The organism is Hydrotalea sp. GW822-HT8A01, assembly GCF_058798575.1.
In genome coordinates, this window is sequence record NZ_CM179506.1 from 1,588,873 (window position 1) to 1,646,543 (window position 57,671).

Genomic DNA, 57,671 nt, shown 5'->3' on the forward strand with positions numbered 1-57,671 from the left:
CTTTAGCTACAAAGGTTTCTCTCCTGAAGTGGGTGGTAGCCCGGGTAATATTGGTATCGACAACAATACCTATCCGTTATCTGCTATTTACAACTTTGGTGTAAATCTTTCTTTCTAAACTTATTAAAGCATATTATTATGAAAAATATATTGAAAATAAAATTGGTCACCCGGGTGGTAAAGCCGGCAATATTATGTTTGTCGATGGCAGTGATTGTTTCCGGTTGCTCAAAAAATTTTTTGGAAGTACCCGTTCAGGGTCAGCAACCCGCTACACAAATTTGGAAAACCGCTACCGATGCAGCTAATGCAGTAAACGCCATTTATGGAAATTTACGTAGTTGGAATAATGTGGCTTTTGCCCCTATTTGTGTAGAAAGCGTAGGATCTGATGATGCAGCAAAAGGCAGTGTGCCCAGCGATGCTACTTTCATTAACGCTTACGATAATTTTACTGTAACAGCTACTGATGGCCAGTTAGATGGTTTTTGGACAGGCCAGTATCAGAATATTAACTTATGTAATCAGGTGCTTGATAATGTGCCCAATATTAATATGGATGCAACTTTAAAAGCACGGTATTTGGCAGAAGCAAAATTTGTAAGGGCTTATTCTTATTTTAGATTGGTACGCGCTTTCGGAAATATTCCACTCATTTTACATGTGCCGTCAAAACCTGCTGAATTAAACCCTGTACAAAGTAAACCTGCTGATGTGTATACTGCCATTGAACAGGATTTAACAGATGCTGCCGGCGTTTTACCCGCTACTTATGGCCCTGCCGATATTGGCCATGCTACCAAAGGTGCGGCATTAGCTTTGCACGCCAAAGTTGCCATGTATCAGAAAAAATGGAGTGATGTAAAAACATATACCGATCAAATTATTGCATCGGGTACCTATAGTCTTTTCCCTAGTCCGTATAAGTTGTTTAGAATTCCGAATGAGAATAATGTAGAATCCATTTTTGAAATTCAGTGCAATTATGTTGCGGGCAATGGCGGGCTCTCTAATAGCCAGTATTCACAGGTGCAGGGTAACCGAGATGCTAATGCAGGATGGGGTTTTAATGTACCAACCCAAAATTTGGTGAATGAATTTGAGCCCGGTGATCCGCGTTTAAATGCAACCATTATGTTTGCCGGTACTACTACACCGGATGGTGATGTAGTGCCGTTGCCGCAGGCCGGTGCTCCTTCCATGTATAACATGAAATCTTATGTTCCCTTTGCATTAGCGTTAGTGGATAATCAGGGTGCCGATCAAAATGTTCGGGTAATTCGTTATGCTGAAGTGTTGTTAATGAATGCTGAGGCGAATAATGAATTGGGTAACACAGCAGCAGCATTGGCTTCTTTAGAAAAAGTAAGAGCCCGTGCCAGAGCACAAAGTGCTAACCCTGCAGTTGATTTACCCCCGGTTGTTACCACCGATCAGGCTACACTTCGTAATGCCATTTGGCACGAAAGAAGGGTTGAACTGGCCATGGAGTTTGATCGTTATTTTGATGTAATTCGTCAGGGCCGTGCAGCCACTGTTTTTGGCCCATTAGGTTGGAAAGCCGGTAAAAATGAAGTATGGCCTATTCCTCAAAACCAAATTGATATTAGTGGCGGGGTATTGGTTCAAAATCCCGGATACTAATTGTTTTATTCATTAATTAAACTTCTGATTATGAAACGGAATAAAAAATATAATTTTTCAACATATATTTCCGGAATTTTATTGTTGGCCGTTGGAATAACTTCCTGCCAAAAATCCTTCGATCCTGCCAGTTATGCACCTGCCCAAACATTTGGGGGTTATACAACATCAAGAGAAATTGCAGCTTCTAATCTGGTGGGCTATTGGGGCTTTGAAAACTCGCTGATTGACAGTGTTTCAAATAAAAATGGCAACGGAGTAGGTACTTCATTTACAACTGGTATTAAGGGAAATGCCTTGCAAGGTGCCAATAACGGCTATTTTATTACTACACCCAGCAGTGCAGTGGTGGGTTTAAAAAGTTTTACCATTTCATTTTGGGTAAATTCACCACAAAACACAAATGGTACTTTTGGATTGGTTTGCTTATCCAATACGCAGGATTTTTGGGGCAATATTGATATTTTCTTTGAAAATGGCAGTACACCTACCAATGCAAATTTAAAAGCGCATATTGAAAACTGGGTGAATCCTACAACTGATAACGACCAATGGTTGGGTACTTTTGCCGCAGGCAATATCTGGAATAAATGGTCACATATTGTGTTGACTTACGATGCTACCACTTCTACATTTGTTACTTATTTAAATGGCAGCGCTATCAATACTACCGTAAAAGCAGGAAATGGTCCATTAACTTTTCAAAATGCGTCAGCTTTAATTTTTGGTACTATGCAGTTTAATACAACACCTTCATTGGGTACTGCAGGTAGTGCGCAGGGGTGGGCCAGTTATATGCCAGGTGCTATGGATGAGGTGCGTATATACAATAAAGCCATTGCTGCAGCAGATGTAAAAGCTTTGTATCAGTTACAAAATTTGGGTAAATAATTTTTTCATTGTTGTAAATAAAAAAGTGTGTCCTGTGGTAATCATGCGTACAGCAGGATGCACTTTTTACTTTTATTATGAAACTTTTTTTTAAAAACGGTTGGATGGCTTTTATGCTGCTTGTTTTTTTTAGCGGTTGCAAGAAAAAAGATACAACTGTTTTACCAGGCCCTGCACCTGCACCGGCATCATTTAGCCTGAACAGTTTAAAGGTAAATGGGCAATACAGCGGATTTACCTATTACAATGTAAATACAACTCCCTTCATTTTATTTTCATTTACAGCCCCCATTAATAACACTTCATTGGCAAACAGTATTCAATTAGTGGGTGGCAGTGGTGTAGTAATACCCATCAATACTACATTGCAAAATAATGATAGTGCAGTTTTAATACAACCTGTTAATAACATTAACCCTATTACGTTATATACTTTAACTGTATCAACTGCATTACAATCAAAAGCCGGAGGAAATTTACAATCGCCGGTTTCGGTTAAACTCATTACAGCCATCGATTCAACCGATAAATTTCCCCAAATTGCCGATACTGCATTGCTTACGTTGGTGCAACAACAAACCTTTAAATATTTTTGGGATTTTGGTCATCCGGTAAGTGGTATGGCAAGAGAAAGAAATACGTCTGGCGATGTGGTAACAACAGGCGGTACCGGATTTGGTATCATGAGTATACTGGTTGGCGTGAATCGTGGATTTATTTCCAGAACTGACGGACTGAACAGAATCAATACCATTGTTTCGTTTTTGATGAATAATTGTACGCGTTACCATGGTGCCTTTGCGCATTGGATAAATGGCGCCACTGGGGCAACGGTACCTTTTAGTACGCAAGACAATGGAGCTGATTTGGTAGAAACTGCTTATTTAATGCAGGGCTTATTGTGTGCCCGACAATATTTTAATGGGGCTGGTACAACGGAAACCACTTTGCGCAACAACATTAACAAATTATGGAATGGAGTAGAATGGAATTGGTTTACACAAAATAATCAGCAGGTGCTTTACTGGCACTGGAGCCCTAATTATAACTGGAATATGAATATACAGATTAAGGGATGGAATGAAGCTTTAATTACTTATGTGCTTGCAGCATCTTCAACCACCTCTTCCATTAATCAGGCTGTATATACCAATGGATGGGCTTCGAATGGAGGTATGAAGAACGGAAATACCTATTACGAAAATGTATTACCGTTAGGACCTGCATTAGGCGGCCCATTGTTTTTTGCGCATTATTCTTTTCTCGGTATTAATCCCAATGGGTTGAATGATGTTTATGCCAATTATATGATACAAAACACAGCACATGCAAAAATAAATTATGCTTATTGTGTGGCCAATCCTGCACATTATAATGGGTACAGCAGCGCTGTATGGGGGCTTACCGCCAGCGATGATAATGTTTCCGGTTATTCAGCACATTCCCCAACTAATGATGTGGGTGTAATTAGTCCCACTGCTGCTATTGCCTCTTTGCCCTATACACCAACAGAATCTATGGCCGCTATCCGATTTTTCTATTACAAATTAGGCGATAAAATTTGGGGGCAATATGGATTTACCGATGCATTCAACTTAACCAACATCTGGTTTGCCAGCAGTTATCTGGCTATTGATCAGGGTCCTGAAATTATTATGATTGAAAATTACAGATCGGGGTTGTTATGGAACCTGTTTACTTCTTGTCCGGAAGTGCAAAATGGTATGCGTAATTTAGGTTTTACGGCACCTTATCTGTAAATGAAATATTGCATTATTGAAAAAACATTTCTTATGAAAAAATTATGTTTTATTTTGTTGTGTATGATTGCTATAATGCCTGCATCCTTTGCTCAATATAAAGCAGGCAATTCAAGATTATCAGACAGTGCGCTGTTAGATTTGGTACAACAACAAACATTTAAATATTTCTGGAATTTTGCTCATCCCGTTAGTGGTATGGCACGTGAACGCAGCAATGTGGCTTATGATTATGGTGATGAAGTGGTAACTACCGGCGGTACCGGTTTTGGCGTAATGGCTATGATTGTGGCAGCAGACAGGAAATGGGTACCACGTGATACCATTGCTGCAAGGTTGCTGAAAATGATTCGCTTTCTTTCAAAAGCTAATTCCTATCATGGTGTATTTCCACATTGGATGAATGGCACAACCGGTGTTACCATTCCTTTCAGTAGAAAAGATGATGGCGCTGATTTGGTAGAAACAGCTTATTTGTTTCAGGGTTTATTATGTGCCAGGCAATATTTTACAAATGATAATGCAGTAGAAACAGAAATCAGAAACCGTATTAATTGGTTATGGAATGATATAGAATGGAACTGGTTCACCAAAGGCGGACAAACAATTTTGTATTGGCACTGGAGCCCCAACAATGGATGGGCCATGAATTTTCCGATACGTGGTTTTAATGAATGTTTAATTACTTATGTGCTGGCTGCATCTGGAACCCGATATCCCGTTTCTGCCGATGTGTATCATCAGGGCTGGGTACAAAGCGATTTTTTTAAAAATGGTAAACAGTTTTATGGTATTACCCTGCCATTGGGTTTTGATGGTGGTGGGCCATTATTTTTTTCTCAATACTCATTTCTGGGGCTTGACCCTCGTGGTTTAAAAGACCACTATGCTAATTATTGGGAACAAAATCGCAATCATACATTAATTAATCATGCCTATTGTTTGGCTAATCCAAAGCAGTTTAAAGGCTATGGGCCCAATTGCTGGGGCTTAACCGCCTGCGATACCTACAATGGTTACAATGCTTTTTCACCTACAAATGATGCGGGTACCATTGCGCCAACTGCAGCTTTGTCTGCTTTTCCCTATACGCCCGAATATTCAATGAAAGCATTGCGTTTTTTTTATGATAGTCTTGGCTCAAAACTTTGGGGTGAATATGGTTTTAAAGATGCATTTAATTTATCAAAAAACTGGTTTGCTTCTTCCTATCTGGCAATTGATGAAGGCCCAATAGTGGTAATGATTGAAAATTATAGAACCGGATTGTTATGGAAATTATTCATGAGCAGTAAAGAAGTACAGGGAGGGTTAATAAAATTAGGTTTCCAAAGCCCATGGTTGCAACAGAAAAATAATTAAACAATGAAAGTTAAATTTTTTTCGCTTTTGATAATATTGTGCTTTGTACATGGCGTACAAGCGCAATGGCAACAGAAAACTTATTGTAATCCTATTAATATTGATTATGGTTATACACCCATTCCAAATTTTAGTGAGGCCGGCCGTCACCGTGCAACTGCCGATCCGGTAATTGTTCGCTATAAGAATGATTATTATTTGTTTTCTACCAATCAGTGGGGTTATTGGTGGAGTACTGATATGTTACACTGGAATTTTGTTTCCCGTAAATTTTTGCGTCCCTGGAATGCTGGCTATGATGAGCTTTGCGCTCCTGCTGTTGCTGTATTAAGCGATACAATGATTGTATTTGGCTCTACTTATACTTCAAATTTTTCTGTTTGGATGAGCACTAATCCTAAAGCAAATGAATGGAAACCTTTGGTTGATTCCTTTGCAATTGGTGGATGGGACCCCGATTTTTTTGTAGATACAGATGGTAAATTGTACATGTATAATGGTAGCAGCAATCGATATCCGTTATACGGTATTGAATTAAACAGGAATAATCTGGCACCTATGGGTTCCAGAAAAGAAATGTATTTATTGGAACCCTGGCGTTATGGATGGCAACGTTTTGGTGAGTATATGGACAATACCTTTTTAGATCCATTTATTGAAGGTGCCTGGATGACAAAACACAATAACAAATATTATTTACAATACGGCGCACCGGGTACTGAATTTAGTGGCTATGCTGATGGTGTGGTTGTGGGTGAACATCCTTTAGGTCCTTTTACGCCACAATCTGATCCGCTTTCATTTAAACCCGGAGGTTTTGCCCATGGTGCCGGTCATGGCAGCACTTTTCAGGATGCATGGAATAACTGGTGGCATGTTTCAACCATGGTTATTAGTGTTAAAAACAATTTTGAAAGAAGGTTGGGAATATGGCCTGCCGGTTTTGATGAAGATGATGTGATATATTGTAACACTTCATTTGGCGATTATCCACATTATTTACCCAATGTAATTAAAAACAGTAACCATGCTACTTTAAACGGTAGTGGCTTTACGGGATGGATGTTGCTGAATTACAACAAACCTGTTCAGGTATCTTCAACATTGGGTGCGTTTGAGCCGAATAATGCTGTAGATGAAAATATTAAAACCTACTGGAGTGCCGCTACCGGCAAAAAAGGAGAATGGATTCAAACAGATTTGGGCGCTCAGGATTCTGTATATGCCATTCAAATCAACTATGCCGATCAAAATGTAGACAGTAGTTTTTTAGGAAAACAATCCGGCTCTTTCCATCAATATAAATTGTATCAGTCCGCAGATGGCAGGAATTGGACTGTTTTAGTAGATAAATCTTTGAATACATCTGATATACCACATGATTATGTAGAACTACCAACACCGGTGCAAACCCGTTTTATAAAATTAGAAAACATACATATGCCTACGGGAAAATTTGCTATTAGTGGATTGCGTGTTTTTGGAAAAGGAATGGGTAGTGTTCCCGATTCTGTTAAAAACTTTATTGTTTTGAGAACAGAAAAAGACAAGCGGAGTGGCTGGCTGAAATGGCAAACCGTTAATAATGCCTATGCATATAATATTTATTTTGGAACACAGCCTGATAAGCTTTACAATTCAATTATGGTATATAACCAAAATGAGTATTGGTACAAAGGAATGGATAAAGAAAAGCCTTATTATTTTGCCATTGAAGCCTTGAATGAAAATGGAATATCGCAAAGAACAAAACCTGTTCTTGTAAAATAAATTTGCATTACCCAAAAATACAAAGTATGAAAAAAACGTCTTTATTATTCGCTGTTGTGATGATGTTCAATTATTCTGCAATAGCACAGCAATTACCTGCTTCGGTTAAAATGCACCAATTCATTGAAAAATTAATGCAGCAAATGACGCTGGAAGAAAAAATTGGGCAGTTGAATTTGCTGACACCCGGAGGAGGTATTCCAACCGGCGCCGTAGTAAGCACTGATGTAGAAACCAAAATTAAAAACGGACAGGTGGGTGGTTTATTTGGTGTAATTGGCGCCGATAAGGTATTACAGGCACAGCGGCTGGCAGTGGAAAAATCCAGGTTACACATTCCCTTAATTTTTGGTTCTGATGTGATTCATGGTCATAAAACAACTTTCCCTATTCCATTAGGCCTGGCTTGTAGTTGGGATACCACTTTAATTAAACAAACTGCCCGTGCTGCAGCAATTGAAGCTACTGCAGATGGATTGAGTTGGGCCTTTTCGCCCATGGTAGATATATGCCGCGATCCCCGTTGGGGCCGTATCGCGGAAGGTGCAGGGGAAGATGCTTTTTTAGGCAGCGCTATTGCCGGTGCCATGGTGCGTGGTTATCAAAACAATAATCTTCAGCAAGATAATACCGTTATGGCTTGTGTAAAGCATTTTGCATTATACGGTGCTGCTGAAGGTGGCCGTGATTATAATACGGTAGATATGAGCCGCATCAGAATGTATAATGAATATTTACCCCCTTATAAAGCTGCTATCGATGCCGGTGCAGGTAGTGTAATGAGTTCGTTTAATGTAATTGATGATGTTCCGGCAACGAGTAACCGTTGGTTGTTAACCGATTTATTGCGTAAGCAATGGCAATTTAATGGATTTGTGGTGAGCGATTATACATCTGTAAATGAAATGGAAGCACATGGTTTGGGTGATTTGCAACAGGTTTCTGCACTGGCTTTAAAAGCAGGGTTAGATATGGATATGGTGGGCGAAGGTTTTTTAACCACTTTAAAAAAATCATTACAGGAAGGCAAAGTAACCTTGAATGATATTAATACTGCCTGTAGAAGAGTGCTGGAAGCCAAATATAAATTGGGATTGTTTAACAACCCATATCGTAATGTTTCAGCCAACAGAGCATCTGTTATTTTATCGCCCGAACATATAGCACTTTCCCGAAAAGCTGCTGCCAAAGCTTGTGTATTATTAAAAAACAACAATAGCGTATTGCCTTTACAACATACCGGTACCATTGCCTTGGTTGGTCCTTTGGCTGATAGCCGAAGAAATATGCTGGGTACCTGGAGTGTTTCCGGTGACTGGCATCATGCAGTTACTTTGAAGGAAGGAATGGAAAATGTGGCCGGCCAACAGGTGAAAATTGTTTATGCCAAAGGCGCTAATATTTCAGATGATACCCTCTTCAATAAAAAAGTAAATGTATTTGGACCTGAAATTGAAATGGGGCCTACATCATCAGATGCCATGATTCAGGAAGCAGTGGCCGCTGCTATGCAAGCAGATGTGGTGGTGGCTGCATTAGGTGAAGCTGCCGATATGTCGGGTGAATCATCCAGCAGGGCTGATATAGGGTTACCCGAAAGTCAGCAAAAACTATTGCATGCACTGGTGCAAACCGGAAAGCCGGTAGTAATTGTGTTATTTAACGGAAGGCCTATGACGTTGGTAAAAGAAAGCCAAATGGCTACAGCCATTGTAGATGTATGGTTTGGTGGCACCGAAGCCGGCAATGGTATTGCAGATGTGTTGTTTGGCCATGAAAATCCTTCCGGGAAATTAACCGCTTCTTTCCCTTATAGTGTAGGGCAAATTCCGGTGTATTACAATCACTTAAATACAGGCAGGCCTTATGTTTTAGGTGGCCCAACCAAATTTAAATCAGACTATTTAGATATTCCTAACGCACCCCTGTTTCCGTTTGGTTTTGGATTAAGTTATACACGTTTTCATTATTCCCCGGTTACTTTATCTGACATTAATTTGAAAAATGGAAGAACCATTCATGCATCAGTAAATGTTACGAATACCGGTAATTATGATGGGGAGGAAGTGGTACAACTATACCTGCGTGATGAAGTGGCTTCTATTAGCCGACCGGTTAAAATGTTGAAAGGATTTCAAAAAATATTTTTAAAAAAGGGCGAAACCAAAACAGTTGACTTTCCGATAACGATTGATGTATTAAAGTTTTATAACAGCCAGTTAAAATATGTTACTGAGCCCGGAAAATATGAAGTGATGATTGGTACCAACAGTAATGAAGTGCAAACAGCTTCATTTACACTATTCAATAATTAAAAATTTGTGGTAGTCGTTTTTGTTAGATAGGGCCTGTTGCAATTACTTGCAATGGCCCTTTTTGTGCTATCAATGATTGGGTTTTATTTGTAGCGTTATTTTCTTTATCTTTTCTTTGAAATTAATTGATATGCAGCCGAATGATTTGTCTTTTCTCAATGATTTAAGAACGAATTTTCAATCAGGGGTTACCAAAACTTATGCTTTTAGAAAGCAGCAGTTACTGAATTTAAAAGCAGCCGTTCTTCAATTTGAAAATGACTTGTATACTGCGCTGGAAGCTGATTTAAAAAAAAGCAGGGAAGAAGCCTGGGTTACGGAAATTGGGATGGTGGTGGCTGAAATAAATCATGCTCTGCACCATTTAAAAAATTGGATAAAGCCAAAAATTGTTGGTACTAATTTAGCGAATCTGCCTTCTTCCAGTAAACTATATGCAGAACCTTGGGGCGTTGTATTAATCATTGCGCCATGGAACTATCCGGTTCAATTATTATTAAGTCCATTAGTAGGCAGTATTGCTGCAGGTAATGTGGTGGTGGTAAAACCGAGTGAGTTTGCGGAGGCAACTGCAAATGTGTTACAAAAAATAATTGATACCACTTTTTCTAAAAATTATATTGCTTGCATTCAGGGAGATGGTGCTGTTGTGGTACCTGCTCTGATACTTTCATTTACATTCGATTATATTTTTTATACCGGCAGCACAGCCGTTGGTAAAATTATTTATAAAATGGCTGCTGAAAACTTAGTACCTATTACTTTAGAATTGGGAGGTAAAAGCCCTTGTTTGGTGGATAAAGATGCAAATATAGCTGTTGCTGCAAAGCGGATTGCAGTAACTAAATTTTCCAACTGTGGTCAAATGTGCGTGGCACCAGATTATGTTATGGTACACCAATCTGTCTATGATGCGTTTGTGCAGGAATTGAAAAAAGTGATTCAACAATTTTTTGGGGATGATGTTGCCGGTAGTCCTGATTATGGTAAAATGATTAATGAAAAACAGTGGAATAGAGTAGTGGGCTATTTGGAACAGGGAACGGTATTAGAGGGTGGCACCTTTCAAAAAGAAAATCTTTATATAGCGCCAAGTTTATTAGCTGTTACTGATTTAAACGGGGCTGTGATGAAAGAAGAAATTTTTGGCCCGGTTTTACCTGTTATTCCCTTTCATACACCTGAAGAAGTAGATAATATCATCTCAGCAAACCCAAATCCACTGGCGTTTTATGTGTTTACGCAATCTCAAAAAAATGCCGAAGATTGGATACAAAAAATACCATCAGGTGGTGCCTGCATTAATAATGCCAGTTGGCATTTAACCAATCCTAACCTGCCTTTTGGCGGCAGGGGTGCCAGTGGTATTGGCTTATACCATGGAAAATATTCCTTTGATACCTTCAGTCATAAAAAAGCGGTAATGCAAACGCCGGTTTGGTTTGATCCGGCTATCAAATACCCGCCTTTTAAAGGAAAGCTGAAACTCTTTAAATGGCTGATTCGGTAAATGATGCGTTTTTTTGAACAACATCCATCAATGATGTGTTGCATTGTTAGTACATTTTAAAATATAGTATGACAGTAAAACAAAGTTTGTTGAAATGGATATATCCCATTACCATGCAAACAGGTAAGTGGATGCCGGATAAAAAAAATTATCTGCTCAATTTACAACAAGTGATACCGCCGGTAGATTTTTACACTTTGCACGCCATTCAATCTGATGGCTCCGTTTTCAACTTTTCATCTTTACACGGGAAAAAAGTATTACTGGTAAATACTGCCAGTAATTGCGGTTTTACGGCGCAGTATAATGCGTTACAGAAATTATATGAAACTTATAAAGACCGGTTGATCATCCTGGCATTTCCATCCAATGATTTTAAAAATCAGGAACCGGATACGGATGCCAATATTAAAAATTTTTGCAGTTTGAATTACGGAGTTCAATTTCAGTTAATGCAAAAATCGGTTGTGGTAAAATCTCAGGTGCAGCATCCTGTGTTTCAATGGTTGAGTGATGCGAACAGGAATGGATGGAATAATCAGGCACCAGTTTGGAATTTTAATAAATACCTTGTGAATGAAGCAGGTATGTTAACGCACTATTTTTCTTCTTTTGTTTCGCCTTTATCTCCTAAATTTTTGGCCGCTATTAAACAGTGATGCTGTAATTGCTGCTTGCCGCTTAGCGATAGGAACGTACAAGTGAGCAACGCAACATGCGCTGCACCACGATTTGTTGCCGGTAACATAATATTATACCGGGCATTTCTCGTGATAGTTAATCAGTTCAATGGGTGTGCGCTCAAAACTGTACCCTTCATAATTCTGTTCAATTTCAGATAAGATGGCAATAATTTCTTCTGTTTCTTTTACGGTTACCAATCTGTTGCGGTACTCTTTAATGCCCGGTAAGCCTTTTAAATAATTGGCATAGTGGCGGCGCATTTCATTAATGCCAACAATGGGACCCTTCCATTCAACCGATTTTAAAAGATGGTTTTTACAAACGTCAATCCGTTCCCGTATAGTTGGTGAAGGTAATACTGTTTGTGTTACGAAATAATGTTTAATTTCACGAAAAATCCAAGGATAGCCAATAGCGGCGCGGCCAATCATGATGCCATCTACACCATACCTGTTTTTGTATTCAAATGCTTTTTCGGGTGAGTCAATATCGCCATTTCCAAAAATGGGAATTTTGATGCGCGGATTATTTTTTACTTTGGCAATCAGCGTCCAGTCGGCTTCTCCCTTATACATTTGTGAACGGGTGCGGCCATGAATGGCTAATGCTTTAATGCCCGCATCCTGCAAGCGTTCTGCTACTTCTTCAATATTTTTAGATTGCTCATCCCAACCCAAACGGGTTTTAACAGTTACCGGCAAATGCGTAGATTTTACAACGGATTCGGTCAGGCGTACCATTAAATCAACATCTTTTAAAACGCCGGCTCCGGCACCTTTGCTGACTACTTTTTTAACCGGGCAACCAAAGTTAATGTCAACCAAATCGGGTTGTACGGTTTCCACAATTTTAGCACTGAGCGACATGGCTTCTTCATCGCCGCCAAAAATTTGTATGCCAATGGGGCGTTCGTAATCAAATATGTCTAATTTTCTTCTGCTTTTAATGGCATCACGAATCAATCCTTCACTCGATATAAATTCGGTGTACATTAAGTCTGCCCCATTCTCTTTACATACTGCCCTAAAAGGAGGATCGCTCACATCTTCCATAGGAGCCAGCAATAAAGGGGAGGCCGGTAAGCTGATGTTTCCTATTTTTACCATTCTATTAAAAATTAATTGGTTAGTTAACAACCAAAGCGCAAATTTACAATCTTACAGATAAATTATGGATATGATTGAAAATACAACACCGGTACATGATGGTTTTGATGCCTTTACAGCAGAAAAAACTGTTTTACGTAGTAGTAAAATTTCTTATTTTGGGCAGTTGGCTATTTTGATTGGCTTTGCGGGAATGGGTATTGTAGTGAGTAGTGTATTGGCAGTAATTATTTGGATGATGATGACGCACCAATCGTTTACCAGCATGGCTACCGATATTTTATTACCGGCTTATGCTAATGCAGCCAAACTAATTCAGTTGGTAATGTCTTTTTGTATGTTTTTTTTGCCGGCATATTTTTTAGCATTGTTATTAAGCCGCAAGCCTTTGCAATACATGCAATATAATCGTAAAGTAAATATTCGTCAGGTATATTTGGTGATTGCAATGGTATTTGCGGGTTTGTTTTTAAGTGGTGCATTAACGCAGCTCAACCAAATTATTCCCATTCCACACAAATGGGAAGTGAGTTTTAAGGCAATGGAAAAAGCATATACTGATGGCGTGAAAGGGATGGCTTCCATGAAAAATTTTGGCGATTACCTGTACACATTGTTCGTTATTGCCATTGCGCCTGCCATTTTTGAAGAAACTTTTTTCAGAGGAGGGTTACAAAATATTCTGGTAAAATGGACTAAAAATGCGGCAGTAGGCATCATTATTACCAGTATCATTTTCAGTGCATCGCACACCAGCTATTATGGTTTTTTACCCCGTATTGCACTGGGCATTATTTTAGGCTATATTTATTATTACGGTAAAAATATATGGCTCAATATTTTGTTGCATTTTTTAAACAATGGCTTTGCTATAACCATGTTGTATTTTGCTACTAAAAACGGACAGTTAAAAGAAGATGCTTTGGATGATACAACTTTTCCCTGGTATATTGGTATTGCAGCCGTTATAGCGTTGATAGCATTATTTAATTACTTTAAGCAGGTTACACCAACGCAGCAATCATTGGTATAAACTTTTTTTATGAAGGATAAACCCTCCTGGTATTTGTTATTCAGTACACAAAATTTTCCGAAAGCCAGCATTATAAAAGGGGTTTTGGAAGAAAACTGTATTCCGGTTCAGGTGCTGAATAAATTAGACAGCAGTTACTTGATATTCGGACAAATTGAAATTTATGTGCCCATGCATTTGAAAGATGTGGCACAGCATTTATTACAACAGTCGCTTTTAAATTAATTGAACGAATTGCTATGGCATTGAACCTGCAAACATTTAAAACCCGCACACTTACTGCATTGCTTTTTGTTATGATTATGCTGTCGGGGTTACTGATTAATCAGTGGAGTTTTTTTATATTATTTACCCTTATTCATTTTGGCTGCTGGTATGAGTATCAGCAATTAATTAAAAAAATATATCCGCCCTACAACGGTATTGGATGGGTGCATGAATATGGAGTTATGTTTTTGGGATGGTGCTTTATGGTTTGGCGTTTTCATAACCCTTTTCCATTGGGCCAGGTAACCATGTATGGTTTGGGATGGTATTTGTTTTTATTAATGGCTGTTTTTTTAATGGCCAAAGAAATTGTGTTTAAGAAGGAAATAGATCTTAAAATAATCGGGTATTCCTTTTTGGGGCTTATTTATATATCATTGAGCTGGAGTTTAATGATGGATATTCGAATTGGTTTTTGGCCTGTAGCAGGTAGTAATAACGTACAAATTTTTCCGGGGCTTGCCATTGTATTGCTATTGATTGGTACCATCTGGATCAATGATACCATGGCCTATTTGGTGGGTTCCTTTATCGGTAAAAGGCCGCTTTCTGCTATTTCTCCCCAAAAAACCTGGGAAGGTACCATTGGTGGGGCTATTGTAGCCATAATTGTAGCTACTTTTCTGGGTATTCAGTTTACAGGTATTTCGCTAAACATTGCATGGGGTATTACCATTATTGCTACGGTGGCCGGAACTTTCGGCGATTTGTTGGAGAGCAAATTAAAACGAATGGCGGGTGTAAAAGACAGTGGACAAATTATGCCGGGGCATGGTGGTTTTTTAGACCGGTTCGATTCCTTGTTACTGGCTACGCCCATTGTTTGGCTTTTTTTATGGGCAATGAGTGGATTCCCTCTTTAAACTAACGGTATGAACTTTCATTTGGTGCTAACGTTAGTTAGTGTATTTTTGCAGCATGGGAAGAATTAAAACCGACACCAATAACTCTCGTAAAGAAGTAATTGTAGCCAAAGCCGCTACTTTATTCAAAGAAAAAGGTTACAAAGCAGCCAGTATGCGTGAACTGGCTGATATTGTTGGCGTAGAAGCCGCCAGCCTTTACAACCATATTAAAAGCAAAAGTGAATTATTACACGAAATATGTTTTAGTGTAGCCAATCGCTATGGGCATTTTATGGAAACTGTAGAAGCTGAAACTTGCAGTAGTATTGAAAAAATAGAAAAGATTCTCCGTTTTCATATACATGGCATGATTGATCATTTTGATGAAGTATATGTGAGCGATCGGGAATGGAAATACCTTGAAGATCCCTATCTGTCTAATTTCCAAAATCAGCGGCGTACTTATCGCAAACGTTTTGCTGCCATTATAGAATCGGGTATTCAAAAAAAAGAAATAAAACCCATCGATGCAACTACAGCGGTGCTGATTATGTTGCATGCCATCAGCGGCATTGAAAGCTGGCACAGAAGTAAACAACGCATTAGTGGTGATGTATTAGAAGAAAATATGATTACCATTCTGGTAGGCGGATTGAAAAATTAATGGATAGTACTCAATCAACCAGTTTCCCCAAATCATTAATTAAATCATTCGTTGTGGCACATTTTTATCCGGTAAAAGTGAATGAAGTATACCATGAAACCGATACGGCTGTTGTAATTGGTTTCGATATTCCAGATGAACTGAAGGCTGCATTTGCATTTACCGCAGGTCAGTACATTAACCTCCGGACATATATCAATGGGGAAGAAGTCAGGCGATCTTATTCACTGTGTTCTGCTCCTTCCGAACAACGGTGGCGTATTGCTGTAAAATTGTTGCCGGATGGTATTTTTTCAAATTATGCATTTCATTGTTTAAAACCCGGCGATAGTATTGAACTAATGCCCCCCATGGGTAAATTTTTTACCCCTTTACATCCCGAACAGCAAAAAAAATATGTTGCATTTGCTGCAGGAAGTGGTATTACGCCCATTTTATCCATCATTACCGCTACTCTGCAAACCGAAACTAAAAGTAGCTTTACATTAGTGTATGGCAATAAAAGCCGTGCTGATATGCTATTTAAAGAAGCCTTGGAAGCACTGAAAAATAAATACATGGATCGTTTTATACTTATACCTGTTTTTAGTAGGGAAAGAGTAGAAAGTCCATTGAACGAAGGACGCATTGATGCGCCAAAATGTGCTGTTTTAGCCAAACAGGCAATTGATCTTTCTGCCAGCGAATTTTTTATTTGCGGCCCTTTTGAAATGATTACCATTGTTAAAGATTTTTTGCTGCAAAAAGGTATTGCTGAGCAACATATTCATTTTGAGCTGTTTACTGCCTTGCATGCCAAACCAAGAACTGCAGCTATTGTTTATCAGGTGAATAAAAGTGTGTCTGCCAGTAAAGTTACCTTACAGTTAGACGGGCGTAGTTTTCAATTTCCATTGGCTGCTAATGGCATGAGTATTTTAGATGCAGCCCAGCAACAGGGCGCCGATGTGCCTTATGCCTGCAAAGGTGGTGTATGTTCAACCTGTCGTGCTAAACTATTAAAAGGTAAGGTAAATATGGAGGTAAATTATGCCTTGGAGCCTGATGAAGTGGCTGCGGGTTTTATACTTACCTGCCAAAGTCATCCTGCTTCTGATGAAGTTTGGGTAGATTATGATGCTAAATAAACTAACAATTGTTAGTAAATAGCCTGTATTTTTCTTATATTTGAAATCTAAATGGTTGGTTATGGATACAACAAAATTATCAGAGCAGTTTCAGCAAAAAATAGATAAGGATATAAAAATTGAGCCGCAGGATTGGATGCCGGATGAATATCGCAAAACATTAATTCGCCAAATATCGCAACATGCTCACAGCGAAGTGGTGGGTATGTTACCCGAAGGAAATTGGATTACCCGTGCCCCATCACTCAGGCGAAAAGCCATTTTATTGGCCAAAGTGCAGGATGAAGCCGGCCATGGCCTCTATCTGTATGCTGCTGCCGAAACACTGGGTATTACTCGCGACGAAATGTATCAGCAGTTACACAGCGGCAAAGCAAAATATTCTTCCATATTTAATTATCCCACCCTCACCTGGGCCGATATGGGTGCCATTGGCTGGCTGGTAGATGGGGCTGCCATCATGAATCAGGTGCCTTTATCGCGCTGCTCTTATGGGCCTTATGCCCGTGCAATGGTAAGGGTTTGTAAGGAAGAGAGTTTTCATCAGCGGCAGGGTTTCGAAATTCTTTTAACTTTATCGAAAGGCAATGCTGCACAACGTAAAATGTGTCAGGATGCCATCAACCGTTGGTGGTGGCCTTCGTTAATGATGTTTGGGCCTTCCGATAATGATTCACCACATACTGCGCAAAGCATGCAGTGGAAAATTAAACGATTTACCAACGATGAGTTGCGCCAAAAATTTGTAGATGTATGTGCTGAACAGGTAAAGTTTTTGGGAATGACCTTGCCCGATAAAGATTTAAAATGGAATGAAGCAAAACAGCACTATGATTTTGGTGCCATTAACTGGGATGAATTTTGGAATGTGGTAAAAGGCAATGGCCCCTGTAACAAAGAAAGATTGGCAACCCGTGTACAGGCATGGGAAAATGGTGCCTGGGTTCGGGAAGCTGCTTTAGCGTATGACGAGAAAAAAGCAGCAAGGCAGTACCGTTATAATACAACACAGGTTGAAAGCAAAATGCCTGTAGGATAGTTGAATTCATCATTTTTAAAGTAACTTTTATGTTGCAGTTAATAAAAAAATATTATTATGGCGATTATGGTGAAATTGAAGGGGGTGCTGCCCCGGCCTCTAATTCCCGTGAATGGCCTTTATGGGAAGTATTCATCAGAAGCAAGCAGGGGCTCGATCATAAACATGTGGGTAGTTTACATGCTGCAGATGCTGCTATGGCAATTGAGAATGCCAGAGATGTGTATACCCGCAGAATGGAGGGCATAAGTATTTGGGTGGTTGAAAGTAAATACATTCATGCATCTAATCCCGATGAAGCGGATGCTTTGTACGATCCCGCTAACGATAAAATTTATAGGCATCCCACTTTTTATCAGCTGCCCGATGAATTGAAATATATGTAGTGCCTTGCACCGCCGGTTTTTTAAAAGAATTTTTCATGGAGTCAGATACAATTGTTATGAATGAAACAGCAATTACAGATGCATTGATTGATTGCACACTGCAATTGGCAGATGATAGCTTAATTATGGGACATCGCTGCAGCGAATGGTGTGGGCATGGCCCTGTTCTGGAACAGGATATTGCTTTAACCAATATTGCGTTGGATTATGTAGGGCAATCTCGCAACTTATACCAATATGCAGCTTTGTTATTGGAACAGTTACCCAAAGAAAAGGCACTATCGTTGGTAGATTTTGATATCATACCTGAGTATATAACAGAAGACAGCCTGGCTTATTTACGCGATGTGGGTGCTTTTAAAAATCATTTGTTGTTTGAACAGCCCAACAGTGATTGGGCCCAAACCATACTTAAAATTTTCTTTTTCAGTGTGTATCGGTTTTATCTTTTTCAACAATTACAAAATAATGCTGATGAGCGATTGGCTGCCATTGCAGAAAAATCAATAAAGGAAGTAACCTATCATTTGAAGTGGAGTAGCGAATGGGTGATTCGTTTAGGAGATGGTACTGATGAAAGTAAATTTCGTATGTTGCAGGCCATTGATGCCTTATGGCCTTTTGTGGGCGAATTGTTTGAACCTGCAGGATATGAAACTCTATGCTATCACTCAAATATGCTGACTTTTGAAAGGCTTCGTTCAGATTGGCTGAATAAAATCAATCAAATTTTCGAAACAGCAACCTTGCCACCACAATCAATTGGCTGTTGGCATCAAACCGGTGGAAAAAACGGTTATCATTCTGAACATTTGGGTTATATACTTGCTGAAATGCAATTTTTACAAAGAACTTTTCCCAATGCAATATGGTAAATGTATCCAATCATACTGAAGAAGCAATATGGCAGTTGCTGGAAACGGTAAAAGATCCCGAGGTTCCGGTGCTTTCTGTGGTTGATTTAGGTATTGTAAGAAAGGTTATCATTGAAGATGAAAACACAATTTCAATTGCTGTAACACCAACGTATAGTGGCTGTCCGGCCATGGATGTAATTCGAATGCAATTGCGAATATTGTTATTGGAAAATGGGTTTAAACAGGTAAATATTCAGCAGGTACTGTCACCTGCCTGGACTACAGACTGGATGTCTGAAAAAGGAAAGGAACAACTAAAAGCTTACGGCATTGCCCCACCGCTACCTAAACAAACAGTCTGCCATCCCGATGCTTTTCAGGAAGAAGAAGCCATTCAGTGCCCGTACTGTTTATCTTACCATACCCGTTTGGTTTCCCGATTTGGAAGCACAGCCTGTAAAGCATTGTATCAATGTTTGGATTGCAAAGAACCTTTCGATTATTTTAAATGTCATTAATCAAAAACAATGGCTGAAATTAATTTTGAAATACACAACGGTATAGCCTTTATTACACTAAACAGGCCTGAAAAGTTAAATGCTTTTAATCGATCTATGGCCTTACTGCTGCACGAAAAATTAAATGTTTGTATGGATGCATCTGTTCGCTGTGTATATATTACAGGCGCCGGTAAAGGTTTTTGTGCCGGACAGGATTTGGAAGAAGTAATGGATCCAAATGGTACTGGAATGGATAGGATTTTAAAAGAACAGTTTAATCCTATTATTACCCGATTACAAGAGTTACAAAAACCCGTTGTGGCTGCAGTGAATGGAGTTGCGGCCGGTGCCGGCGCCAATATTGCGCTGGCATGCGATATTGTTGTGGCGCATGAACAAGCATCCTTTATCCAGGCTTTTTCTAAAATAGGATTAATACCCGATAGCGGTGGCACTTTCTTTTTACCGCGTTTAATTGGCTGTCAAAAAGCAATGGCATTGATGCTTTTGGGCGATAAAGTTACTGCTGCCGATGCCTGTAATATGGGTATGATTTATAAAACATTTGCTGCCGATGTATTTGAAACAGCATCCAAACAATTAGCTCTTACCTTAGCCACCATGCCTACCCGGGCATTGGCGTATATTAAACAAGCAGTGCATTTATCTGCCGTTCAAACGCTGGAGCAGCAATTGGCATTGGAAGATCAGTTACAACAAAAAGCGGCCGCTACGAACGATTTTAAAGAAGGCGTAGCCGCTTTTATGCAAAAAAGAGTACCCAATTTTAAAGGCAATTAAATAATTCAACCATGCAAGTGCAAAGTAGTTTTGAACAGGTGGTGCAGCAAATGATGAAAGATGACCTTTTTTCACAATGGCTGGGTATTCAGGTATTGGAGGTAAAAGAAGGGTATAGTAAAATTTCAATGTTGGTAAGGCCAGAAATGATGAACGGTCTGGGTATTGTGCATGGCGGTATTGCCTTTTCGCTTGCCGATAGTGCATTTGCATTTGCCTGTAATAACCGCAACCAATTATCGGTGGCATTAGATACCTCCATTCAATTTTTGAAACCGGTGCATGTGCATGATATATTAACTGCTGAAGCTGTTGAATTACATAATGGAAAAAGTACAGGTTTGTATTTAATTAAAATTTTTAATCAAAACCAACACCTGATTGCTTTATTCAAAGGCACCTGTTTTAGAACCTCAAAAAAAATAATACCATGATTTATCGGTTTCGTCAGCATATACCCGTTATTCATCCTTCTGCATGGGTGCATCCACAGGCAGCCGTAACCGGAAATGTAATGATAGGCAGTGATGTGTATATAGGACCGGGCGCCGCCATTCGGGGCGATTGGGGTAAAATAATCATTGAAGATGGTTGCAATGTGCAGGAAAACTGTACCATACACATGTTTCCCGGTGTAACGGTTGTTTTAAAACAGGGTGCCCACATTGGGCATGGAGCCATTATTCATGGTGCTACTATTGGCGCCAATTGTTTAGTAGGTATGAATGCAGTGATAATGGATAATGTTGTATTGGGTGATGAATGTATTGTTGGGGCATTATCATTCATCAAAGCAGATACTGCATTTGAACGCCGAAGTTTAATTTTTGGCAATCCTGCCAAAAAAATAAAAGAGGTGAGTGATGATATGATGCAATGGAAAACGGAAGGCACAAAATTGTACCAATCACTACCCGCACAAATGCGGGAGCATTGGGCAACTTGTGAAGCCATTACTGAAATTCCGGTTCAGGTTGGAGAACAGGATCGTTCCATTGCTTACAAAACATGGAATGAATCAAAACCCAATCAGTAAATACATTGCCGTACCTTTGTATTTCAATCATGCTGTTATATTGTGTCTGAAAAAAACAATTTCATAGATTATATCCGGGTTTTTTGTCGCAGTGGTCATGGTGGTGCCGGTGCCAAACATTTCATGCGCAATAAATTAACTGCAAAAGGTGGCCCTGATGGTGGCGATGGTGGTCGCGGTGGTCATATCATATTACGTGGTAATGCCAATTTATGGACGTTACTGCATTTGCGTTATTACAAAAATGTGCTGGCAGAGAATGGTGAACCGGGATCAAAAAATAATTGTACCGGACATGACGGTGCGGATATTATTCTTGAAGTGCCTCTGGGAACCATTGCAAAAGATGAATTGACCGGTAAAATTGAAGCTGAAATTTTAGAAGATAAGCAGGAAGTAATTTGGTTGAAAGGGGGTAGAGGCGGTTTAGGGAATGCCAATTTTGCTACACCTACCAATCAGGTCCCGGAGTATGCCCAACCCGGCGAACCGGGAACGGAGGGCTGGAAATATTTAGAATTGAAAGTGTTGGCCGATGTGGGTTTGGTGGGATTTCCCAATGCAGGAAAATCTACTTTATTAAGTATAATTACTGCTGCAAAACCTAAAATTGCCGATTATGCTTTTACCACCTTAATTCCGCAATTAGGAATGGTGGAATATCGGGATGGCAAAAGTTTTTGTATTGCCGATTTGCCTGGTATTATAGAAGGCGCTGCCGAAGGCAAAGGTTTAGGGCATCGTTTTTTACGGCATATTGAACGCAATTCGGTATTGCTTTTTTTAATACCTGCCGACAGTAATGACCATGTAGCGGAGTTTAAAGTTTTATTGGAAGAATTAACCGCTTACAATCCTGAAATGCTGCAAAAAGATTTTATGATTGCTATTAGTAAAGCCGATATGCTGGATGAAGAATTAAAAGAAGCCATCCAACAACAATTACCATCCCATATACCTCACCTGTTTATATCCTCTGTAACCGGTCAGGGTTTAATGGCCTTAAAAGATGCGCTCTGGCAAATGTTGAACAAGCCTCTTTCAGCATAAACAATTCGTTTTTGCCGGATACTTTTAAATGTATATTTATTTATTATATGTATTATTTTTGGTGAAATATTATTAAAAATACAAACGATCGTTAGTGTTTTGTTTGGTAACAATTCGTTAATGTGACAATTTTTTGTGTATTGGGTTACCTTTTTTCTATTTTTGTATTAATAGTTGAAATGAAGTAGGCCTTACTGATTTTTTCTTCAACGCACCGCTTGCCTACTATGAAATACACCATCTGGTTGGTTGTCAAATGAAATCAAGTTTTTTTAATTAAAAAAGATGCTTCGGCATCGGCGGGAAATTATTATTTCATTTAAAACCAAAAAACATGAAAAAAGTAGCATTAAACAAAGTAGCCAACAAATTTTTTGCAGGTAGTTTAGTAGCAGCAGCATTATTTTTATCAGTACATGCACATGCAGCCAACAACATTACCAAAGCAGAAAACGACAACAACAAAGTTCAAATTAAATATACCGGTAGTAATGATGAGTATTTAAATTTTACTGTATCATATTCCAATCCAACTGGTAACAAATTTGATTTAACTTTTTATGATGAAAGTGGCGATGTAATTTATTCTAACACTTTTAAAGATCAGAATTTTGTAAAACGTTTCAGCGTTCCAAAATCTGCTTATCAAAAGTTAACGGTGGTGGTTAGCAATGCCAATGGTGTTGACCAAAAGAAATTTGATATTGCTATTCGTACCAAACAAGTGGATGATGTAAAAATCAGCCAACTGTAATAGTGTAAATTAAAAATTTTGTAAAAAGAAAAAGCTATTGCAAACAAATGTTGCAATAGCTTTTTTGATGGGTTGCAATGCTTTTTAGCTAAATAAATATTCCAGATCTTCTCTGCTCAGTGATTTTACAAAGCCTTCATCATCTGTTATTAAATCTCTTGCAAGGGCTCTTTTTCTTTCCTGAAGGTTTAAAATTTTATCTTCTACCGTATCAGTACAGATCATGCGATAAGCAAAAATATTTTTGGTTTGTCCAATGCGGTGTGTTCTGTCAATGGCTTGTTGTTCTACTGCCGGGTTCCACCATGGGTCAACAATATACACATAATCGGCAGCGGTTAAATTTAAACCAACGCCACCGGCTTTCAGTGAAATAAGAAATACCCTGCAACTTTCTTCATTTTGAAAACGTTCAATGGCTTTTTGCCTGCCTTCTGCCGATGTGCTGCCATCAAAATATTCATAATCAATACCCAGTTCATTTAATTTTTCTTTGATGAGTGCCAGCATACCCAAAAACTGTGAAAATATTAATGCCTTATGGTTACTGATGTTTTCAGTAATTTCTCTGCCCAATTCTTCCAGTTTAACCGAAACATTCGGGTACTTTTCATCTTCTTTAATAATGGCCGGGCTATCGCAAATTTGCCGTAGTTTCATTAAGCCCTGCAGAATGGTTAACTGCGATTTTTGAACGCCTTGTGTATCTACCACACCCAGAATTTTTTCACGAAAATCATTTCTGTATGCATCGTAAATTTTTCGTTGTTCTGCACCCATTTCGCAAAATAAAACCATCTCCTGTTTTTCGGGTAGATCCTGCGCCACCTGTTCTTTGGTTCTTCTTAAAATAAATGGGTATAATAATTTTCGAAGATGTTCTTTCTGTTCTTTTTCATTAAACTTATCGATGGGTATGGCAAATTCCTGTTTAAAAAATTCAACCGTACCCAACATGCCCGGATTTAAAAAATTCATCTGTGCAAAAATGTCGAATGTGTTGTTTTGAAGCGGTGTACCACTTAAGCATAGTCTGTTTTTCGCCTTCAGTAAACAGGCTGCTTTTGTTACTTTGCTGGAAGGGTTTTTAATTGCCTGACTTTCATCCAATACCACATAATCGAAAGGTATTTCTATAAATTGTTTAATGTCGCTACGTAAAGTGCCATACGTTGTAATGATTACATCGTAATTGGTATTGGTTAATGATTCTTTTTCTCTGGCTCCGCCATGATGCACGTAATGTGATAATTCAGGCGTAAATTTTTTAATTTCATTTTGCCAGTTAAACATCAGCGTAGTAGGACAAACCACTAAGGTTCTTAAATGGCCTTGTTCTTTTTTGATATGATACATAAATGCCAATGCCTGAATGGTTTTACCCAAACCCATATCATCTGCTAAAATTCCACCCCATTGTACTTCGCGTAAGTAATTTAGCCATTGAAACCCACTTTCCTGATAAGGCCTTAAAACACTTTGTAAGTGTGCCGGAGCAGGTGTAGGCTGAATGGCATGATTATCTTTTAATTTTTCATATTTTTTTTCTAATTGAATAACTAATTCTTCGTCGTTACGCTGCGCATATAGTTCTTCTATTATACCAAAATGATACTTGCTTAGCTTCATGTTGATGTTCTTTCCTTCACCAATTCTAAAAAGCAGCGCATATTTTTTTAGCCATTCTTCGGGTAAAATTCCCAAAGTGCCGTCGGCAAGTTGTACAAACTGTTGTTTGTTTGCCAATGCTTTTTTTACATCTGCTACAGTAATTTTTTGTTCGCCAAACTGAATTTCTACTTTGGCATCAAACCAATCTGTATGTGAACTGATGAAAATTTTGGTAGAAGGTTTTGCGGTATTGAACCTGAATTTTTTCAGGCTTTCAAAACCATAAATAGGTGTTGCCCTATCTTTTAAAGTATCTATAAAAAGAAAGAACCAATTGTTTTTAAGTACATCAACTCCCTTTAACGCCAATGCAGTTCCGCTATCAGATTGTAAGAAATGGGAATGGAGTTTTTGTATTTCCTGAATAAATGATTGCTCTGCTTCTGTATTGCGATAAATCATTAAAATTGTATCGCCCTGAGGTATAATTATTTTTTCATTATCGCCTGGTTGTATCTGGTAACCCTGGTAAGTGAATATGGGTTGAAACAATAAGTAATCGCCCTTTTCTTTTAGCAGAACGCCTGTTTCGGGTTTACTGTCTCTTACTTCTTTTTTGCGAATATTTCCAAATTGTATGTTGTATTGTTTAGAAAGCGGAATGATGAATTGCTCTAATTTATTTTTCCATTCTTCTGCTGCAATCACAATTTGCCCATCCGGCAAAAATTGTTCAATCAATAAAATATCTTCCGGTCGTTCCCAGTTATAAAATCTGCCATTATTTAAAAATATAAATGGGGTATTTATTTCGTTTTCATTTACACTAATTCTGCCAACAGGTAATTTGGCATAACATTCTATAATGTATTGATTATCTTTTTGCTGAATAAAAAATTCAGGTACAAGTGTTTGCTGTTCAAATTCAGCCGGTTCAATATTTGCGGTAGTAAAATTTTTTCCGGCGGGTAAATAGAAAGTAAAATTACTCTCGGCCAGTTCAACAAATAATTTTTTGAATTTAGGGTGCAGGTATTCGTTAATCAGATGTTTGGTTTCTTCCGGCAATTCATCGCCATGTTGCTGAATAATATTATCCCAAATGCCGCTGAATGGTGAGTTTCTGGTTAAATATCTGCTTACTTCTGTTGGTAATAATTTACGTAATTGTTGTACTAAAATTTTATCCTCTTCATTAAAAACTTCCGTATTAACAAATTTATTTAAATCAACTTTTTCAATTTTACCGGTGTATTTGCTAAAGTCTTCATCAATTTCTCCTTGTATGGCATCTACTTGTATGTATGGGTATTGTGGTTGATTTAATATAATAATGGTACCCAACTTCTGTTGTATTTTGCCGATAATGGTATTGGTTTCCTGAACTGCCTGTTCGGCAACATGATTTTGTTGCTGGTTTCTTTCTGCAAGATATGCAGGCTGAGGTACCAATTCGGTATGTGTATTTTGGGTAATGCGTTTAATAGATGGATCTAATACTTTTAAAAATGGCTTTCCATTGGTATAAGTAAACTCAAATTTGCCGGATAAGTCATCAGTTAATGCATAGCCATAGAGTGATAATAGTTTATTTTTTTCATTGTCCCAATTTCTGATGGAATCAAAATAATTGGGGCCATAATTATTGAGTAATTGAAGCAGTACAATGGTTTTATGAACACATAAAGGGTGATGTGTATCACTGTTACAATTACATCCTGTATCAAAATTGCGTTCTTCATTTTTTTGCAGAAAAATGGTGAACTTTTGTTGATCAATGAATAGTTCGGCAACTACTTTTTCATCTTTTGCTTCAATAATATTGGCAGTATTGGAACGAACAAAATTTTCCGCAAAAAAATAGTTCTCCTGGCCGGCGAGCATGCGGATAAGCTTTACGTCTAAAACTTTCATTTTAACAACCGTATGCTTTTGGTCGTAACTAATGTCTTTTTCGCCCAATAAATTTTTATCAATCATTTCCTGCAACTGGAATAATGCACCGGCTTTGTGCCTGCAAATTTCAGTTAAGTTATAAGGACAGGTACAACGAAGCGAAAGTGTTTTAGGATCTTTATAATGTTGAATATAAACTTTGTAAAAAGTACCGTAGGTATCGTCTTTTACCCTGAAAACAACGCTGTTCATTAAAGCATCATGTTCAATCAGTTCTACGTTGCCGGATGCATGTATTTTTTTTCCACGGCGAATGACTTCTTCGGCTCCGTTATTATAAATATGCTTAATTAAATAGGGTAATGCCATAATTCCTGAACACTGCTAATATGAATAATTTGCTTTTCAAGGATGCCTTTTTTTACTGAAAAGTGCAATTTGCAAATTTACGGCTTTGTTGCGTAGCAGGTGTCAAAAATTTTGATTATTATATGAAATGTTTGTTAACTCACTGGCTTAGCTTTCTATTAAAAACCTTAATGCATGGCCAATAATGCACCATTTTTATACAGTGGTAAAACATTGGCTACATTTGGAGTTACACAATATTCTAAATCTTTTTCCAGACCATATGCCGATAGGCGATGCCAGTGTGTTGTTTTTCGGATAAATGTGTGCATATTATCTTGATGCAAGGTATACATTTCCTGTGCCATGAGCGATGCATCACAATGAATTTTAAAATGATTGGTCACTTTGTTTACAACAGCCCCTGCAAATAGGGTATCTTCTAAATTAAATTTATCTTTCCAGGCTGAGCATCCTAAAATAACATTCTTTTTTTGTTGCATTAAAAATTCTGTTACTGCAGCAAGATTTGGAAAAGAACCTGTTATAATTTCTGCAGCACCATTGTTTAATGCCATGTGTAACAAGCGGGTACCGTTAGTAGTTGTTAATACCAATGTTTTACCCTCAATAAAAGATTTAGGATAATCACCGGGTGAATTACCATATTGTAATCCTTGAATTACTTTTCCATCCCGTTCGCCGGCGGTAATACTGTTTGGCGTGGCTTTCCCAATTGATATGCAATTTTCAACACTATCAACCGGAATAATTTTTTCCGCTCCATTGTATAAAGCAGTAGCAATAGTTGAAGTGGCTCTGAACACATCTATTATCACTACAATCGTATTGCTTAAATCATATAAATGTAAAAGTGCAGGCGATAAAACAGTATGCAAAACCGGTTGCTTCATTGATGATAATTTAAAATATGCGTTGCCGTTTAATGGCGAATGAGCAGGCATAAAAAAAATAATGAATGCCTAAACATGTACAAATATACTGGCTGTATTTGAATGTTAAGGGCAGTGATGAATGCTTATTTTCTGTATTCAATTTTTACTTTCACCACACCACTTCGCAACATATCTAAACTTTTGGCTGCATTCTTACTTAAATCAATAATTCTTCCTTTTACAAACGGCCCTCTGTCATTAATACGCACAATCACCGATTTTTGATTGGCTAAATTAATAACTCTTACCTGGGTACCAAAAGGTAAATGCTTATGTGCTGCCGTAAAAGCAGATTGATGAAAAGCTTCGCCGCTGGCAGTTTTTCTTCCTTCAAATTTATCGGCATAATAAGAGGCGTAGCCCATTTCTGTGTGTATCCTTCCACTTCCTGCTAAAGTATTTTCCGGAATTGTTTTTCTATGACAGGCAACTGCCAGTATGCAAAGCAAAAGAATAATGCTTTTTTGAGGCAACAATTTGTTTAAGTTCATTTTTCGGAAGAATATCATCATGTATTTTATTTTGTAAACGATGGGATGGGTGCAATATATTAAAAAAAACAGGCAACAAAATTTGTTGCCTGTAAACAATGCTTTATTAAAAATTTATCAGGATAAAAAGGGCATTTTTACAATTTGTGCTTTCACTAAACTATTCCTGATTTCTATAAAAATAAAATTGCCCAATGCGGCATTTGCTGTATTTACATAGCCCATTCCAATTCCTTTGTTCAATGAAGGGGCTTGTGTACCACTGGTAACATGGCCAATGGTTTCGCCCTGTTCATTTCTTATCAGGTAATGATGGCGTGGAATACCCCGGTCAATCATTTCAAATCCAACTAATTTTTTTTGTATGCCATTTTGTTTTTGTTCCTGTAAAATAGATTTGGCAGTGAACTCTTTGGTAAATTTTGTAATCCATCCTAAACCAGCTTCTAATGGGGTAGTGGTATCATTAATATCATTACCATACAGGCAATAACCCATTTCCAAACGTAAAGTATCTCTGGCGCCGAGCCCTATTGGTTTTAATCCCTGTGGTGTTCCGGTTTGCATGATGGCATTCCAAATGGTTGCTGCTGAACCATTGCTGTCTTCAAAATAAATTTCAACTCCGCCTGCACCCGTATAACCGGTGGCACTAATTAAAACATTTTCAATACCTGCAAATGTTGTTTTGATAAAAGTATAATAAGACAGGTTCAAAATATCTGCATCCGCTAATGGTTGTAAAATTTTGGTGGCATTGGGGCCTTGTATGGCCAGTAAGCAGGTTTTATCGCTAATGTTGTGCATTTCGGCACCAAAAGTTTCATTATTTTGACGAATCCAGTTCCAGTCTTTTTCTATGTTGGCTGCATTTACAACCAGCATATACGAATGGTTTTCATCTAAGCAATACACAATTAAATCATCTACAATACCTCCGTTTGTATTGGTTAGACAACTGTATTGCGCTTTGCCTTTTGTTAATTTTGAAGCATCATTGGTGGTAATTTGTTGAATGAGTGGCAATGCCTGTGGGCCTTTCAGAATAAATTCGCCCATATGGCTTACATCAAAAATACCTGCATTGTTTCTTACAGTTTGGTGTTCATCGTTAATGCCGCTGTAACTAATGGGCATATTGTATCCGGCAAATTCGGCCATTTTAGCGCCTAACGCTATGTGGTACTGGGTAAAAGCTGTGTTCTTCATGTATGCATTTTGTTGGTAACAAAAGTAAGTGAAGTAACAATGGTGTAAAAAAATAATTGCATACATGTATTAAATGATATATACAAAGTGCCTCTACCGTGAACGGCAGTGGCACAGGGGTATTCCCAACTTCAACCTATTTTAAATCGCGAATCGCGTTCTGATTAAATCTGTTACATTTTGTTGTTGCATGTCAATAGAATCATTAGTGGTAGCGGTAACCTTTGTTTTTTTGGGTGCTTCGGGCTGGTAGTGATAGCGGTTGCTGTCTTTGCTGTCCGGTTGGTTCAATTCTTTTTTTAAATCTTCCGATTCTTTTTGTAATTGCTCTAATCGTTGTTGCAGTTCTTTTTTGCTTTCTTGCAGGTTGGTATCATTACTGTCATTATCATTTGAAACATCGTCTAAACCTTTTAACCCATTTTTAGTCATTAAATAAGTTACATTTGATTTCCAGTTGAATGCTCCATTGTCATTCCAACCCCAGTTCCAATTATCATCAAACCCAAGCGAAATATTGTCTGTACCATCATCCCAATTGTTTTTGCTGGTAATTTTTATTTTTTTTCCTACCGGTACAGCTATGGTAACAATTAAATGTTGGTTTCTGAATTTATTGTTTTGGTTAATAGCAATGCCATTGTTAAACCGGATAGTAGAATCGTTTTGTGTAAGCTGAAAAGTAATGGCATCGGCATTTACATTGGCTACAGTTCTGGATGAACCATTGGCTAATTTTACGGCAGTGATGTAAAAACTGTCGGTGGCTGATTGTACAATTCGAATGTTGATATTTCTCACAAATACACTATCTTCATCTATACTGGTAAAAGGTTCTAATCTAAACCACCGGTTATTGTTATAGTAAAATTTATTTTCATTCCCGCGAATAATTTCTAAATAGCCTTTAGTGGGTTGTTGAATGCTGATGTTTTGTTCAATGGGGTTATTGCGGTATCTGAAATCATTGCGCAATGAAACCATTAATCCAATAAAGCAAAACAATCCAATTAACCAAAGTGCCGTAAAACTATAGCGGATAATGTTTTTGTTGCCTTTTACATTGGCTATTTTTCTAATAATAAAAGTAACAATACCAATTACCGGCACCCAAATAAAGAACAGCAATGTACCCCAGGCAAAAATGCTTTGCCAACCACTTTCTAATATGTAATTTTTTAATGGCATTAATCCGGTAAACACTACACCCAACGCAAATAATGCAGCTACAATAGCAAATACTACCACACCAATAATGAAGTAGGCAAATATTTTAAACAACAATACAATTACATCACCCAATCCTCTACCTGTTTTGCGTGCTACGTTAGTTGCTTCTGTACCCATTTCTGTACTCTTTTCGTTAAAGCTTTTGCCAAATTCCTGTGCTTTATTTTTAATATCGTTTCCCATTTTTTCAGCACGTTCTTTAAAGCCTTCCATATCGCTCTGAATGGTATTTTTAATACTTTCTACATCTACCTTTTCGCCGCGTAGTTCTAATTTTTCAGCAGCCGTTTTTGCTTCGGGTAATACTATCCAGAATATAATATAAATTACCAATGCACCCGGGCTGAATGAAAAATTTACAAAACTTGGAAAATCAAATAATCCCCAATGCCAGTGCCTGAAAGCAAATGATATAAAAGGCAGTATGAATAGTGCCCTTGGTATCCAAACATTGATGCCAAAATATTTTGATAAGCCACTGCACACACCTGCAATCATTTTATCATCCGGATCGCGGTATAATTTTTTGCGTTGTGCGCCAATCATTTTGGAAGCAGTACTGGGTACTGCAATCCATAAAACCAAATAGGGAATGAAGGTTACACCAATAAAAATGGCAGTAAGAATACGAATAATTAGGGGGTCAATATTTAGGTAGTTGGCAATGCCACTACACACACCGCCCAAAATTTTATTGTTTTCATCGCGAAATAAACGATTGCCGGAAGTTGAGCTGCTGCCGGTATTGTTTCTTTTGTTTTCTGCAGTGGTTTGTTCTGCACTGTTTACGCCTTCTGCATCAAAATCCTGTGGCCTTCCCATACTATTTAATACAGATTCTACATCTGCATCTGTAATACAGGTATTGCCTTTTTGAAGCACTTCTGCAAATAGTTCTGCAATTCTTCCTTCTATGTCATTAATAATTTCATCACGCCCCTCTTCATTGGCAAAATATACACGCAGGCTGTCTATATATTGCTGTAAATTGTCATAGGCAGATTCTTCAATGGGAACAACTCTTCCCTGAAAATTAATGTTGATTACCTTTTTCATGGTTAAATGTTTTGTTTGCCGAATAAAATGGGTGCCGACATGGTATGGCCGTTTCCATCATTCCATTCAGAAAGTTGGTTAAGGTTGGTCTGTTTCGTTGTTTTGGTTTTTAGGCTTAGTTAAGGCATGAACGGCATCGGCCAGTTCGTTCCAGGTATCTTTTAATTCTTCATAAAACGCCAAACCTTTATCCGTCATCATAAAGTATTTCCTCGGTGGTCCACTACTACTTTCTACCCATCTGTAACTAAGCAGGCCTGCATTTTTTAAACGGGTAAGTAATGGGTACAATGTTCCTTCTAAAATGTTTAAGTTGGCGGCTTTCATTTGTGCAACAATATCGCTCGGATACACTTCGCCCTGGCGAATGACTGATAAGATGCAAAACTCCAATACCCCTTTACGCATCTGGCTTTGTGTGTTTTGAATGTCCATACTTTTCGGAGTTTTAATGTTTGCTTTTTGTAAAGCATTTGTTTTTCAATTCATTTTTCTCACCCATAGTTATTATTGGGATCAATTTTATTATAAAGCCAAATATCTTCTCTGTCCCCTAACTTTTCTCATTCTGTGTATGTTCCATAAATTGGCGGCACTTAAAACCGGTTTAACGGTTTTTAAAATGGCTGCACTGGCAATGGTTTCTTTTGTTTCGGCGGTTAATTGTGCAACTTCTAATTGGGTTAAGTTAGCGAAGAATTGTTTTTGTTGTGTTTTCATTTTTTTATGTTTTTAAGATAATTTGTCTCATTGACAACACAAAGATACAATTTTATTTGGTACTATGTAACACATGGTACTAAGTTTATTTTAGTAATAGGTTGACTAAGGAATTCTATGATTATCTCAAATAAATGATTATCAATCATTTATGTAAAAATTCATGATTTTTTTCTTCGACTGATTAGGATGAACGGTAAAATAAAGTGATGAAAAACGTTTTTTTCAACCATTAATCGGGGCAAAAATTATTAGCATTATGGGTTTGAGCTGTTATTCAGGTATTTAAAAAACAGCTTAGTGCAAAATGATATTATTATTTATAACCTCTAAGAAAATTTGAATCATATTTTATTGAATGTTGATGATGCATTAATTGTGTTAGGTGTATGCTTTGTTTAAACTTTTCTGTTAGGTTTCGATGATATGTATTAAAAATTGATTAAAATAATTTAAAAATTTGTAAATTATAATATATATATTCGTATTATTAAACTATTAATTAATACATCTTAAAATGATTGTTTATGAAAAAAATAATACTTACCTCATTATTTGCCATGCTTTGTATAATTGGTAGTAATGCTGCTGAAAAAAAAGAAATCCCAAAGCAAAGTAGCCCAATAACATTCTCTTTGTGTAATGCTACATTCTTTACTTATGAATTTAATACTGCCTGTGGTTCATATACTTATTTTTTGTATGATATCACATACGATTGTAATACTTATGCAGTAAACTGGTACCTTTCTAATATCATTCCGGGAGATTGTAATAATGGGCAACTCTCTTTGATTGCTTAGTTTTTTTAAAATTATTATTATATTGATTAAACCCTTTTTGATAATGAAAAAATACATTTTTGTTGTGATTATGGTTGTGTTTAATTTACCTGTTTTGTATGCTCAAATCACAAGTAAAAAAGGTTACGCAGTTTATCATCTTTTTAATAATTATAATAATGAAACCATTGATTTTTGGTTTTCTGCAGATACCTATATATACAATGTTAGAAGAAAAGATTTCAGGGCAAGTAATGATTATAAAAGTAGAATTATAACATTGTCGAAACAAGATTCGCTCAATTTTGAAAAGGTGATTGATACCATTAACAAAAAGAATCAAGCACTACCTCCCAGATACATATATGGCAACTTACGTACAAATTTTACTTTGCAAAATGAATTAAATGCCAATTTGCAACCGGTTTGCGTAATAGATACCTTGCATTTTATAACCTGGCAAGTATTACCTGATACCCTTACCATTAATGGACTGTTATGCCGTAAAGCAAAAGGAAATTTTGCCGGTATGGAATACGATGCCTGGTTTGCCCCTTCTATACCCGTTGCTGTAGCACCGCTGCAACTCAGAGGTTTACCAGGGCTATTGGTGAAGCTTAATAATTTAACCACACATACACAGGTTGTTATGACTTATTTTGAATGGCCTGCCAAACAATGGGTGAAAGCAACACCTTGTAATGCTGCCACAGCTATTGGACGAACGGCTTTTAATGAACAAAACAAGATGAGACAAGCACAACACATGAAAAATATAAAAAGTGCAAAAACTATGAGTGATTTGTTGAATAGCATTCATAATAAATAACGAATTATTTGTTTATTTAGAATAGTAATGCAAAAATTATTTATATGTCTGCTTTTAACCATTCTTTCTTTACAGCTATTTGCACAAACAGTTATCATAAATGGATATGTAAAAGATTCATCCGATAAAGCTGTTTCATTTGTAATTGTAAGTTTTAAAAAAGATACAATCAGCCAGCCTTTTCTTTATGCTATAACAAATGAAGATGGCTATTTTACTATTTCGATTAAAAAAGAAAAACTCCCCGGTATTTTAGAAGTTAATAGCATTAATTATAATAGCAAAGTTTTTAAAATTGAATCGGATTTTAAACTCCCCAGTACACCTCTGGTTATTCACTTGCAACACAGAACAACTCCTTTGCCTGAAGTGATTGTAAAATCTGAAATTCCTATTTATGTGCGTGGTGATACGACTACTTTTAATGTAAAATCATTTAGAACAGGTAATGAAAAAAATATCGGCAACTTATTAAGCAATATGCCCGGGTTTGAAGTGTTAAATAATGGTAAAATTAAATTTAATGGAAAAATAATCGATAAAATATTAATTGAAGGGGATGATTTGATGGGAAGAGATTATGGAGACTTAACCAGCAAATTACCGCCAACTGGCTTAAAAGAGATTGAAGTAATTGATAACTATACCGATAATGAAAACATTATTTCAAGTTTTGATAACTATAGTAATCGTCAGGTCATTAATCTTAAGTATGATTCAAGTTTCATCAATCAAAATTTTGGGAACGCTGAGTTGGGCGGTGGATTCATTAATAGATATGTAACTAATGTACAAAACATGTCTGTTTTTAAAAATTTCAAGAATTTTTTACAAGTAAATGCGAATAATACAGGTACATTATCAAAAAAAATATTCCAAAATCAGGATGATAAAAATGATGAAACAGATTTGCTGAGCTTCAATAATCATTTTAGCAATACTTTGAAATCGTTAATTAATATGCCCAATGATGTGGATGCCAAAAACAATCCACTTTTTGAAAATAAAACAAGATCGCTTTTAGCTACTTCTTTTTTCAGGCCATTAAAGTATTTCATTGTTAGGAATACCTTGGCAATTTCTACTGATACTTTTGCACAGAAATTAAATACTAATATAGCATTTCTCCTTCCACCGCTGATTCTACGCACCTATAGCAATCAATATATTAATCAGCACATCAATGGCTTAAAAGAACAACTGAGCATCAATTATATCCGCCCAAATAATCAAATTTCATTACTTGGACGCTTCATGATGAATAATAATACATTATTGAACAGCGGGAGCCAATTTGGCTATTTATACAATGAAAATTATAATTTTAAACACAGTAATACTTTTATAAAGAGTTTGTATATACACAAGTTCAGTAATCATGCAGCAGTGTTGGGTAGCTTTCAATTTTCCTCTTCACAACTTCCTGGTAATTTGCAATTATTACCTGCTAATTATTTTAAACATTTTCCCCAATCGGTAAACTGGTGGCTTATACAGCAACAGGAATCGCAAAAGGCCAATCATACTATTGCATCTGTATCCTATATTCAAAAATTACATAATCATAAAATTTCCTTTCAATTATTGAATGAATCCAGTTCAAGTTCACTATCTAATTCAATTAGTGTAACCGATAGCATGTTTTATATGTATTCATTTTCAAATGATTCCATTAACCATTTTCAAATTCGTTATAATTATTTTATGGGTAAATTAGAAGACCAGTGGTGGTATCGAAAAGATATTAATTTGGTATATGGATTAAAATATTTTTACATCATCAATCTGCCTGGTTTTTCTGCTAACAGTTTACAACAAAATTTACTCACGCCTTTTTTTTCAGTATTTTTCAAACTGTCTTCCCATCAAAATCTGTCATTTGCTTATAATAATGAGCCGGTATATCCTAACATAAACAAAGCCGGAGCAGGTTATCAATTCACCGATTTTAATTCCATTTCTAAAGGGCAGGATTCCTTGTATATTAGCAATGCTCGAAGTTTAAATCTGAATTATTCCTGGTTGGATTTTTTTAATAAGAAACAATTATTCCTGATAGGGTTGTTGTATACAAAACAACCCCAAAATTATATCTCATTTTCTAATCCCGGATTAACAGATAATTTTATCTATAATGCCGTAACAGATAAATATATGGAGTTGTATACTGCTTTTATGAGGCTGGAAAAATTCTATCATAATTATACAATTAAAATAGCCCCACAATTAAGTTTCTCTCAAATTCAATCATATAATGGAATCGGGGCTGGTTTGTATCAGGCAAAAAATACTTCAACACGGGTAGGTTTAGCAACAAGTATAAAATTTAATAAAGCACTGATTGCCGATTGCAATTTTTTTCAAACATTTAACCGTTCAAGTTCTGCCAATAATTCCACTAACGTATTTACTTCCTACATTTCTTCCTTGGATATGGGTTTGTCATGGAAATATAAATCTATATTTTCTGTTACTGGAAAATTTAGCGGAAATTATATTGCTGCTCCTAATCAGCCTTCCAGATTTTCTTATATGGATGAATTGGCTTTTATGTTGAATGAAAAGCACCATGTATCGATTGGCTTAAATGCCAGCAATATTTTTTTCACTAAGTATTTTGCCAGCAACTTTATAACAGCAACCTATACTAACTATACACAATACACAAATTTTCCCAGATGGGTATTAATAACGGTAACGTACAACTGGTAGGTATTTGATGTATATTTTTTGGTAAATCATGATACAGCAAATTGTCGTGCATGCAGGTGTGCAATTTTGAATGTGGTGCAATCTGGTTCTATTGCTTTTCAAAATCAGTAAATATCATTCTATTTTGTTTCCCTTTCAGTAGGTCTTTTATATTGCCGGTAAAAATTATTACATCCCCTCATACACTATAGCTGCACCCTGCCCAACCCCTACACACATGGTTGCCAATCCATATTTGGCTTTTCGCTTTTTCATTTCATGCACCAATGTGGTTGAAATACGGGCACCACTACATCCCAAAGGATGCCCTAAAGCAATGGCGCCTCCGTTTACATTAATTTTAGTTGGGTCTAGTGATAAATCGCGCATGCAGGCAATACTCTGACTGGCAAAGGCCTCATTCAATTCTATCAAATCAAGATCATTGGCCTGCAAGCCGGCTCTTTGCAATGCTTTACGGCTGGCGGGTACCGGTCCAATACCCATAATGGAAGGATCCACCCCGGCAGTTCCCATACTCACCACCCTGGCCATGGGTTGCAAATTAAATAATTGAACTGCCTGTTCACTGGCTAATAATAAAGCTGAAGCCCCATCGTTAATGCCGCTCGAATTGCCGGCTGTTACTGAACCCTCTTTGGCAAAAGCAGCTTTTAAACCGGCTAATTTTTCCAAACTCGTTGGGCGTGGATGTTCATCCGCAGCAAAAACAGTTGGCGTTTTGTTTTCGGTAATTTCAACCGGAATAATTTCGTCTTTCCATTTACCCGCAGCCAATGCAGCTGCATATTTTTGTTGTGAAGCCATAGCAAAAGCATCTTGTTCTTCCCGGCTAATTTTCCATTGATTGGCCACATTTTCAGCCGTTTCGCCCATATTGTAGGGGTAATACATGGCTGCTAATTTTTTATTGGTAAAACGCCAGCCAATGGTGGTATCGTAGGTTTCGGTTTTACGGCTCCAGGCACCATCGCTCTTGGCAGTTACAAAGGGGGCACGGGTCATGCTTTCCACGCCACCGGCTATATACAGCATCCCATCGCCACAGGCAATAGCTCTGGCTGCATCCATAATGGCTTGCAAACCACTGGCACATAAGCGGTTTACGGTATTGCCGCCTACCGTAACGGGTAAGCCTGCCAATAGTGCGGCCATCCTTGCTACATTGCGATTGTCTTCACCCGCCTGATTGGCTGCTCCGGCAATTACATCTTCTATTTTATTTACATCTATGTTCTGATTGCGTTGAAGCAACGCTGATATCATCAATGCCAGTAAATCATCGGGCCGCATGGTGCTTAATTTGCCGCCATAACGGCCAATAGGGGTGCGTACAGCATCAATTATATAAACCGCTTTCATATATAAATTATTTTTTATGAAGTATCATCAAATAAATGTGTTGCAAAGGAAAACAAATCACATTATCTGGCAAAATATACCTCTTGACGCTTCTGTACTTATCTTTGCCGCATGAATCAATTACCGAATATACGTGCGTTGAGTAACGAACAGTTAGCCGGGTTTATGGAAAGCATTGGCGAAAAAAAATTCAGAATACAACAAATACAGGAATGGCTTTGGCTAAAACATGCCTCCGGGTTTGATGATATGACCAATTTAAGTAAGGTACTTCGGCAACAACTATCCGAACATTTTTCACTGCCCGCATTAACCATCGATACTACACAAAACAGCGCCGATGGTACCGTTAAAACCCGTTTTACCACTTTCGACGGGCATAAAATTGAAGGCGTTTTAATTCCTACCGATGAAAGAAAAACGGCCTGTGTTTCCTCGCAAATTGGTTGCAGTTTAAGTTGCAAATTCTGCGCTACCGGTTACATGGATAGAAAACGCAATTTAAATTTTGATGAAATTTATGACCAGGTCATGCTCATTAACCAACAAAGTGAAGCCCTGTACCAAAAAAAGTTAACCAATATTGTGTTTATGGGCATGGGCGAACCTTTATTGAACTATACCAACGTATTAAAAGCCATTGATCGCATTACAGCAGAAGATGGTATTCACATGAGTGCAAGGCGCATTACCGTATCAACTGCCGGGGTAGCCAAACAAATCAAAAAATTGGGCGATGATGCTGTAAAATTTAAACTGGCGCTTTCATTGCATGCACCTACCGATGCTAAACGTAATGAAATTATGCCCATTAATGAAACCAATAACCTGAAGGCATTGGTGGAAGCACTCAATTATTTTTATGCCAAAACAAAAAATGAAATTACTTTTGAATATATTTTATTTAAAAACTTTAATGACTCACAAAAAGATGCGGAAGATTTGATTAAATTATATCGTCAGGTTCCTGCCGATTTGGTGAATATTATTGAATACAACCCCATTGATGCATTTGCTTTTCAAAAACCGGATGAAGAAGGAATGGAACGGTTTATGCAACATCTGGAAAAAAACAGGGTAAATGCCCGTTTGCGTAGAAGCAGAGGGAAAGATATTGATGCCGCCTGTGGCCAATTGGCCAATAAAGGCAAATAAAATTATTGATTAGTCCTTATTAAATCGTTAAGAATGGCAGTTCATACACTTTGAGCTGTTTTTTTAATTATATTTATGCTTGTTTTAACCTATATGCTATTTGTATTTCATACGCTGCAATAATAGCTGTATACATTAGGCTAATGGTTCAGCACTGTGGTAATACAATAAAAATCAAAAAATGAGCAAATGAAAAAAATTTGGAGTGTACTTTCTGTAGCCCTGCTACTAAGTTTTGGGGCAATGGCGCAACCCTATCATTTTAAAGGCAAAAGCAGGCATCGCCATGCATGGCATAAACACATTAAAAAGTACAACAAAAAGCATTTGTAACGCCGGTTGCAAATGACTGTACACTGCTTTAATGCCTTACCGTGCATTATTTTACATACTTTTGCGCTGCCTGTTGTAAAACAGTAAAAGAAAATATATGGCGAAAGCATTTGAAAAGTTTATGGATAGCAGCCCCAAAGGTGCTAAGAAAAAAGAGGCCATACGCCAGGAAAAAAGAAAAGCAAAAGCCGCTTCCCGTGCAGAAGGTGAAGCATTCCGAAAAAAACAATGGGAAAAAAAACATGGTATTGCTCCTGCAGCACCTGCCCCACCATCCCGATCAAAAAATTTTGATAAAACCGCACTTATCCCTGAAAAAGAGGTGCGTCAGTCCTCTAAATCATTTCCCGATTCCTCAAAGCAAAAAGCAACTGCACCCGTTATTACGGTAGCTGCCGATCCCCTTGCGCCTATGCCACTAAATAAGTTTTTAGCGCATGCCGGTATTTGTGGAAGGAGAGAAGCGGCTGAATTAATTAAAGCCGGACAGGTTACCGTGAATGGCGATACCATTTTTGAACCCGGCTATAAAGTGTTGGGGAATGAAGATGTAAAATGGAAAGGCAAAAAAATATTTCTGCAAAAAAACTTAGTGTACATACTGCTGAATAAACCCAAAGATTATATCACTACCGCTAAAGATCCGGAAGGTAGAAAAACAGTGCTGGATTTGGTGAAAGATGCTGCCAAACAAAGGGTATATCCCGTAGGCAGGTTAGATAGGAATACAACCGGTGTTTTATTGCTTACCAACGATGGGGCATTGGCGCAGAAGTTAACACATCCCTCTTTTCAGGTAAAGAAAATTTATGAGGTGAAATTAGATAAGCCTGTGGCTAAAAAAGATTTCGAAGCTTTACTCGAAGGATTTCAATTAGAAGATGGATTTATTAAGGCCGATAGCGCTGCTTATGCCGATGCAAAAGATAAATCGGTAATTGGTATTGAAATTCACAGTGGCCGTAACCGCATTGTACGCCGTATGTTTGAACATTTGGGCTATGATGTGCGTGGGTTAGACAGAGTTTTGTTTGCCGGACTTACCAAAAAAAATATAGACCGGGGCACCTGGCGTTTTTTAAACGAAAAAGAAATCAGAAACTTAAAGTTTATGAACGGTTCCGGATTTGTGAAAGATAAAAATCATGCTTAAGTTCAGTTGCAATTATGATGAAATTGGATATTATTCTTGAAAACGAACAATTCATTGCCATACACAAACCATCGGGTTTATTAAGTATTCCCGACCGAATAGGAAAGGAGCTGAGTTTAAAAGATATATTGAAAGAAAAATATGGCAATATCTACACCGTTCACCGGTTAGATAAAGATACCAGTGGGGTGATTGTTTTTGCCAAAGATGAAGCCACCCACCGTACGCTCTCTCAAATGTTTGAAGCTAGGGAAGTGAACAAAATATACCATGGCCTGGTATATGGCGTTCCGGTGCATACAACAGGCACCATTGATGTACCCATATTTGCACATCCCGGCAAAAATGGTTTAATGGTAACAGACAACAAGGGTAAACCTGCTATTACTGATTATGCATTGGTAGAAAATTTTGGAAAATATGCCTGGATGCAATTTCAAATTCATACCGGTCGCACCCACCAAATCAGGTTGCACATGAAGTATATTGGGCATAGTATTGTGTGCGATGCTTTATATGGCAATCCTGCACCATTGCTGCTTTCTTCCATTAAGCGCAATTTTAAGTTAGCAAAACAGGCAGAGGAAGAAAAACCTTTGTTACAACGATTGGCATTACATGCTTCTGGATTATCTTTTAAATGGAACAATGAAACATTCCAATTAGAAGCTCCCATCCCTAAGGATCTTCGCGCTGTATTACAACAATTACGTAAGTGGTAATATTGCTGTTTTCTTTAAATTAGCCTTACTGCAAATGCGTATAACGAAAACAGTAAAGTGTTATCATTTATTTTGAATGAGTCTATGAATGAAAACGAATTATCATATAAAATAATTGGTGTGGCTGTAGATTTGCATACCCAATTAGGACCGGGATTATTAGAGTCTGTTTATGAAACCACTTTGGCCTATGATTTAAGGGAAATAGGGCTTGAAGTGAAAACACAGGTTCCCATGCCATTGGTTTATAAAGAAGTGAAGCAGGATATTGGCTATCGGATTGATTTACTGGTTGAAAATAAGGTAATTATTGAGGTAAAGTCTGTTGAGAATTTAGCTGCTGTTCATTTTGCTCAAACATTAACCTATTTAAAACTGGCAGATAAAAAGTTAGCACTGCTTATTAATTTTAATACAAAACTTTTGAAAGACGGTATTCACAGAATTGTGAATCGATTATAAATTTTGCTCTATATTGTTCTTTGTGCTCTTTGCGAGAAAAAATATGTTTCACGCAAAGCACGCTAAGGTTGTTCGCGAAGCCCGCAAAGGTTTTTTTGGTATCATTTCTTTGTGCTCTTTGCGAGAAAAAATATGTTTCACGCAAAGCACGCTAAGGTTGTTCGCGAAGCCCGCAAAGTTTTTTTGGGAGTATGATTTCTTTGTGCTCTTTGCGAGAAAAAATAAGTTGCACGCAAAGCACGCTAAGGTTGTTCGCGAAGCCCGCAAGGTTTTTTTGGGAGTATGATTTCTTTGTGCTCTTTGCGAGAAAAAATAAGTTGCACGCAAAGCACGCTAAGATTGTTCGCGAAGCCCGCAAGGTTTTTTTTGGGAGTATGATTTCTTTGTGCTCTTTGCGAGAAAAAATAAGTTGCCCGCAAAGCACGCTAAGGTTGTTCGCGAAGCCCGCAAAGTATTTTTGGTATCATTTCTTTGGCTCATTGCGGGAAAAAATAAGTTGCACGCAAAGCACGCTAAAGTTGTTCGCGAAGCCCGCAAAGTTTTTTTGGGAGTATGATTTCTTTGTGCTCTTTGCGAGAAAAAATAAGTTGCCCGCAAAGCACACTAAGGTTGTTCGCGAAGCCCGCAAGGTTTTTTTTGGTATCATTTCTTTGTGCTCTTTGCGAGAAAAAATAAGTTGCCCGCGAAGCCCGCAAAGGTTGTTCGCGAAGCCCGCAAGGTTTTTTTTGGTATCATTTCTTTGTGCTCTTTGCGAGAAAAAATAAGTTGCCCGCGAAGCCCGCAAAGGTTGTTCGCGAAGCCCGCAAGGTTTTTTTTGGTATCATTTCTTTGTGCTCTTTGCGAGAAAAAATAAGTTGCCCGCGAAGCCCGCAAAGGTTGTTCGCGAAGCCCGCAAGGTTTTTTTTGGTATCATTTCTTTGTGCTCTTTGCGAGAAAAAATAAGTTGCCCGCAAAGCACGCTAAGATTGTTCGCGAAGCCCGCAAAGTATTTTTGGTATCATTTCTTTGGCTCATTGCGGGAAAAAATAAGTTGCACGCAAAGCACACTAAGATTGTTCGCGAAGCCCGCAAAGGTTTTTTTGGTATCATTTCTTTGTGCTCTTTGCGAGAAAAAATATGTTTCACGCAAAGCACGCTAAGATTGTTCTCGAAGCCCGCAAGGTTTTTTTTGGTATCATTTCTTTGCGCTCTTTGCGAGAAAAAATAAGTTGCACGCAAAGCACGCTAAGATTGTTCGCGAAGCCAGCAAAGGTTTTTTTGGTATCATTTCTTTGCGAGAAAAAATTTACTTAAAAGGCATATCGCCCAAAACTTTCCAATCTGTGTTTTGTATGCTTCATTTTTCTATTTTCATATTTCATTCAAAAAAATATGCTCAAAAAAATGAGAGGTTGTTACATTTGCACAATTTCATACTCATGAGCAATAACCTTCTTCACAACGAATCCATCCCATCTGCACGAAAAAAAATCATTGTTTTAGGAAGCGGCCCCAACAGAATTGGCCAGGGTATTGAATTCGATTACTGCTGTGTGCACGGCTTATTAGCCATTAAAGAATGTGGATATGAAGCCATTATGGTAAACTGTAATCCTGAAACCGTATCTACCGATTTTGATATGGCCGATAAATTGTATTTTGAACCAGTGTTTTGGGAACATTTGTGGGAAATTATTGAATTAGAGCAACCAGAAGGGGTTATTGTGCAATTGGGCGGACAAACCGCATTGAAATTATCGAAACGCTTATATGAAAAAGGGATTAAAATCATTGGCACCTCATTCGATGATATGGATATTGCCGAAGACCGCGGCCGTTTTAGCGATTTGTTGAAACAATTGGATATTCCTTATCCTGAATATGGCACCGCTTTTACTGCCGATGAAGCTATTGAAGTGGCCAACAGAGTGGGCTATCCTGTTTTGGTAAGGCCGAGTTATGTTTTAGGCGGACAAAGAATGCGGATTGTAATTAATGATGAGGAAGTTGAAAAAGCAGTAGTGAGCCTTTTAAAACATATTCCGGATAATAAAATATTAATTGACCATTTTTTAGACCGTTGCCAGGAAGCAGAAGTAGATGCCATTTTTGATGGCGAAAACTTTCATGTAATGGGTGTGATGGAACATATAGAGCCGGCAGGTATTCACAGTGGCGATAGCAATGCCGTGTTGCCCGCATTTAACCTAAGCCCTTTGTTGGTGGAAACTATGGAGTATTACAGCGAGAAAATTGCACGTGCTTTAAATATAAAAGGGTTGATTAATATACAATTTGCCATTAAAGGCAATACGGTGTATGTGATTGAAGCCAATCCCCGAGCCAGCCGTACCACACCATTTATTGCAAAAGCCCATCAGGTGCCTTATTTAAACATAGCTACCAAAGTAATGCTGGGTGCTGCAAAATTGACCGATTTTGTGATTGAAAAGAAATTAGACGGCTATGCCATTAAAGAACCGGTATTCAGTTTCGATAAGTTCCCCGGTGTAAGTAAAGAGCTGGGTCCTGAAATGAAAAGCACCGGCGAAGCCATCCGGTTTATTAAAGATTTACGTGACCCTTACTTCAGAACCCTGTACAAGGAAAGAAGTATGAATTTGAGTAAATAATAGGGAAGAAACTTCTTGGAACTTAAACCGGTGGCTCCGTTATTGAATTATAACATTGGGTAGTGCATAACTGAGCAATGGTTTCAAATGAATTACAACTGATTAATATCTACCAATTTATTTCTTAATGCATAAATGGCCAGGCCCATGCGGCTGTGTACATTCAGCTTTTCAAAAAGGGCATTGCGGTAATCATCTAAAGTTCGGGGACTGATGAATAAACGTTCGGCAATATCTTTATAGGTTAATTCGGTACAAATTAAACGTAAAAAATCTTTTTCTTTTTCGGTGAGTGTTTCGGGTTCAGAGGCTTTCTGGGCGCCACTTTGCAAACCACTGATTACTTTACCGGAAATGGTATCAGATAAATAAAAATCTTTGTCCAACACTGAATCTAAAGCGCCATTCAATTCTTCCGGTTCTACATTCTTCATTAAAAACCCTTTGGCTCCTAATTTTATCATTTGAATAATATTGGTATCATCGCTTTCCATTGAAAGCGCCAATATTTTAATGTGCGGATGGTGTTTGGTTAACCAACGGGCCGTTTCATAACCATCCATTTCAGGCATATTAATATCTAACAGCACAATATCGGGCAATACCTGTTTACTTAATTTTTCAATAAATTCTTTACCATTACTGGCTTCAAAAGCAACGGTATAATTTTCGTAACTGCAAATTAAACGGGCTAAAGCACTGCGTAATAAAACATGATCGTCAACTACTGCTACTTTATAGGATGGTATATTATTGGCATTGCCAATCATAAGTCAGCGTTTTGTTGTAAAATATGGGTGGTTGATAGCGGTAAAATTATTTTAATTTCAGTTCCGTACTCTAAGATACTGCTAATTTCTATTTCTGCATTAATCATTTTTGCCCGGTTATATAAATTGCTTAACCCAAGCCCGGAGTTTTTAGATGCTTCTTCCATTTTTTCTTTTATACTAAAGCCCACGCCATTATCTTTAATACTCAAAACAAATTTATTTTCTTCCGGATAATACATACAAATATCAATAGCAGTAGCATGCGCATGTTTAATAATATTACTGAGTGCTTCCTGAAACATGCGGAATAAAAATATATTGGTTTCTTCATTAAATTTTACCTGAAAATTACTGGTAGGGTATTCAAATTTTACCTGGTATTTGCCACTTTCTCTTAAACGGTCTACTTCATTTGAAATGGAGAATTCCAAATTAATTTTTTCTGCTTTTTCTGTATGCAGGGTTTTAGTGAGGCGCGATATATCGGCAATTACAAACTTTAAACTATTGGCAGAGCTTATCAGCATTTCTTTGGCCTCAGGTTTTTGAAGCATAATGCGGGCAGTACTTATCGTTAATTTAATAACCTGTAATTGCTGGCCAATGCTATCGTGCAGTTCCTGTGCAATATTGGTCATGGTACGTTCCTGTACAATAATTCTTTCCCTTAAAATTTGCTGTTCGTGGCGTTGTTTCAGCAGGGTCATTTCCCGTAAAAAATTATGCTGGCGCCGTTGGTACAACAATACCATGCCTACAATGAATCCTACCAGACTAAAACCTAGTACGGTTCCAAGTACAATGATAGAGGTGATTTCGTTACCTTGAATCGGCATAAGAATGCAATACTAAACATTGTATACAATATAATATTCAAAATCTGAATGAAAAGATTAAAATTTTTTAATAAAGTATGTGGTAAACTCATCACATAATTCACAAAACCATACATAGGGAAGCTCACCGCATAATAAAATAATAAACCACTGCAAATCCAGAAGTCCGGCATACGCACCAGGGTAACCGGTGTGGGGCGGAACAAAATTTCAAAAAAATAATACACTGCACAAAATACTACTACCAAACAACCGGCTGCATAGGTAATGGTATGAAATACCATGATGCCCTGGATAAAGAAAATATTGATAAATGCCGCAAGGCCATACACTATGATGATATATATAAATATTTTTTTTGCTATTGGACGGTGAATGAATTGGCGAATGGTGTATATATAAAATAGGAATTCAAAAGTGGTAAAAATATTATATAATGGGATGGTAGAAATAACTTTTGAACTGAGGTAGGCTCCTGTAATTTCAATAATAAATGTAACCAATAAAAAAATAGCAAATGAGAATAATTTATTAGGCTTAGATTCTTTAATATGGTATATTAAAGATGTAAGCCAACTAGTCATTAAAATTGATAACGCAATAAAATTCATAAATGAAAATAAAAAAAAGAATCAATTATTTGATTCTTTTGAATAAAATTTTATTTAAACAATAGGAATGTTAAATTAAAATCATACCGTCTTCCCCTTTGTCTACCAATGTAACCCCCAGTTCATTGTCATCAATACTTTTGCCCAATGTGCCTGAGCAGAAGGGGGGGCATAAACTCATTGCATTATACGCCAGAATATTGCTTTGCCCGCTGGCATCGGTATAGTAAATATCTTTATTCAAAACACCCATACCGGTTTCGTTGTGTTTGGTACCTACCATTACCAGGGTTTGGCGGCCGGCATATTCCGGTTTTTCCGCATAATCGGCATCGTAAGCGCCAAAATAAAATTTAATACCATCGGCACCATGGCTTTTGGCTTTGGCAATAAATTCCTCCATCTCTTCTATGCTCCACCATCCACTTAATGAATCTTCTTTACCAATTCTTTCACTGTTGTGTACCCAACGTTCTTGTTTGTAATTACGGATTACTTTGTCAACATGAGCGGTATTTACGTATTTACCAACCTTTAATGATTTTTTTTCAATAGTTTGCATGGCTGTAGGTTTTTAGATGTTTCGAAATTTGTTGTTTTTAAATGACAGAGTAAAACTATTTAATAGTTTTCTTGAATTATATTCAGAACCCTTTGTTTATCAATCAATTACAGATTAATTTCATTCATAAACAATTCAGCACTAACCTTTTTTGTGTACAAACCCGCAAAAAAAACCGTAAAAACACGGGGTAAAAAACCGTAAAAACACGGTATCAAAAACACGTAGTAACCCGCAGAAAAAACCCCGTAAAAGCACGGTAAAAAATACCGTTTTATTTTTTTTAACAATAATTACCTCAATTCAAAATAAGTATAGAAATTAGCTATGGGTTGACCGCCAACCGTTTTTACAAATCCAATATCCTAAGGCTTAGCCCACTTATTTCCTCAAAATTTCTTCTGAATGTTTTGGGGAAATTTTTTTATACCCTGCCGTAAACAGCAAAAACGTCGATAACATTTTCCTGATTGTGTAATCTGTTGTATTTTTCTTTTTTCTATGCATACATCTGCCCACCCCATACCGCAACATTTTGGCCCCAACTGGCTGCAAAAAGCACCCATGCTGCGTTTGCTGGTTCCTTTTATGGCCGGTATTTTGTTGCAATATCATTTTTCCATTACTTTTTTAACGCTGCTGGTGGGTGGATTGGGCGGTTGCCTGTTGCTCACTGCTTTTCAATTATTACCGCTTGCCTGGCGCTACCATTGGTTTTGGGTAAAAGGATGCATACTGCAGTTTATTTTTATAGTATTGGGCATGAGCGTGTATACGCTGCAGGTACAACAAACCCAACCCGCACCCTTGTTACAGCCGGGAAAACAGGAAATACTCGTACAATTTGATGAACCGCTTACAGAGCGTGATAAAACTTATAAGGGGGTAGCCAGTTTGCAACAACAAATTGTGAAGGGCAGGCCACAAATGGCCAAAGGTAAAATCATCCTCTATTTTCAAAAAGATACGGCTTTGTTACGGCATATTCCGGCTATACAAGCAGGAACATTGTTGTTAATGCAGGCTACTGTGCAACCCATTGCCAATTCGGGTAATCCCGGTGCTTTTAACTACATAGCCTGGTGCCACCGGAAAGGTATTTATTATCAGAGTTTTGTACCCATGCGGCAATGCGTTGTGGTAACCGGTGGACATTTATCAACCCTGCAAACTACATTATGGCAACTACGCAAAGGTGTTTTGCAAATTTTAGATCAATGTATTCCGGATAAAGATGCCCGGGGTGTGGCTGCTGCTTTGCTTATTGGATATCGCAATTATTTAGACCGTGAATTGGTACAGGCATACAGCAATGCGGGTGTGGTGCATATTATTGCCATCAGCGGGTTGCATTTGGGAATGATATATGGGTTATTGTTCTTTTTACTGGCACCATTGGAACGTTCGGCAAAATGGCGGCCGGTGAAATATTGCTTAATGTTAAGTGTTATATGGCTATTTACCGCAATTGCCGGCGGCGTGCCTTCTATTGCCCGCAGTGCAGTAATGTTCTCATTCATTATTTTGGGGCAATGGTTAAACCGTAACACCCATATTTACAATAATCTGGCCGCTTCTGCATTCTTCTTGTTATTGTACAACCCTTTTAATTTATGGGATGTGGGTTTTCAGCTCAGTTATGCAGCGGTATTGAGTATTGTGTTATTTCAGCCCATTATACAACAACAACTGAACTGGCCGGGACTGCTTAAAAAAATAGGACAATTAATGGCCATTACGCTTGCTGCACAAATACTCACTTTGCCCATCAGTTGGTACCATTTCCATCAGTTTCCGGTTTATTTTTTATTGGCCAATATTTGGGTGGTGCCATTGTCAGGGTTGTTATTATATGGGTTAATGGCACTTTTATTGGTGCATAGCTGGCCTGCGGTTGCGGTACTTTTCGGTAAATTTTTGAATAATGGAATTGAATGGATGAATGCGGGTATTACTGCTATTGAACATTGGCCGCATGCGGTTTGGGGTGGTATTCAAATCAATGCATGGCAGGCAGGGTGTGTAATCATAGCCATTGCCGGCATGGGTTATTGGTTTTTACAGAAAACAACAGCAGGTATTTATTGGGCACTCCTGGCTACTTTATTGTTTGCCGGCATTCGTTCGGCTGATTTATTGGAAAAGCAACAGCAAACCAAACTCATAGTTTATCAGGTGCCCAAAACGACAGCTATCGATATTATTCAGGGGCGTAACTGCCGGTTTATAGGGGCGCCTGAATTTTTGCAAAATGGATATCTGCGAAATTTTCATTTGCAGCCCTCCCGTATTTTACACCGTATACAAACTATTCAGGTGTTAGATACCCAATTAACCGCACCTAAAATCATTACCCTGCAACAAAAACAGATTGTATGGCTCAACAATCGGCTAACTTTACCCTCATTACCGGCTCCGTCTATACATCCAGAAGTAGTGATTCTTTCCCAAAATCCAAACGTTTCGCTGCTGGAAATACACCGGCAATGGCCTTGTAAACAGTTTGTTGCCGATGGTAGTAATTCCTTGTGGAAAATCAATCAATGGAAAAAAGAAGCCGAGGCTTTACATTTGCGCCTTCATTCCATTCCCGAATCGGGGGCTTTTACTTTAAATTTATAGCCACCGCGGGTTATTCCGGCAAACAACCAATCGTACCATAGTATGCAAAAACAAATGAAGTCGGCCCTAGTTTCAGTTTTTTATAAAGACGGATTAGCGCCCATTGCCCGGCAATTACAGGCATTAGGAATTACTATTTATTCAACCGGTGGCACCCAACAATTTTTAGAAAAAGAAGTGGATGTACCCTGTGTAGGCGTTGAAACACTTACCCATTATCCGAGTATTTTGGGGGGAAGGGTAAAAACCCTGCATCCGGCCGTTTTTGGCGGAATTTTAGGCAGAAGAGCAGAGGCGCAGGATATGGACGAAATGCAACAGTATGCCATTCCTGAAATTGATTTGGTGATAGTGGATTTATACCCTTTTGAAGAAACTGTTGCTGCCACCCATGAAGAAGCAAAAATTATTGAAAAAATTGATATTGGCGGTCCGTCTATGATTCGTGCGGCTGCCAAAAATTTTAAAGATGTAATGGTAGTGGCAGCTAAAGAAGATTATGCTGCTTTACTGCAATTGCTTACTGAACAACAAGGTGCCACTACATTGGAACAACGGCGTGCCTTTGCCGCCAAGGCTTTTGAAGTGGTGATGCATTATGATGTAGCTATTCACCAATATTTTACACCCCCGGCTTCTTTAACAGAGCAAGTGTTGCGTTATGGAGAAAATCCGCATCAGAAAGCCGCATTCAGGGGTAATTTAAGCGCTTTGTTTCAGCAACTGCATGGAAAAGAATTATCGTACAATAATTTGGTAGATGTAGAAGCGGCCATTCAATTGTTGTTAGATATTAAAACGGTAGCCAAACAACCGGTATTTGCCATCTTTAAACATACCAACGTATGTGGCATTGCTGAAAGGCCTACTTTGAAAGAAAGCTGGGAAGCTGCTTTAGCCGGCGACCCGGAAAGTGCTTTTGGCGGGGTGTTGATTACCGATCATATTGTAGATGCCGCAACCGCAACCGCTATTCAGGAAATATTTTTTGAAGTATTGATTGCCCCGGGCTTTGATGCCGAAGCCCTGCGTATTCTGCAGTTAAAAAAGAACCGTATTTTATTGCAATTGCATCCTGAAATTACATTGGAAAAACAACAACAAAAATCATTACTCAACGGCATATTGCAACAAACTGCCGATGAAGGAAATATTTTGGAATACAAAGAAACAGGTGGAAGAACTACAACCGAATGGGAAAAAGAAAATTTATTGTTTGCCAATTTGGTTTGCAAACATTTAAAAAGCAACGCAATAGCATTGGTGAAGGATAAACAGCTGGTGGGAAAGGGTTGCGGACAAACTTCGCGTATTGATGCCTTGCGGCATGCCATAGAAAAAGCGCAGCAATTTAATTTTTCACTGAAAGGTGCTGTATTGGCCAGTGATGCTTTTTTCCCTTTTAATGATTGTGTACAAATTGCACATGCTGCCGGCATTGAATGTTATATTCAACCCGGTGGTTCTATTCGCGATAAAGACAGTATTGATTATTGTGTGGAAAATAAACTGGCTATGGTATTTACCAACTTGCGCCACTTTAAACATTAAACACAACCATTGTAGTGCTTTTTATTAATCTGATTCAATTAGGCCACTTCAGTTTATAAGTGGCCTTTTATACACCATGCAAACAAAAACTAAAGCCTATATTGCTTTTGCTGCCACCGGTATTTTATGGGGCAGTACATGGGAAGCCAGTAAAATTGGGGTAGGTACCTTACCCGGTTTACAATTTTCAGCCATACGGCAGTGCATTGCCGGATTGTTGATAATAGGTTATTTTATGGCTAAGGGGCAACCACTACCTACACGCAGACAATTTGTATTTTTAGCAGGAATGGGTTTTTTTACTTTCTTTTTATCAAATGGAGTGAGTACCTGGGGGCTTAATTATATTTCCGGGGGTATGGCTGCACTCATTGCAGCTATGTATCCATTATTTGTTGTTCTCATTGAAATTATTTTCTTCAAAAAAAATATAGCACGTCCTGCCACTTTTTTGGGGCTTGCAATGGGTATAGGCGGTATTGTATTGGTATTTTATGAAAATGCCATACATCAAAACACGCCGCATTATTGGAAGGGTATATTACTTTGTTTAATTGCTACGCTCGGTTGGAGTGTGGGTACTATTTTACTGGCCGGAAACACTTTACAAATACATCGGCAATATGCATTGGGTTGGCAAATGTTTTCTGCTTCTTTTTTTATAGGTTTCCTGGCATTTGTTACCGGTAATCATATTCCGTTTCATCAAATTACACTTACTTCATGGTTCGCTATGGCTTATCTTGTTGTAGCGGGTTCAATCCTGGCTTTTAAAGCATTTTTGTATACGATGGAACATTTAACACCTTCGGTGGCTGCATTGTATGCATATATTAACCCAATTGTAGCTTTGTTAATTGGAGCTGCTTTATTGAATGATGCTTTAACTTTTACAAATATTGTTGGTTCGCTGATTACTTTGGCAGGTGTTTATATTGTGAATAGAAGTGTACAAGTCCATACAATGACCATTGCCGATGCCGAGGGCATGTAGTACCCATATTTACGGTGTTGTAAAAAAATTGTAAAAAGCTTGTTTCCACGCTTTCATATTCCACTCATTACTAATGCAGTGATTATGCCATACCGGCATGCAAAAACCATTTACCGATTGGGTTATTGTTATCAATTGCTGTAACTCGGTATAAGCGGCCTGTGGTGTTAGCTTTTGTTGAAAAATGGCAGCAGTATCCATCCAGCAAAAAGGGTAAACCGTTAGGTGGGTGGTAGTTTCTTTTGGTAAATGATACCATTGAAACGGTTGTGCATACGATGCCCTGAAACCATTTACAGTGCTGTATCCCATTGAATAGTCGGCGGTAATTCCTAACTCAATCAGTTGTTCATAGCTTTCCGGTAAATGAAAGTGTAAGTAATGAAATCGGTTTTTGGTGATGGGAGATTTTATAAGGTTAGTAAGGATTTTTATTTCCTGCTCAGCTACGGCTAAGTTCGGTGCCGTACTGCTTTGTACCGATAAATGAATGCCCGTTTCAAATTGCTGGCTGATGCGTTTAATGAGCCTTTGCATTCCTTTTTTATAGGGTGCAATATTTTTATCTAATTTATGTTTATTTTGGGATAGCAGAAAAAAGAATAATGCAGGAAGGTGCTGGGTAGTTAATATTTGAGTCATCTCATCAAATACGTCAAACGGATCACGTTGGTTGCCGGTAAATACACGTGCTGATTCTGTAAATTTCTCAAAATTTCCTGTTATCATGGCTTTAAAAAAATCTGCCATGTTTTTTATGATTCCCCGGTAATGGTATTTAAATGCCATATCAATATCAAAACCGGGAATAAATGTGAATGAATGTTGGGGTAATTGGTATGCAGGAAACAGGCATTGCATCTTTTTTTCAAACTGTTGCAACCACAAATCAATTAAGGGTATTTGGAGAAAATTTTCACGATAGGCTAAGCTTTTGTTTGCAGGGAACCTGCCAAAACTATCCGTTTCATGTGGTAAGTATTCTTCGTAACGGGATAGTAAATAAAATGATGCAGCAAAAATATCAAAGCCTAATTCACTCGCAAAACAAAAAAAAACGGGTGGTTTAAACCAATTGTCAATATATATCCGTTGTTTGTGTATATCGGTTTGATGTAACAGTCCGTGTGGTATAACATTTAAGCAAGGGCACTGAACCGTTAAAGTGGAGTAATTAATTTTAATGGATTTACACTTTTCAAAAAAGCGCAGGTCATGCGTAATTTGCCAATGTTTGCCTAACAAGGTTTCTATAATATAAGTTAACCTGGGCGAGGGTTCTTTTGCAAACAGCAAGTGTGTGGGGTTAGCAGCTTTCATAGGTAATACATGCTATCGTTTAGGTGCCTGTTCTTTCCACAACTCATTAAAAGTTTTTGGGCTGAACTGTAATGCGGTTCTGTGTTTAGTCCAGTCTTTGAATAATCGATGCACCATTTTGGTTTTCAGCTTTCCATTGCCTGTATTCATCATGCCTCTGTGCAGGCTGGCCATTTTCCAGGCTTTCCAGGCCAAACGTTCTGAGAGTCCACTATTGCCTTCCTGAACCGATTCGTGCCTGTTTTCTAACAATAATTCATGCAGATTAATACGTACCGGACAAACCTCTGTGCAGTTACCGCAAAGTGAGGATGCAAAACTGAGGTGTTGATACTCCTTCATTCCCTTTAAATGGGGCGTAATTACACTGCCAATGGGGCCGCTGTAGGTGGTTTCATAGCTATGGCCACCAATATTTTTATATACTGGGCAGGCATTTAAACAGGCACCGCAGCGTATACAGTACAATGCTTCACGGGTTTTTGCATTGGCCAAAAGGTTGGTGCGGCCATTGTCTAATAATATCACATACATTTCTTCAGGTCCGTCTGTTTCACCGGGTTGCCGCGGCCCTGTAATAATGGAATTATAAACGGTAATTTGCTGGCCAGTGCCAAACGATGACAATAAGGGCCAAAACAAAGGCAGGTCATACACCGAGGGTAACACTTTTTCAATTCCCACAATTACAATATGGGTATTGGGCCAGGCGGTTGTTAAACGTGCATTGCCTTCATTTTCAGTAATGGCAATACTGCCAATATCGGCCAGAATAAAATTGGCACCGGTTATCCCAATTTGCGCCGCAGTATATTTTTCCCTCAATTTTTGCCGGGCAATCTGCGTAATTTCACCGGGGGTTAAGCCACCGGGAACACCCAATTTATCGGCAAACAATTTAGCTACATCTTCCTTGCTTTTGTGCATGGCAGGGGTAACAATATGGTAGGGTGGTTCGCCATCCAATTGTTGAATGTATTCTCCCAAATCGGTTTCTACACTTTCAATGCCATTGGTTTCTAAAAAATGGTTTAAGTGAATTTCTTCGGTAACCATACTCTTGCTTTTTACAACAGTAGTACAGTTTTTAGCTTTACAAATATGGCCAATGGCAGCCAGTGCCTGTTCGGTATTTTCGGCCCAGATAACCTGCGCCCCACGGGCTGTTATTTGTTTTTCGAATTGCTCTAATAAAGTATCTAATTGTTCAATAGCACGCCATTTAATATTCTTGGCTTTTTCGCGAACAGCAGGCAGGTCGGCAAATTGTTGTTGCCCTTTTGGAACGGCAGCATTGTATTTGCCAATATTGAAATTAATTTTTCGGCGATGGTCTAAATCGGGTGCTTTAATGGTGCTTTTTGCAATAAAACCTGCTGCATTTTTGTTCATATCCTCTCAATTTAATGCTGATAAACACTTGCAATTTGAATTCAAAAAATTATTTTTTGGCCAGGCGCATATTTTCGGCGGTTGCTGACAGCGCTTCATAAAATTCGGTACCATATTTTCGAATCAGTGCATCTTTTAAGAAAAGATATACCGGTACTTTTAGTTGTTTACCCAGCGAACAGGCCGGACTGCACATCTTTTCCCTTGGTTCATAATTTACATATTCCACATCTGTATGTTTTTTACTGGCCGAAATGCGAATGGGGTATAAGTGACAGCTGATGGGCTTTTTCCATTGGGTTAGGCCTTGCATATATGCTTGTTCAAAAGCGCAAAGAATAACACCTTGCGCATCACGTTTGCCATAAATACAAATGCCTGAGCCAATGGTTGGGGTTACCCAGCCAAATTCCTTATCGTACACTGCTTCACCCTGTTTTTCCAGTTCTTTCAGTCCCGCTGCACTCATAAACGGCTTAGCTGCGGCAATGCTGTTTTTTATTGCGTTCAATTCGTCTATTTCCAATGGCGCACCGGCATCGCCATCCTCACAACAACCGCCTTTACATTTATTTAAATCGCATACAAATTGTTCTTCTACTACAGCATCGCTGATTAATACCTGATCAATTGCTATCATTTTATGTAATCGGGTTTAAATGGGTATTGGTTACAAAGGTAAAAGGTTTGGGGAAGTGATGGGTTGTTTGCGGAAGATAGCTTTTTGATGAAGGTAGAAAGCCGAAGGCAACTGATTCATTTAAAAATTCTCAGACATTCATTGTGGAATCAGCATTCATATACATTTTGTTCGTTTTATTATAATAAAGCGAAAAGGTGACCAACATACAGACATATTTCAAACGGACAACGAGTAAGCCGACCCACAGGCAAAAGCCAAAGTGACTTGTCCTGAAATAGGTTGACAAAATTGTTAACTTTATTTCGCACAAAATGAGTCAAAAAAAACAAAAAAGGAAATTGTTGCCGAGTATTTGACAGGCAACTACACTTATCTTTGATAACAACGATAAAGGTGATTATAGTAGGGATGTGTCAAAAAACACTGGCTCGAAAGTAATCATCTTTATTTTTTAAAAGGTACTCGTTGTGATTTGCTTTCAAATTATTTTTTTTCAGATCTTTAATGGCGTTCTATTGTCATGTGTTTAGTCTTTGCTTTTGTAAAATAGTGTTCTTTCCAACAGTGTATGCATAAACTGATGCAGGAATATATTTTAATTTTAAGTCGTCTATTTCTTTTGTGCCTTCTTTGTCTATAGTTGTAATTAAAGACGTTTTCAAGTTGTTGTCTCTAAGGAATTGCAGTAGAGGTTTTAAGTCACCTGGTTTTTCAAAAAACTGATTACTCCATTTGATTTCTACAGCCCATTGAGGTTTAAAATTTTTGTCGTCAAGTTTTACCATATCAACTTCTCCTTTCTGCCATCTCGCATAATATGGAGTGAACCAATCTCTGTGCAGCCATTGAGCATAGATAGCTGTTTCAACCATGTTTCCTATGAACGGGTCAGTTGGTTGTAGCGGAGCAAACAACGCACTTCGCAACGAAGGATTAGTCAGGTAAATTTTGAACTGTGTTGCTCGTTGAAATTGTTTGGGCTTATTTGAAATTTTATGAACAACTTTTATAAGAAATGCAGCTTCTAAGTATTCAATGTAACGTTTAATGGTGTTCTTTTGAACGCCTGAATTTTTACTCAATTCTTCAAGGCTTACTTCTCCGGCACTGTTATATGCAATTGCCGTAAATAGCGAATTGAGTTCTTGAACGTCTCTTATTCCGTAAAGGCTGGGCAAGTCTCTTAATAAAACTTTGTCGATAATGTCACTTCTGATGTAGCGTCCCGGATTGCTTTGAATTTTATCTGAGAAAATAACTTCGGGATAACCACCATAATTGATATAGTCCAAAAAATACTTGTTAAGTTCATTTATATTATTGGTGC

The 57,671-nt window shown here is 37.9% G+C and carries 52 protein-coding genes (2 of these 52 only partly in view); 35 read left to right on the top strand and 17 right to left on the bottom strand.

What is annotated here, in order from left to right; genetic code table 11:
• The 9 genes from AC3QLY_RS06955 to AC3QLY_RS06995 all read left to right on the top strand — a co-directional run.
• A protein-coding gene (locus tag AC3QLY_RS06955) for a TonB-dependent receptor (RefSeq protein ID WP_492991110.1) crosses the window boundary here: on the top strand, positions 1-118 show its 3' portion. Its footprint begins 3,236 nt before the window's first position; the window shows 118 of its 3,354 coding nt (coding positions 3,237-3,354); its start codon lies beyond the left edge, outside the window; the stop codon is at positions 116-118.
• Between the two features lie 20 nt (positions 119-138).
• Positions 139-1,644: a RagB/SusD family nutrient uptake outer membrane protein gene (locus tag AC3QLY_RS06960; RefSeq protein WP_074421156.1), complete on the top strand. Its 1,506-nt coding sequence runs from the start codon at positions 139-141 to the stop codon at positions 1,642-1,644.
• A 30-nt stretch (positions 1,645-1,674) separates the two neighbouring features.
• Positions 1,675-2,535 carry a LamG domain-containing protein gene (locus AC3QLY_RS06965; protein ID WP_288071849.1) on the top strand — a complete coding sequence of 287 codons (861 nt, stop codon included), beginning with the start codon at positions 1,675-1,677 and terminating at the stop codon, positions 2,533-2,535.
• A 77-nt stretch (positions 2,536-2,612) separates the two neighbouring features.
• Positions 2,613-4,295, top strand: coding sequence for a glucoamylase family protein (locus AC3QLY_RS06970; protein ID WP_218331400.1), 1,683 nt, complete (start codon positions 2,613-2,615; stop codon positions 4,293-4,295).
• A 33-nt stretch (positions 4,296-4,328) separates the two neighbouring features.
• Complete coding sequence (locus tag AC3QLY_RS06975) at positions 4,329-5,657, top strand: glucoamylase family protein (protein ID WP_492991114.1); 1,329 nt, start codon at positions 4,329-4,331, stop codon at positions 5,655-5,657.
• 3 nt (positions 5,658-5,660) lie between these two features.
• Complete coding sequence (locus AC3QLY_RS06980) at positions 5,661-7,427, top strand: family 43 glycosylhydrolase (protein ID WP_218331398.1); 1,767 nt, start codon at positions 5,661-5,663, stop codon at positions 7,425-7,427.
• A gap of 26 nt (positions 7,428-7,453) precedes the next feature.
• Positions 7,454-9,742: a beta-glucosidase BglX gene (gene bglX, locus AC3QLY_RS06985; RefSeq protein WP_492991116.1), complete on the top strand. Its 2,289-nt coding sequence runs from the start codon at positions 7,454-7,456 to the stop codon at positions 9,740-9,742.
• A 130-nt stretch (positions 9,743-9,872) separates the two neighbouring features.
• The gene (locus AC3QLY_RS06990; protein ID WP_492991118.1) at positions 9,873-11,252 is read left to right on the top strand and encodes an aldehyde dehydrogenase; all 1,380 of its coding nucleotides are present in this window, start codon (positions 9,873-9,875) and stop codon (positions 11,250-11,252) included.
• Positions 11,253-11,320: 68 nt separating this feature from the next.
• Complete coding sequence (locus AC3QLY_RS06995) at positions 11,321-11,911, top strand: glutathione peroxidase (RefSeq protein ID WP_492991120.1); 591 nt, start codon at positions 11,321-11,323, stop codon at positions 11,909-11,911.
• Between the two features lie 93 nt (positions 11,912-12,004).
• Here AC3QLY_RS06995 and dusB read toward each other — a convergent pair whose 3' ends face one another.
• Positions 12,005-13,042, bottom strand: coding sequence for a tRNA dihydrouridine synthase DusB (gene dusB / locus AC3QLY_RS07000; protein WP_492991122.1), 1,038 nt, complete (start codon positions 13,040-13,042; stop codon positions 12,005-12,007).
• Positions 13,043-13,112: 70 nt separating this feature from the next.
• On the opposite strand from dusB, the gene AC3QLY_RS07005 reads away from it, so the two are divergent.
• The 14 genes from AC3QLY_RS07005 to AC3QLY_RS07070 all read left to right on the top strand — a co-directional run bounded on the left by AC3QLY_RS07005 (position 13,113) and on the right by AC3QLY_RS07070 (position 23,401).
• On the top strand, positions 13,113-14,075 hold the full coding sequence (locus AC3QLY_RS07005; RefSeq protein WP_492991124.1) for a CPBP family intramembrane glutamic endopeptidase: 963 nt from the start codon (positions 13,113-13,115) through the stop codon (positions 14,073-14,075).
• 9 nt (positions 14,076-14,084) lie between these two features.
• Positions 14,085-14,300, top strand: coding sequence for a putative signal transducing protein (locus AC3QLY_RS07010; protein ID WP_492991126.1), 216 nt, complete (start codon positions 14,085-14,087; stop codon positions 14,298-14,300).
• 14 nt (positions 14,301-14,314) lie between these two features.
• Positions 14,315-15,205 (top strand): phosphatidate cytidylyltransferase, encoded by an 891-nt coding sequence (locus AC3QLY_RS07015; protein ID WP_492991128.1) that lies wholly within the window; start codon positions 14,315-14,317, stop codon positions 15,203-15,205.
• A gap of 55 nt (positions 15,206-15,260) precedes the next feature.
• The gene (locus AC3QLY_RS07020; protein WP_218331392.1) at positions 15,261-15,851 is read left to right on the top strand and encodes a TetR/AcrR family transcriptional regulator; all 591 of its coding nucleotides are present in this window, start codon (positions 15,261-15,263) and stop codon (positions 15,849-15,851) included.
• Positions 15,851-16,978, top strand: a complete 1,128-nt coding sequence (gene paaE / locus AC3QLY_RS07025) for a 1,2-phenylacetyl-CoA epoxidase subunit PaaE (RefSeq protein WP_218331391.1) — start codon at positions 15,851-15,853, stop codon at positions 16,976-16,978. Before AC3QLY_RS07020 ends, paaE begins: the two co-directional genes overlap by 1 nt.
• A gap of 61 nt (positions 16,979-17,039) precedes the next feature.
• Entirely contained in the window at positions 17,040-18,017 is a 978-nt protein-coding gene (gene paaA, locus AC3QLY_RS07030) for a 1,2-phenylacetyl-CoA epoxidase subunit PaaA (protein WP_074417959.1), read from the top strand.
• A 29-nt stretch (positions 18,018-18,046) separates the two neighbouring features.
• Positions 18,047-18,403: a 1,2-phenylacetyl-CoA epoxidase subunit PaaB gene (paaB, locus tag AC3QLY_RS07035; RefSeq protein WP_081300470.1), complete on the top strand. Its 357-nt coding sequence runs from the start codon at positions 18,047-18,049 to the stop codon at positions 18,401-18,403.
• A gap of 35 nt (positions 18,404-18,438) precedes the next feature.
• The gene (paaC, locus tag AC3QLY_RS07040; RefSeq protein WP_228733218.1) at positions 18,439-19,278 is read left to right on the top strand and encodes a 1,2-phenylacetyl-CoA epoxidase subunit PaaC; all 840 of its coding nucleotides are present in this window, start codon (positions 18,439-18,441) and stop codon (positions 19,276-19,278) included.
• Positions 19,272-19,778 (top strand): 1,2-phenylacetyl-CoA epoxidase subunit PaaD, encoded by a 507-nt coding sequence (gene paaD, locus AC3QLY_RS07045; RefSeq protein WP_074417958.1) that lies wholly within the window; start codon positions 19,272-19,274, stop codon positions 19,776-19,778. Before paaC ends, paaD begins: the two co-directional genes overlap by 7 nt.
• A 9-nt stretch (positions 19,779-19,787) precedes the next feature.
• The gene (locus tag AC3QLY_RS07050; protein ID WP_074420179.1) at positions 19,788-20,561 is read left to right on the top strand and encodes an enoyl-CoA hydratase-related protein; all 774 of its coding nucleotides are present in this window, start codon (positions 19,788-19,790) and stop codon (positions 20,559-20,561) included.
• A gap of 11 nt (positions 20,562-20,572) precedes the next feature.
• The gene (paaI, locus tag AC3QLY_RS07055; protein ID WP_074417956.1) at positions 20,573-20,995 is read left to right on the top strand and encodes a hydroxyphenylacetyl-CoA thioesterase PaaI; all 423 of its coding nucleotides are present in this window, start codon (positions 20,573-20,575) and stop codon (positions 20,993-20,995) included.
• Positions 20,992-21,597 (top strand): acyltransferase, encoded by a 606-nt coding sequence (locus AC3QLY_RS07060; RefSeq protein WP_074420180.1) that lies wholly within the window; start codon positions 20,992-20,994, stop codon positions 21,595-21,597. The genes paaI and AC3QLY_RS07060 overlap by 4 nt, the downstream gene beginning before the upstream one ends.
• A gap of 42 nt (positions 21,598-21,639) precedes the next feature.
• Positions 21,640-22,647 (top strand): GTPase ObgE, encoded by a 1,008-nt coding sequence (gene obgE, locus AC3QLY_RS07065; protein ID WP_074420181.1) that lies wholly within the window; start codon positions 21,640-21,642, stop codon positions 22,645-22,647.
• A gap of 334 nt (positions 22,648-22,981) precedes the next feature.
• Positions 22,982-23,401: a hypothetical protein gene (locus tag AC3QLY_RS07070; RefSeq protein ID WP_068246008.1), complete on the top strand. Its 420-nt coding sequence runs from the start codon at positions 22,982-22,984 to the stop codon at positions 23,399-23,401.
• An 84-nt stretch (positions 23,402-23,485) separates the two neighbouring features.
• Here AC3QLY_RS07070 and AC3QLY_RS07075 read toward each other — a convergent pair whose 3' ends face one another.
• The 7 genes from AC3QLY_RS07075 to AC3QLY_RS07105 form a co-directional block, all read right to left on the bottom strand.
• Complete coding sequence (locus AC3QLY_RS07075) at positions 23,486-27,277, bottom strand: DEAD/DEAH box helicase (RefSeq protein WP_074420182.1); 3,792 nt, start codon at positions 27,275-27,277, stop codon at positions 23,486-23,488.
• A 167-nt stretch (positions 27,278-27,444) separates the two neighbouring features.
• On the bottom strand, positions 27,445-28,170 hold the full coding sequence (locus tag AC3QLY_RS07080) for a 2-phosphosulfolactate phosphatase (protein ID WP_074420191.1): 726 nt from the start codon (positions 28,168-28,170) through the stop codon (positions 27,445-27,447).
• Between the two features lie 125 nt (positions 28,171-28,295).
• Positions 28,296-28,724 (bottom strand): septal ring lytic transglycosylase RlpA family protein, encoded by a 429-nt coding sequence (locus AC3QLY_RS07085; RefSeq protein WP_228733217.1) that lies wholly within the window; start codon positions 28,722-28,724, stop codon positions 28,296-28,298.
• Between the two features lie 96 nt (positions 28,725-28,820).
• Positions 28,821-29,912 carry a glycine cleavage system aminomethyltransferase GcvT gene (gene gcvT / locus AC3QLY_RS07090; protein ID WP_074420192.1) on the bottom strand — a complete coding sequence of 364 codons (1,092 nt, stop codon included), beginning with the start codon at positions 29,910-29,912 and terminating at the stop codon, positions 28,821-28,823.
• A gap of 141 nt (positions 29,913-30,053) precedes the next feature.
• A complete protein-coding gene (locus tag AC3QLY_RS07095; protein ID WP_218331390.1) occupies positions 30,054-32,198 on the bottom strand; it encodes a PspC domain-containing protein in 2,145 nt (714 codons plus the stop codon).
• Positions 32,199-32,276: 78 nt separating this feature from the next.
• Positions 32,277-32,633, bottom strand: a complete 357-nt coding sequence (locus tag AC3QLY_RS07100; RefSeq protein WP_074417953.1) for a PadR family transcriptional regulator — start codon at positions 32,631-32,633, stop codon at positions 32,277-32,279.
• Positions 32,634-32,723: 90 nt separating this feature from the next.
• Entirely contained in the window at positions 32,724-32,918 is a 195-nt protein-coding gene (locus tag AC3QLY_RS07105) for a hypothetical protein (protein ID WP_218331389.1), read from the bottom strand.
• A 527-nt stretch (positions 32,919-33,445) separates the two neighbouring features.
• Here AC3QLY_RS07105 and AC3QLY_RS07110 point away from each other — a divergent pair.
• Genes AC3QLY_RS07110 through AC3QLY_RS07120 form a run of 3 tightly spaced genes read left to right on the top strand, consistent with a single transcriptional unit; the run spans position 33,446 to position 37,241 of the window.
• Positions 33,446-33,721, top strand: coding sequence for a hypothetical protein (locus AC3QLY_RS07110; RefSeq protein ID WP_492991135.1), 276 nt, complete (start codon positions 33,446-33,448; stop codon positions 33,719-33,721).
• Positions 33,722-33,764: 43 nt separating this feature from the next.
• Positions 33,765-34,529 (top strand): GLPGLI family protein, encoded by a 765-nt coding sequence (locus tag AC3QLY_RS07115; RefSeq protein WP_218331387.1) that lies wholly within the window; start codon positions 33,765-33,767, stop codon positions 34,527-34,529.
• Positions 34,530-34,556: 27 nt separating this feature from the next.
• Positions 34,557-37,241 (top strand): hypothetical protein, encoded by a 2,685-nt coding sequence (locus AC3QLY_RS07120; protein WP_218331386.1) that lies wholly within the window; start codon positions 34,557-34,559, stop codon positions 37,239-37,241.
• A 168-nt stretch (positions 37,242-37,409) separates the two neighbouring features.
• Here AC3QLY_RS07120 and AC3QLY_RS07125 read toward each other — a convergent pair whose 3' ends face one another.
• Entirely contained in the window at positions 37,410-38,603 is a 1,194-nt protein-coding gene (locus AC3QLY_RS07125; protein ID WP_218331385.1) for an acetyl-CoA C-acyltransferase, read from the bottom strand.
• Between the two features lie 111 nt (positions 38,604-38,714).
• Here AC3QLY_RS07125 and rlmN point away from each other — a divergent pair, with 111 nt between their 5' ends.
• The 6 genes from rlmN (at position 38,715) to AC3QLY_RS07155 (ending at position 45,040) form a co-directional block, all read left to right on the top strand.
• Positions 38,715-39,758 (top strand): dual-specificity RNA methyltransferase RlmN, encoded by a 1,044-nt coding sequence (gene rlmN, locus AC3QLY_RS07130; RefSeq protein ID WP_218331384.1) that lies wholly within the window; start codon positions 38,715-38,717, stop codon positions 39,756-39,758.
• A gap of 189 nt (positions 39,759-39,947) precedes the next feature.
• Complete coding sequence (locus AC3QLY_RS07135; RefSeq protein ID WP_179853755.1) at positions 39,948-40,091, top strand: hypothetical protein; 144 nt, start codon at positions 39,948-39,950, stop codon at positions 40,089-40,091.
• A gap of 97 nt (positions 40,092-40,188) precedes the next feature.
• Positions 40,189-41,244 carry a pseudouridine synthase gene (locus AC3QLY_RS07140; protein ID WP_218331383.1) on the top strand — a complete coding sequence of 352 codons (1,056 nt, stop codon included), beginning with the start codon at positions 40,189-40,191 and terminating at the stop codon, positions 41,242-41,244.
• Positions 41,245-41,258: 14 nt separating this feature from the next.
• Positions 41,259-41,966: an RluA family pseudouridine synthase gene (locus AC3QLY_RS07145; protein ID WP_228733216.1), complete on the top strand. Its 708-nt coding sequence runs from the start codon at positions 41,259-41,261 to the stop codon at positions 41,964-41,966.
• Positions 41,967-42,050: 84 nt separating this feature from the next.
• The gene (locus AC3QLY_RS07150) at positions 42,051-42,428 is read left to right on the top strand and encodes a GxxExxY protein (protein WP_218331405.1); all 378 of its coding nucleotides are present in this window, start codon (positions 42,051-42,053) and stop codon (positions 42,426-42,428) included.
• Between the two features lie 1,418 nt (positions 42,429-43,846).
• On the top strand, positions 43,847-45,040 hold the full coding sequence (locus tag AC3QLY_RS07155; RefSeq protein WP_218332142.1) for a carbamoyl phosphate synthase preATP-grasp domain-containing protein: 1,194 nt from the start codon (positions 43,847-43,849) through the stop codon (positions 45,038-45,040).
• Between the two features lie 92 nt (positions 45,041-45,132).
• Here AC3QLY_RS07155 and AC3QLY_RS07160 read toward each other — a convergent pair whose 3' ends face one another.
• The 4 genes from AC3QLY_RS07160 to AC3QLY_RS07175 all read right to left on the bottom strand — a co-directional run bounded on the left by AC3QLY_RS07160 (position 45,133) and on the right by AC3QLY_RS07175 (position 47,822).
• Entirely contained in the window at positions 45,133-45,810 is a 678-nt protein-coding gene (locus tag AC3QLY_RS07160) for a response regulator transcription factor (RefSeq protein ID WP_074420189.1), read from the bottom strand.
• Positions 45,807-46,649, bottom strand: coding sequence for a sensor histidine kinase (locus AC3QLY_RS07165; protein ID WP_074420190.1), 843 nt, complete (start codon positions 46,647-46,649; stop codon positions 45,807-45,809). Before AC3QLY_RS07165 ends, AC3QLY_RS07160 begins: the two co-directional genes overlap by 4 nt.
• The gene (locus tag AC3QLY_RS07170; RefSeq protein ID WP_218332137.1) at positions 46,595-47,233 is read right to left on the bottom strand and encodes a hypothetical protein; all 639 of its coding nucleotides are present in this window, start codon (positions 47,231-47,233) and stop codon (positions 46,595-46,597) included. Before AC3QLY_RS07170 ends, AC3QLY_RS07165 begins: the two co-directional genes overlap by 55 nt.
• A 97-nt stretch (positions 47,234-47,330) precedes the next feature.
• Positions 47,331-47,822, bottom strand: coding sequence for a hypothetical protein (locus AC3QLY_RS07175; RefSeq protein WP_492991141.1), 492 nt, complete (start codon positions 47,820-47,822; stop codon positions 47,331-47,333).
• 501 nt (positions 47,823-48,323) lie between these two features.
• On the opposite strand from AC3QLY_RS07175, the gene AC3QLY_RS07180 reads away from it, so the two are divergent.
• The 3 genes from AC3QLY_RS07180 (at position 48,324) to AC3QLY_RS07190 (ending at position 52,989) form a co-directional block, all read left to right on the top strand.
• On the top strand, positions 48,324-50,444 hold the full coding sequence (locus AC3QLY_RS07180) for a ComEC/Rec2 family competence protein (RefSeq protein ID WP_492991143.1): 2,121 nt from the start codon (positions 48,324-48,326) through the stop codon (positions 50,442-50,444).
• A gap of 54 nt (positions 50,445-50,498) precedes the next feature.
• Positions 50,499-51,995 (top strand): bifunctional phosphoribosylaminoimidazolecarboxamide formyltransferase/IMP cyclohydrolase, encoded by a 1,497-nt coding sequence (gene purH / locus AC3QLY_RS07185; protein WP_492991145.1) that lies wholly within the window; start codon positions 50,499-50,501, stop codon positions 51,993-51,995.
• A 76-nt stretch (positions 51,996-52,071) separates the two neighbouring features.
• Positions 52,072-52,989, top strand: coding sequence for a DMT family transporter (locus tag AC3QLY_RS07190; RefSeq protein ID WP_074420374.1), 918 nt, complete (start codon positions 52,072-52,074; stop codon positions 52,987-52,989).
• 9 nt (positions 52,990-52,998) lie between these two features.
• Here AC3QLY_RS07190 and AC3QLY_RS07195 read toward each other — a convergent pair whose 3' ends face one another.
• From AC3QLY_RS07195 to AC3QLY_RS07210, 4 genes are all read right to left on the bottom strand, one after another.
• Positions 52,999-54,309 carry a DUF7033 domain-containing protein gene (locus AC3QLY_RS07195; RefSeq protein ID WP_074420375.1) on the bottom strand — a complete coding sequence of 437 codons (1,311 nt, stop codon included), beginning with the start codon at positions 54,307-54,309 and terminating at the stop codon, positions 52,999-53,001.
• Positions 54,310-54,321: 12 nt separating this feature from the next.
• Entirely contained in the window at positions 54,322-55,701 is a 1,380-nt protein-coding gene (locus AC3QLY_RS07200; protein ID WP_074420376.1) for a LutB/LldF family L-lactate oxidation iron-sulfur protein, read from the bottom strand.
• A 49-nt stretch (positions 55,702-55,750) separates the two neighbouring features.
• Entirely contained in the window at positions 55,751-56,341 is a 591-nt protein-coding gene (locus AC3QLY_RS07205) for a DUF3109 family protein (RefSeq protein ID WP_074420377.1), read from the bottom strand.
• 521 nt (positions 56,342-56,862) lie between these two features.
• Positions 56,863-57,671: the 3' portion of an ATP-binding protein gene (locus AC3QLY_RS07210; RefSeq protein ID WP_074420378.1), read on the bottom strand. The gene runs 631 nt beyond the window's last position; the window shows 809 of its 1,440 coding nt (coding positions 632-1,440); the start codon falls outside the window, past its right edge; the stop codon is at positions 56,863-56,865.

Bases quoted from the DNA above. Each gene is read 5' to 3' on its own strand.
- AC3QLY_RS07180 (WP_492991143.1), top strand. From the start codon at position 48,324: ATGCATACATCTGCCCACCCCATACCGCAACATTTTGGCCCCAACTGG.
- AC3QLY_RS07010 (WP_492991126.1), top strand. From the start codon at position 14,085: ATGAAGGATAAACCCTCCTGGTATTTGTTATTCAGTACACAAAATTTT.
- AC3QLY_RS07070 (WP_068246008.1), top strand. From the start codon at position 22,982: ATGAAAAAAGTAGCATTAAACAAAGTAGCCAACAAATTTTTTGCAGGT.
- AC3QLY_RS06965 (WP_288071849.1), top strand. From the start codon at position 1,675: ATGAAACGGAATAAAAAATATAATTTTTCAACATATATTTCCGGAATT.
- AC3QLY_RS07085 (WP_228733217.1), bottom strand. From the start codon at position 28,724: ATGATGATATTCTTCCGAAAAATGAACTTAAACAAATTGTTGCCTCAA.
- gcvT (WP_074420192.1), bottom strand. From the start codon at position 29,912: ATGAAGAACACAGCTTTTACCCAGTACCACATAGCGTTAGGCGCTAAA.
- bglX (WP_492991116.1), top strand. From the start codon at position 7,454: ATGAAAAAAACGTCTTTATTATTCGCTGTTGTGATGATGTTCAATTAT.
- AC3QLY_RS07005 (WP_492991124.1), top strand. From the start codon at position 13,113: ATGATTGAAAATACAACACCGGTACATGATGGTTTTGATGCCTTTACA.
- AC3QLY_RS06975 (WP_492991114.1), top strand. From the start codon at position 4,329: ATGAAAAAATTATGTTTTATTTTGTTGTGTATGATTGCTATAATGCCT.
- AC3QLY_RS07020 (WP_218331392.1), top strand. From the start codon at position 15,261: ATGGGAAGAATTAAAACCGACACCAATAACTCTCGTAAAGAAGTAATT.
- AC3QLY_RS07110 (WP_492991135.1), top strand. From the start codon at position 33,446: ATGAAAAAAATAATACTTACCTCATTATTTGCCATGCTTTGTATAATT.
- AC3QLY_RS07205 (WP_074420377.1), bottom strand. From the start codon at position 56,341: ATGATAGCAATTGATCAGGTATTAATCAGCGATGCTGTAGTAGAAGAA.
- AC3QLY_RS07150 (WP_218331405.1), top strand. From the start codon at position 42,051: ATGAATGAAAACGAATTATCATATAAAATAATTGGTGTGGCTGTAGAT.
- AC3QLY_RS07145 (WP_228733216.1), top strand. From the start codon at position 41,259: ATGATGAAATTGGATATTATTCTTGAAAACGAACAATTCATTGCCATA.
- AC3QLY_RS07120 (WP_218331386.1), top strand. From the start codon at position 34,557: ATGCAAAAATTATTTATATGTCTGCTTTTAACCATTCTTTCTTTACAG.
- AC3QLY_RS07100 (WP_074417953.1), bottom strand. From the start codon at position 32,633: ATGGACATTCAAAACACACAAAGCCAGATGCGTAAAGGGGTATTGGAG.
- AC3QLY_RS07140 (WP_218331383.1), top strand. From the start codon at position 40,189: ATGGCGAAAGCATTTGAAAAGTTTATGGATAGCAGCCCCAAAGGTGCT.
- AC3QLY_RS07015 (WP_492991128.1), top strand. From the start codon at position 14,315: ATGGCATTGAACCTGCAAACATTTAAAACCCGCACACTTACTGCATTG.
- AC3QLY_RS07195 (WP_074420375.1), bottom strand. From the start codon at position 54,309: ATGAAAGCTGCTAACCCCACACACTTGCTGTTTGCAAAAGAACCCTCG.
- paaD (WP_074417958.1), top strand. From the start codon at position 19,272: ATGGTAAATGTATCCAATCATACTGAAGAAGCAATATGGCAGTTGCTG.
- AC3QLY_RS07190 (WP_074420374.1), top strand. From the start codon at position 52,072: ATGCAAACAAAAACTAAAGCCTATATTGCTTTTGCTGCCACCGGTATT.
- AC3QLY_RS07050 (WP_074420179.1), top strand. From the start codon at position 19,788: ATGGCTGAAATTAATTTTGAAATACACAACGGTATAGCCTTTATTACA.
- AC3QLY_RS06980 (WP_218331398.1), top strand. From the start codon at position 5,661: ATGAAAGTTAAATTTTTTTCGCTTTTGATAATATTGTGCTTTGTACAT.
- AC3QLY_RS07155 (WP_218332142.1), top strand. From the start codon at position 43,847: ATGAGCAATAACCTTCTTCACAACGAATCCATCCCATCTGCACGAAAA.
- AC3QLY_RS06995 (WP_492991120.1), top strand. From the start codon at position 11,321: ATGACAGTAAAACAAAGTTTGTTGAAATGGATATATCCCATTACCATG.
- AC3QLY_RS06960 (WP_074421156.1), top strand. From the start codon at position 139: ATGAAAAATATATTGAAAATAAAATTGGTCACCCGGGTGGTAAAGCCG.
- AC3QLY_RS07200 (WP_074420376.1), bottom strand. From the start codon at position 55,701: ATGAACAAAAATGCAGCAGGTTTTATTGCAAAAAGCACCATTAAAGCA.
- AC3QLY_RS07125 (WP_218331385.1), bottom strand. From the start codon at position 38,603: ATGAAAGCGGTTTATATAATTGATGCTGTACGCACCCCTATTGGCCGT.
- AC3QLY_RS07135 (WP_179853755.1), top strand. From the start codon at position 39,948: ATGAAAAAAATTTGGAGTGTACTTTCTGTAGCCCTGCTACTAAGTTTT.
- AC3QLY_RS07060 (WP_074420180.1), top strand. From the start codon at position 20,992: ATGATTTATCGGTTTCGTCAGCATATACCCGTTATTCATCCTTCTGCA.
- AC3QLY_RS07105 (WP_218331389.1), bottom strand. From the start codon at position 32,918: ATGAAAACACAACAAAAACAATTCTTCGCTAACTTAACCCAATTAGAA.
- AC3QLY_RS07115 (WP_218331387.1), top strand. From the start codon at position 33,765: ATGAAAAAATACATTTTTGTTGTGATTATGGTTGTGTTTAATTTACCT.
- purH (WP_492991145.1), top strand. From the start codon at position 50,499: ATGAAGTCGGCCCTAGTTTCAGTTTTTTATAAAGACGGATTAGCGCCC.
- paaE (WP_218331391.1), top strand. From the start codon at position 15,851: ATGGATAGTACTCAATCAACCAGTTTCCCCAAATCATTAATTAAATCA.
- AC3QLY_RS07075 (WP_074420182.1), bottom strand. From the start codon at position 27,277: ATGGCATTACCCTATTTAATTAAGCATATTTATAATAACGGAGCCGAA.
- AC3QLY_RS06990 (WP_492991118.1), top strand. From the start codon at position 9,873: ATGCAGCCGAATGATTTGTCTTTTCTCAATGATTTAAGAACGAATTTT.
- AC3QLY_RS07160 (WP_074420189.1), bottom strand. From the start codon at position 45,810: ATGATTGGCAATGCCAATAATATACCATCCTATAAAGTAGCAGTAGTT.
- paaA (WP_074417959.1), top strand. From the start codon at position 17,040: ATGGATACAACAAAATTATCAGAGCAGTTTCAGCAAAAAATAGATAAG.
- paaI (WP_074417956.1), top strand. From the start codon at position 20,573: ATGCAAGTGCAAAGTAGTTTTGAACAGGTGGTGCAGCAAATGATGAAA.
- AC3QLY_RS07165 (WP_074420190.1), bottom strand. From the start codon at position 46,649: ATGCCGATTCAAGGTAACGAAATCACCTCTATCATTGTACTTGGAACC.
- AC3QLY_RS07175 (WP_492991141.1), bottom strand. From the start codon at position 47,822: ATGCAAACTATTGAAAAAAAATCATTAAAGGTTGGTAAATACGTAAAT.
- rlmN (WP_218331384.1), top strand. From the start codon at position 38,715: ATGAATCAATTACCGAATATACGTGCGTTGAGTAACGAACAGTTAGCC.
- AC3QLY_RS07095 (WP_218331390.1), bottom strand. From the start codon at position 32,198: ATGAAAAAGGTAATCAACATTAATTTTCAGGGAAGAGTTGTTCCCATT.
- AC3QLY_RS06970 (WP_218331400.1), top strand. From the start codon at position 2,613: ATGAAACTTTTTTTTAAAAACGGTTGGATGGCTTTTATGCTGCTTGTT.
- paaB (WP_081300470.1), top strand. From the start codon at position 18,047: ATGTTGCAGTTAATAAAAAAATATTATTATGGCGATTATGGTGAAATT.
- paaC (WP_228733218.1), top strand. From the start codon at position 18,439: ATGGAGTCAGATACAATTGTTATGAATGAAACAGCAATTACAGATGCA.
- AC3QLY_RS07080 (WP_074420191.1), bottom strand. From the start codon at position 28,170: ATGAAGCAACCGGTTTTGCATACTGTTTTATCGCCTGCACTTTTACAT.
- dusB (WP_492991122.1), bottom strand. From the start codon at position 13,042: ATGGTAAAAATAGGAAACATCAGCTTACCGGCCTCCCCTTTATTGCTG.
- AC3QLY_RS07170 (WP_218332137.1), bottom strand. From the start codon at position 47,233: ATGACTAGTTGGCTTACATCTTTAATATACCATATTAAAGAATCTAAG.